The organism is Lysinibacillus sp. VIII_CA (assembly GCF_049943995.1).
Classification (GTDB): domain Bacteria; phylum Bacillota; class Bacilli; order Bacillales_A; family Planococcaceae; genus Lysinibacillus; species Lysinibacillus pinottii.
The window spans coordinates 115,344-173,014 of the sequence record NZ_JBNFXM010000009.1; the positions used below are offsets into that span (position 1 = coordinate 115,344).

Consider the following 57,671-nt stretch of genomic DNA (forward strand, 5'->3'; position numbering starts at 1 on the left):
TGAGTATCCTAGCTATTCAGCAATAATTCAATATAAATCGGAGAGTGATAAGTGTGAAAATATTATTTGTTTGTACAGGCAATACTTGTCGCAGTCCAATGGCAGAAGTCATATTAAAACATAAACAAATAGACAATTTAGAAGTACGTTCTGCAGGTATTTATGCTATGCCTAATGCCCAAATGTCAGCACATGCGCAACAAGTGTTAAATGAAGCTCAAATGTCTCATCAGCATTCTGCAACACAATTATCCATGGTAGAAATGGAATGGGCAGATTTAGTCCTAACAATGACTACCGCTCACAAAGACACTGTCATCTCAAGCTTCCCAGGCACTGATCATAAAGTATTCACATTAAAAGAGTATACAAATGAAGGTAGCCTGGAGAATGTAGTAGATCCTTACGGCGGTAACAGAGCAATATACGAAGCAACATTTGCGGAACTACATGAATTGGTTGATCAATTAATAAAAAAACTACAATAGAATTGAGGAGCCCTATGAAAAAACAATTTGGTTTACGACTTAAATTGGTGTTATTTGTGAGCGTGCTAGCATTAATTACTTACAGTATCAGTTTTATATTTATTGAATTCTTACAACCGACCTTCTTCCCAAGTATTAATGGAAAAGTATTTCAAGTGGTGACGTATGCATTAGGAATCACATGGTCAGGTATATTGGCTGCCATCTTTAGCGTGATCTTAATTAAACCTTTACAACAACTTGAGCATTCCGCAACTCTAGTAGCAGAGGGGAAAATTGGGCAGGATGTTCAGATGCCTAAAACAAACGATGAGATTCGTTCGGTTGCAGAGGCATTTCAACAAATGGTATTAAATTTACGTCAAATGGTGGAAAGTATTGACCAAAATTTTCAACAGACCAATCAATCGATTATTCAGCTCTCAGATGAAGCGGGAGTCGCTACTCGAAAAGCAGAAGGTATTGCTTCAACCGTTAAGCATATTTCGGCAGGAGCTGAAGCATCTGCGACAGCTGTACAAGATACCGCTGAGGCAATTGAGGATGTACGAGCTCTTGCGACAGAAGTAAATAGTAGAGCAGAAGCATCGGCATCACAATCTAAAGAGATTTTACATAATTTATCGACAACAACAAATGCAATCGAAACATTAGTTAATAGTATTCAACAAATAGCTACTGGTAACAATGAGGCATTAAAAAGCATTCATGCTTTAGAAGAAAATGCTGGCCAAGTAGAGCGCATTATTGGCTTAGTTGGTGATATTGCGGCACAAACAAATTTACTAGCTTTAAATGCATCTATTGAAGCGGCTCGTGCTGGAGAACATGGAAAAGGCTTCGCTGTGGTTGCGGAGGAAGTGCGTGGTTTAGCAGATGAAAGTGCAAAAGCTGTGCAAGGGATTACAGCTCTAATCCAATCTATGCAGCAAAATGTTGAAGTCGTAGTCAAACAAATGAATGAACAGGTAGCATTTGCAACGAAAGAAGCAGATCGCGTATCTGAAACAACAACAGCTGTAGAAGGTATGTCGTCTAACGTACATGAAATGGCAACAGCGATTGTAGAGATATCTTCACTAATTGAACAGCAGATGCATAATATTGAAACTACTGCTCGTCAATCACAAGAAGTGGCTGCAATTGCAGAGGAAACATCAGCAGGTGCACAAGAAGTTCGTAGTGCGGCTGAAGAACAAGCCTACGCCATTGAACAAGTAGAGCACCTAGCGCAAAGTTTAAAAAAGCAATCAGAAGCTTTGCATAAAGTGATTCAACAATTTGATCGACAGGCTTAGTCACAAAAAGCTGTTTATAAATGCGGTGAAAAATCGGATTTATAGACAGTTTTTTTATTTTTGGAAAAAATAGTGATACAGTTTGTCCACTGTAAATAAAAAATGAGAAAAACTTTAGTAGATAGAATATTACAACAAAAGACCATTATCCGAATTTATTAACATGATATTCACAATATCCACAGAAAAAGAGATATAAAAGTGAATGATTTTTAGCTAAGTAACAATAAATGTTCGTCTTTTAGGAGAAATCAGCATAAAAATACAAGAAAAATCGTGTTATTCTTCAGAAAGAAGTGGTACACTAAGGTTGACTATAATTCGAAAAGAGGGAACCCAGTGAGAATAGCAATTTCTTCTGATCACGGAGGTAACAACCTACGTCGTGAGATCATGCAGCTACTAGATGAGCTTCATATTAGCTACGAAGATTTTGGTCCACAATCTGCGGATTCAGTAGACTATCCGGATTACGCAAAGCCAGTTTCTGATGGTGTAGCCAACGGAGAATTTGATAAAGGTATTTTAATTTGTGGCACGGGAATTGGTATGTCTATTGCTGCAAATAAGGTGAAAGGTATTCGTTGTGCATTAGTGCATGATGTATTTAGTGCAAAGGCAACGCGATGCCATAATGACTCTAATATTTTAGCTATGGGTGAACGTGTTATTGGCCCAGGTCTTGCACGTGAAATTGTCCAAACTTGGCTAGAAACTGAGTTTGAAGGTGGTCGTCATACACGACGCATAGAAAAAATTACGGAACTTGAGCAATAAAGGATTGTTATTCCATATATGACATTCATCAAGGATGTCATGTATGGCATGATTTTAATGGCTATAAATGAAGGAGCTGAGCTTAATGGTTGTAAAACAAATACGAACGCATTTGACTCAGTTACTCAGTGAATTTGAAGAGCAGGTAACATTACGACCTCATACAATTTTTGTCGTAGGATGCTCTACATCTGAAGTGATTGGTCAGAAAATTGGCACAGCAGGTGCATTGGAGATAGGAGAAGCCATTTTCGAGCCGTTACAAGAATTCGCAATGAAACACCAGCTACATTTAGCGTTTCAAGGCTGTGAGCATATTAATCGTGCTATTACGATGGAGGCATCAACTGCTGAACAATTTGGCTACGATCCAGTGGCGGTAGTCCCAGTACGTACAGCTGGTGGCTCTATGTCCGCTTATGCCTATACGCGATTTACTAATCCTGTGGTTGTTGAAACCATTCAGGCACATGCAGGTATAGATATTGGACAAACATTAATTGGTATGCACTTGAAAGCAGTAGCTGTCCCAGTTCGCACATCAGTGAAAATGGTGGGAGAAGCAGTGGTGACGATTGCAACAACACGCCCAAAGCTAATTGGCGGGGAACGTGCTGTATATAAATAATAAAGGATACTAGGAGGCTTTTTCTAACATGGCATATGAAAAATTAGCAGTACAAGACAAAGCAGTATTAGAAGGAATTCTTGCAGAAAAAAAACGTCAACAAGCAAATATCGAATTGATTGCATCTGAAAATTTTGTATCCGAAGCAGTTATGGAAGCGCAAGGTTCTGTACTGACAAATAAATACGCAGAAGGTTATCCAGGTAAACGCTACTATGGTGGCTGTGAACATGTAGACGTAGTTGAAGATATTGCACGTGATCGTGTGAAAGAAATCTTTGGTGCAGAATACGCAAACGTGCAACCACACTCTGGTGCGCAAGCAAATATGGCTGTATACCACACAATTTTAGAACCAGGCGATACGGTTCTTGGTATGAACCTTTCTCATGGTGGTCACTTAACACATGGATCTCCTGTAAACTTCTCTGGTATTCTTTATAATTTTGTGGAATATGGTGTAACAAAGGACACACAAGTTATCGATTATGAGGATGTACGTCAAAAAGCATTAGAACATAAGCCGAAACTTATAGTTGCGGGAGCTTCTGCGTACCCACGTGAAATTGACTTCTCTAAATTCCGTGAAATCGCAGATGAAGTAGGTGCATACTTCATGGTGGATATGGCACACATAGCTGGTCTTGTAGCTGTCGGTGAGCATCAATCGCCAGTTCCATATGCAGACTTTGTTACATCGACTACACATAAAACATTACGTGGACCACGTGGCGGATTAATTCTTGCATCGAAAGAATGGGAGCAAAAATTAAACAAGTCTGTATTCCCAGGAATTCAAGGTGGGCCATTAATGCATGTCATTGCTGCTAAAGCTGTAGCATTTGGCGAAGTACTGCAACCAGAATTTAAAGACTATGCAAAACAAATAAAATTGAATGCAAAAGCTTTAGCCGAAGTCCTTATTGCTGAGGGTGTTGAAATTGTATCTGGCGGTACAGATAACCACTTATTACTATTAAACGTTAAATCTCTTGGTCTGACAGGTAAAGTAGCAGAACATGCATTAGATGAAGTGGGTATTACAACTAACAAAAACACAATCCCTTACGATATGGAGTCTCCATTTGTTACTTCAGGTATTCGTATCGGTACACCAGCTGTTACATCTCGTGGCTTTAAAGAGGAAGATATGAAAGAAGTGGGTGCAATTATTGCAGCAGTTCTTAAAAACCCTGAAGATGAAGCAGTTAAAGCGGACGCAAAAGATCGCGTAAAAGCATTAACAGATAAACATCCATTATACGCTTAATATCATTCTAAAACTGTGTTTAAAGTGGGAAATTCACTTTAAACACAGTTTTTTATTTTGAAAAGTAGGTCGAACAATGAAATACATATTTTTCTAATTAAGAATAATAACACTCTTATTTTTGAATAAATTTACATATAATCGATAGAAAGGGATTATTATAGTTGGCTGAGGTCAGATTGTGTACTAAAAAAGAAGTTTTTTTTAATAAAAGTGAAAATTTAATTAAATTTTATGTACAATGGAAATGGGATGAAGTGATAGAGAAGGAGGGGTTGGATGGTCACTAAATCGTTAGATATAGATAATGATGCCTTATTAAATAGTATTCTCAATTTAGGGGATAATTCTAAGGAAAGCTTCGTAATTTTTGATGCAACAAATCATCATAGTATAGTAGAGTGTAATGAATCTTTTTGTAGTCTTACAAATGCTTCAAGGTCACAAATCCTAAAAACAAATTATTTTACATGGCTATTAGATGAAAAAAAGACAACCATAAAAAAGATTAAAGAAAAAATACATAATGGTATCATGGTACAAGCGAAGCTACATCATAAAGGTATCGATAAACCCCCATTTTGGGCTGAAATTCAAGCTCTACCATTTCGAAACGATGCAAATGTAACGCAATATGTGCTAGTCCTTATGAAGGACGTTACGTATTATCATACGGAAGATTTCTTAATGCGTTTAGAAAATGATATGTATAAGGCGATAGAGAGAGATAGCTCTTTTGAGCAAAAGATGCATATTATTTGTCGCGGACTGGATGAGTTTTTTATGCCGAATACTTCCAGTATGGTACTCATCAAAACGGAGAGCAATTTATTACAGACTTTTATGGATAATGGTAGATCAAAAGATGTACCGAGATGCTGTGAAAATACCGACTTTTTTACGAAGGTTATGCAATCAGAAACCTCTATTTTTATTGAAAATTTGGATGAGGTGCATATTCCAGATGAGCATAGACAATTTGCTGCTTTTTCACACAAAGCGTATGGATTATTTATACCTATACGCAATCAACAGCGACAAGTAATAGGGCTTTTTTCAATATATTATCAGCAAGCACATAGTGACCTTGCATATTTCACAAATATGTTTCGAAAAGTTAGTGCACTGGTTGCCTTAGCATATACGTATGCAAGAACACAGAGAAAAATATGGGATTTAGCCTATACCGACATTACAACAGGTTTACCTAATCGTCATAGCTTTGTGAATTGCCTCGAAAAAGAGGCTGAACGTGGACAAAATGGTTATATTAAAATTGTGAAACCAAGCGAATTTCATCAAGTGGTTGAACTGTATGGACGTGAATTTGGTGATGAATTATTAAGGCAGCTCGCCAAACGTCTAGAGCAAGACAAGCCAGGGGATCGCGAATATATTGCGAGATTTACAAGCTCTAGTCTTATTCTATCCACGATGACCTTTAATGAAAATTTAAATAATTATGAAAGGCGCATCAAGGAGACGATTCGGCAGCCCTTTATAATAGGAGGAAAGCAAATTTACATCACGTTAAAAACAGGGATTGCTTCCTTTAATGATGCTATAAAAATTAATGATGCAATTCGGTTTGCAGATAATGCGCTTTCGTCTGCTACTGATAAACCGGGTACACATACAGAAATTTTTACGACAGAAAAAAATGACGTTCTAGTACAGCAAATGACAGTATTAAATCATTTGTCCCAAGCAATCAAAAATAAAGAAATTACAGTCCATTTACAGCCAAAAGTAGATTTACGTAATGGAGAGATTCAAAGTATAGAGGCACTTGCACGATGGGTATCCCCGAAGCTGGGCTTTGTGTCTCCAGCCATCTTTATTCCAGTAGCGGAAAGTGCGGGAAAGGTTAGAGAAATTGACGTTCAAGTTTTAGAAATTGTGCTATCGTGGCTGGCAGAACGTCAAAAGGTAGGGAAGAAATTAGTGAAAATAGCGGTCAATATTTCACCAGATCATTTCTACTATACGCATTTCGTTCAAGATACGCTAAAGCTCGTTAGGAAATATGAAATAGATCCAAGTAATATTATATTAGAGGTAACAGAAAATATAGGGTTAGTAGACTTCCAATCTGCCTTTACAATTATTCAGGAATTAAAAAGCTATGGTTTCAAAACATCCGTGGATGATTTCGGAACAGGATTTTCTTCATTGAGCTATCTGCAACAATTACCATTCACAGAATTAAAAATTGACAGAAGCTTTATTAATGCCTTAGAGGACCCTGCAACGCTTGCTATTGTACGCTCAATTATTCAATTGGCATTAAACTTAGGAATGATTTCTGTTGCAGAGGGAATAGAAACAGAAGAACAGGTTGAAATACTCCGTGCTTTAGGTTGTACAGTCGGACAGGGGTATTTCTATTTTAAGCCAATGGCAATAGAACAATTAGATACAATTCTGGATCAATAACTTACTTTGGTCAAAGAAAATTTAATAAAAGGAGTCACCTTAAATTTATTTTTGAGGCGATTCCTTTTTTCTGTTATACTAGTTGAGATAAAAATGAAATCCGAACGGTTAGGAGAGAATCCCTTTGAGCAAAGTCTATGTATTTGATCATCCACTAATCCAACACAAATTAACTTATATTCGCGACAAGAATACAGGTACAAAAGAATTTCGTGAGCTAGTAGACGAAGTAGCAACACTTATGGCATTTGAAATTACACGTGATATGCCGGTGGAAGAAATTGAAATTGAAACACCTGTAACGATTGCTAAAACAAAAGTACTTTCTGGTAAAAAGCTTGCAATTGTACCGATTCTACGTGCAGGAATTGGTATGGTAGATGGTGTACTAAAGCTTATCCCAGCCGCAAAAGTTGGACATATTGGTCTTTATCGTGACCCTGAAACATTAAAACCAGTTGAATATTACGCAAAGCTTCCAGCAGATGTGGAAGAACGTGATTTTATTATCGTAGATCCAATGTTAGCAACTGGTGGTTCAGCAGTGGAAGCAATTCACTCATTGAAAAAACGTGGAGCTAAAAACATTAAATTCATGTGCTTAATCGCTGCACCAGAGGGTGTCAAAGCTATTCAAGAAGAGCATTCAGACGTAGATATTTATATTGCTGCTTTGGATGAAAAACTAAACGATCATGGTTATATTGTACCAGGTCTAGGTGATGCCGGAGACCGCCTATTCGGCACGAAGTAAAAATGGTGTTATGAAATTTCCTCATTTAGGAAACTAATAATTTGTGAAAGCGTCCTTCAAATTTGAAGGGCGTTTCATAGTATGTTTAGGTAAGTACTCCTCATGTTGGACTTCAACTGGTGTGGTGTCCTTTTCATACAATAACAAAAAGGACGGTGCAGATCGTTTTGATGAAAAAATGGAAAGTAATGACGATTTTTGGTACAAGACCAGAAGCAATTAAAATGGCTCCTCTTGTTTTAGAGTTACAAAAGTATCCTGAGCAAATAGAATCTATTGTCACAGTAACGGCACAACATCGCCAAATGCTAGATCAAGTACTAGAGACATTTGAAATAACACCAAACTATGATTTAAATATAATGAAAGATCGTCAAACATTAATTGATGTGACGACAAACGCATTACAAGGTTTGGATCAAGTAATGAAAGAAGCTCAGCCAGATATCGTATTGGTACACGGTGATACAGCGACGACTTTTATTGCAAGCTTGGCGGCGTTTTATAACCAAATCGCAATTGGACATGTGGAAGCAGGACTGCGAACTTGGAACAAGTATTCACCATACCCAGAAGAAATGAATCGTCAGTTAACAGGTGTAATGGCTGATTTACATTTTGCGCCAACCGAAGTATCTAAAAAGAATCTTATCGATGAAAATAAGAATGCTGATACCATTTTTGTTACAGGTAATACAGCCATTGATGCATTGGCAACAACTGTTAGTGAACATTACACGCATCCCGTATTAGATAAAATTGGCGAAGATCGCATGATTTTATTAACAGCGCATCGACGCGAAAATCTGGGTGAGCCAATGCGTCATATGTTCAAAGCAATTACAAGGATTTTAGCTGAGCATGATGATGTTCAAGTAGTATATCCGGTGCATATGAATCCTGCAGTAAGAGAAATCGCGAATGAAATTTTAGGTGACAATGAACGAGTACATTTAATAGAGCCACTTGAAGTATTTGATTTCCATAACTTTGCAGCGAATTCTTACATGATTTTAACAGACTCAGGTGGCGTCCAAGAAGAGGCACCATCATTAGGGAAGCCAGTACTTGTCCTTAGAGACACAACAGAGCGCCCAGAAGGAATTGCAGCTGGAACGCTAAAGCTAGCAGGAACTGAAGAAGATACTATTTACACTTTAGCTAAAGAATTGTTAACGGATAAAAAGGCTTATGAGGCGATGGCACATGCATCAAATCCATATGGTGATGGACATGCATCTAAACGAATTGTAGAGGCATTGCTAGTTTTTTTACAAAAAACTAAATAATGTACTATATTTAATTCGGAAAAATAAGTCTAATGTACCTATTGAGTTGGGTAAGCTAATTTATGAGCATAATTATGTCGTAAATTAGCTTTTTCTATGAGTCAAGAAAAAGAGAACATTTGAAACTATGAAATTTCATACACAAATTTGTCAACAATTTGACAAGAGTATATAGGTTGTGAAGTTTTTCTCTATTACCAATTGACTTCAAATATCTCCTATTGTATGCTTACAAAGGGTAAGAATGATAAGGGTTTCAGTTCATAATTAGGACGTTGAAACACTTGTTATATCAACTTTCTACTAAATTGACAGTTCAAAATAAAACTGTCGATTTGCAACGTTTTGTGCGTTTCGGTTTTTACCGAGTTGGTAAGGGGTGTAAGTTATTTTTTGGGTATTTACACCTGTAATTGAAATGACTCTCCCATTACTATTCCGCTGTGAGTAGTGCCTTTCACTGCTCTTTTCTGATTTCACATGGTGGTCAGCAAACGCTTTCAATACTCGAAAATTTGATTCAGGAGATTACAACCAATGCTAGATTTGCATCACATTTTTGCTGTGCAGAAGAGGGCGTTATTTTTTTTGCTTGCACTCTGCGCATTAGGCTGGGGATTCACTTCCTTTCAAACTGTATTTGCGGGCATCGCAGTCGGTGCATTCTTTGGTACGTATAATTTTTGGATTCTAGTTCGCCGTATGGAGAAGTTTGACAGGTCCATTAGTGAAGGGAAGAAAATAGGCTCACTTGGTACAGCACTTCGCTTTGGATCAGGTGTTGCGGCAGTCGCAATAGCCATTTCGTTGCCAAACTATTTTCACTTAATTAGCACGGTCATAGGGCTAATGATTCCGTACGTTTTTCTCTTTGTCGAGAGAATTGTGTCACATGTAAGGAACCGCTAATGTGCTTTAAATTAGAAAGAGAGGTGAAAAATAACAATGAATCATGAAGCTCCGTTACTAGAAGTCGGTTTTTTAACATTTAATAAATCGACAGTTATGATGTTACTAGTTGCTGCAATTATCGTATTTTTAATTGCCTTTATTTCAACTAGAAGCCTAAAACTAAAACCAACTGGTATGCAAAACTTCATGGAATGGATTATGGACTTCGTTAAGAATATCATCAAAAGCAACATGGACTGGAAAACTGGTGGTCGATTCCACATTCTCGGTATTACGTTAATTATGTTTATCGCAGTATCTAACTTATTAGGTCTTCCATTCTCGATCGTTTATGGTCATGAACTTTGGTGGAAATCACCAACGGCTGACCCAACTGTAACGATGACGTTAGCAACGATGATTTTAGTTTTATCGCATTTCTATGGTGTTAAAATGAAGGGTACAGGGCATTATGCTGGTACATTCTTTAAACCAATGTCTTTCATGTTCCCACTTAAATTAGTAGAGGAATTTGCAAATACATTAACGTTAGGTTTACGTCTTTACGGTAACATTTACGCGGGTGAGATTTTACTTGGCTTATTAGCAGGTTTAGCATCATCAGGTGCTGTGGGATTCATCGGGGCAATCGTTCCAATGATGGCATGGCAAGGTTTCTCAATTTTCATCGGCTTTATCCAAGCCTTTATCTTCACAATGTTAACAATGGTTTACATGGCTCATAAAGTGAGCGATGACCATTAATATAAAGCATATATCATATGCTTGAACCACAAAAACAAACAATTCCAAGGAGGAAATTTTCAAATGACAGGTTCATTAGGTTTATTAGCAGCAGCAATCGCAATCGGTTTAGGTGCACTTGGTGCAGGTATCGGTAACGGTCTTATCGTATCAAAAACAGTAGAAGGTATCGCTCGTCAGCCAGAAGCTCGTGGCGTTCTTCAAACTACAATGTTCATCGGGGTTGCATTAGTTGAAGCCCTACCGATCATCGCAGTAGTAGTAGCATTCATCGTAATGAATAAATAATTCAGTTGAACACTGGATTTTACTAGTGGCGAAGCAGGATTCTCCAGATGAAACTTCGCCCTTCATTTTGGAACGGATAAAAGCTATGTGTAAATATAGCTTTTTAAAATAGGTAGTTTTTTAATTCATTAAATTAAGTTGAAGTTAAAGCTCTTGAAGGGAGTGAAACAATCGTGTATTTAGATTATCTTGTACTAGGTGCTGGCGCTAGTAAGTTCAATAACGGAGACATCATCGCAACATTAGCTATCTTTTTAGTATTAATGTTCTTACTTAAGAAAGTCGCTTGGGGTCCACTGATGGGCATCATGCAACAACGTGAAGAGTTAGTAGCGAGTGAAATCGAAGCAGCTGAAAAAGCGCGCAAAGAGTCGCACCAATTTTTAGAAGAACAAAAGAGCCTTCTTAAAGAAGCTCGTACGGAAGCACAATCGATTGTTGAAGGCGCTAAGAAGCAAGGCGAACTACAAAAAGATGAAATTCTTACTGCAGCTCGTAATGAAGCAAACCGCTTGAAAGAATCGGCTTTACGTGAAATTGAGTCTGAAAAAGAAAAAGCTATTGCAGCTGTACGTGATGAAGTCGTTTCATTATCTGTACTTGCAGCATCGAAAGTCCTTAGCAAAGAGATTTCTGAGGCAGACAACCGTGCTCTAATTGAAGAGACGATTGCGAAGGCAGGGGAAGCTCGATGAGTAATTCAGCTGTAGCAAAACGTTACGCTCAAGCGCTTTTTGAATTAGCGCAACAAAAAAATATTCTTGCTGAGGTTGGAGCAGACTTAAACGAGCTAACAAAGATTGTTCAAGAATCTCCTGATTTTTTAACGCTTTTAAATGCTCCCAAGTTCTCTATCGAACGTAAGAAACAAATGGTAGCTGAAATCTTTGCAGGTGCAACTCCAGAGGTTTTACACACAGTTCAACTACTAGTTGAGAAAAAACGTGTAAACGAAGTGAAGCTTATTGCGAACGCATATGCTGAGCTTGCTGCAAAGGCACAAGGTACTGCAGATGCAACAGTATTCTCTACTCGTGCACTTTCTGCTGAAGAAAGCGCTAATATTTCTACAACATTTGCGAAGCTTGTAGGGAAACAATCATTAAACATTACAAACGAAATTGATCCATCACTTCTTGGTGGTATTCGTGTTCAAATCGGTAATCATATTTACGATAGCTCAGTAGCGAACAAACTTGAGCGCCTAAAACGTGAATTAATCGGTTAATAATTAAGAAATGTGAGAGGTGACATACATGGGCATCAAGGCTGAAGAAATCAGCAGTCTGATTAAACAACAGATTGAGAATTATGAATCTGAACTTAAAGTAAGCGAAGTTGGTACAGTTATCCGTATTGGTGACGGTATCGCTCTTGCTCATGGCCTCGACAACGCCATGGCTGGAGAACTTCTTGAGTTCTCTAACGGTGTTATGGGTATGGCTCAAAACCTAGAAGAAGGTAACGTTGGTATCGTAATCTTAGGTCCATACACAGACATCAAAGAAGGCGATGAAGTTCGTCGTACAGGTCGTATCATGGAAGTACCAGTTGGTGAAGAACTAATTGGCCGTGTTGTAAACCCACTTGGTCAACCAGTGGATGGACAAGGTCCAATCAACACAACTAAATCTCGTCCAATCGAAAGTCCTGCTTTCGGTGTAATGGCTCGTAAATCAGTACACGAACCATTACAAACAGGTATCAAAGCAATTGACGCTCTAGTACCAATTGGTCGTGGTCAACGTGAGTTAATCATCGGTGACCGTCAAGTAGGTAAAACATCAGTAGCAATCGATACAATCTTAAACCAAGATGGCGAAAATATGATTTGTATCTATGTTGCAATCGGTCAAAAAGAATCAACTGTACGTGGTGTAGTTGAAACTTTACGTAAGCACGGTGCATTAGATTACACAATCGTAGTAACTGCTGCGGCTTCTCAACCAGCTCCATTACTATTCTTAGCACCATTTGCTGGTGTTTCTATGGCAGAAGAATTCATGTTACAAGGTAAGCACGTATTAATCGTGTATGATGATCTTTCTAAACAAGCATCAGCTTACCGTGAACTTTCACTTCTTCTACGCCGTCCTCCAGGTCGTGAAGCATACCCTGGTGACGTTTTCTACTTACACAGCCGCTTACTTGAACGTGCTGCGAAGTTAAATGAAACATATCAAAACGGTTCTATTACAGCTCTTCCATTCGTTGAGACACAAGCTGGGGATATCTCTGCATACATCCCAACTAACGTTATCTCAATTACGGATGGTCAAATATTCTTACAATCTGACTTATTCAACTCAGGTGTACGTCCAGCGATTAACGCCGGTCTTTCTGTATCACGTGTAGGTGGATCAGCTCAAATTAAAGCGATGAAAAAAGTTGCGGGTACACTACGTCTTGACTTAGCTGCATTCCGTGAGCTTGAATCATTTGCTCAATTTGGTTCAGATTTAGATAAAATTACACTAGCTAAACTTGAGCGTGGTAAACGTACGGTTGAAGTTCTTAAACAAGACCTAAACAAACCACTTAAAGTTGAAAAGCAAGTAGCAATCCTTTATGCATTAACTAAAGGTCACTTAGATGATATTCCAGTACAAGATATCGTTCGCTTTGAAAGTGAATTCTTAAGCTGGTTAGATTCAAACCACACAAACGTTTTAGATCATGTTCGTACTACAAAAGAGCTTGCTCCTGATGCAGATTACGTAGCAGCTTTAACGGAGTTCAAAAAAACTTTCGCTAAATCAGAATAAGTTCGAGCTAGTCACTTGATTAAAAAACAAAAGGTGGTGAAATACCAGTGGTAAACTTACGCGAAATAAAAGGTCGTATTAATTCTACAAAGAGTACGAAACAAATTACGAAAGCGATGCAGATGGTTTCTTCTTCTAAGTTACGTCGTGCAGAGCAAAATGCTAAAGCGTACGTTCCTTACATGGAAAAAATTCAGGACGTAGTAGGCGCGATCGCTTCAGGAACAAAAGACAGTGGACATCCAATGTTAACTGCTCGTCCTGTTAAGAAAACAGCTTACTTAGTCATTGGTTCTGACCGTGGTCTTGCAGGTGCTTATAACTCAAGTATCCTACGTCAAGTACAACGTACAATTGACGAGCGTCATAAATCTAAAGACGAATACGTGATTTTAGCAATAGGTCGTGTTGTGCGTGACTACTTTGTGAAACGTGATCATAATGTCATCAGTGATGTTGTCGGTCTTCCGGACCAACCTACATTTGCTGATATTAAAGAAATCGCTCGTAATGCTGTTGGTATGTTCATTGACGGTACGTATGATCAACTTTATATGTACTATAATCACTTTGTCAGCGCAATTGCTAACGAAGTGACAGAGAAAAAACTTCTTCCATTAACAGATCTTGCACCTGCTAGCAGCAATGCTTCTTACGAATTCGAGCCATCTGGTGAAGCAATTCTTGAAGTGTTACTTCCACAATACGCGGAAAGCTTAGTTTATGGCGCATTATTAGATGGAAAAGCAAGTGAACATGCTTCTCGTATGACGGCTATGAAAAATGCAACTGATAACGCATCTGATCTTATTTCAGACCTTTCATTGCAATATAACCGTGCGCGTCAAGCGGCGATTACACAAGAAATTACAGAAATCGTTGGTGGAGCTGCAGCCTTAGAATAGGCCAGCTTCCCAATGTCGTATAAGAATACGATAGGAGGATACACAGTAATGAATAAAGGACATGTTATTCAAGTAATGGGTCCAGTTGTTGACGTGAAATTCGACAATGGCCAATTACCAGCAATCTATAACTCACTAACAGTTAAGATTGAACGTCCTAATGAAGAACCAACAATTCTTGCATTAGAAGTTGCGCTTCATTTAGGTGATGATTCTGTTCGTACAATTGCAATGTCATCTACTGATGGCTTACAACGTGGAGCAGAAGTAACAGACTCAGGAAAAGCTATCTCAGTACCAGTTGGTGAAGTTACTTTAGGTCGTGTATTCAACGTACTAGGTGAAGTAATCGACTTAGGTGAAGAGATTCCAGCTGACGCTCGTCGTGATTCAATTCACCGCGAAGCACCAACATTCGAAGAACTTTCAACTACAGTTGAAATTCTTGAAACAGGTATCAAAGTAGTAGACTTATTAGCACCATATATTAAAGGTGGTAAAATCGGTCTCTTCGGTGGTGCCGGCGTAGGTAAAACAGTATTAATCCAAGAATTAATCAATAACATCGCACAAGAGCACTCTGGTATCTCTGTATTCGCTGGTGTAGGTGAGCGTACTCGTGAAGGGAACGACTTATTCTTCGAGATGAGCGATTCAGGCGTTATCAAGCAAACAGCGATGGTATTCGGTCAAATGAATGAACCACCAGGTGCACGTATGCGTGTAGCTTTAACTGGTCTTACAATGGCAGAATACTTCCGTGATGAGCAAGGTGCTGACGTACTTTTATTCATCGATAATATCTTCCGTTTCACGCAAGCAGGTTCTGAGGTTTCTGCCCTATTAGGTCGTATGCCTTCTGCGGTAGGTTACCAACCAACACTTGCTACAGAAATGGGTAAACTACAAGAGCGTATCACATCTACGAACAAAGGATCTGTAACTTCTATCCAAGCGATCTATGTACCAGCCGATGACTATACTGACCCGGCTCCAGCTACAACTTTCGCCCATTTAGATGCTACTACTAACCTTGAGCGTAAATTATCAGAAATGGGTATCTACCCTGCGGTTGACCCATTAGCTTCGACTTCACGTGCATTATCACCTGAAATCGTAGGCGCTGAGCACTATGCAGTTGCTACTGGTGTACAACGTACAATCCAACGTTACCGTGAATTACAAGATATCATTGCCATTCTAGGTATGGATGAATTATCTGATGAAGATAAACAAACAGTAGAACGTGCTCGTCGTATTCAATTCTTCTTATCACAAAACTTCCACGTAGCGGAACAATTCACTGGTCAAAAAGGTTCTTATGTACCTGTAAAAGAAACTGTTCGTTCATTCAAGGAAATTCTTGATGGCAAATGGGATCACCTACCAGAAGATGCTTTCCGTCTAGTTGGTTCAATTGATGAAGTAGTTGAAAAAGCGAAAAGCATGGGCGTAGAGGTTTAATACTAGGGACGAGGAGGAAAAAATATGAAGACAGTTCTAGTCAATATTGTCACTCCCGACGGCCCGGTATACGATTCTGAAGTATCAATGGTAATCGCTAAAACAACTTCAGGAGAAATCGGTGTTCTTGCAGGCCATATTCCGATGGTTGCTCCACTTGCAATTGGTGCAGTGAAGCTGAAAAAAGCAGACGGTTCTACTGACATTGTTGCTGTTAGCGGTGGTTTCATTGAAGTTCGTCCAGAAAAGATTTCAATTTTAGCGCCTTCTGCTGAAGTTGCTGAAAGTATTGATGTTCAACGTGCAAAAGAAGCCGTTAAACGTGCTGAAGGACGTCTTCAAGGTAAACAAGACAACATTGATTTCAAACGTGCTGACCTAGCATTAAAACGTGCGTTGAATCGTATCAACGTTCATGAGGGTAATATCTAATTCATTTTTAACGGGCAGATATAGCATCTGCCCGTTTTTTAAAATGCTTAAATTATAGGACAGTTGGAGGGGGAAATATGGAGCTTTATGAAGCAATAGGACAAGAAGCCTTATTAGGCATTTTATCGCATTTGTTTTTTATAGCTATTACATTTTACGCATTACAGGCTTTTATGGCAGAAAAACTATTCAAAAAGAATAGAGTTTTTCAAATTCAACTTATTTATATTTTATTAAGTATTGCAATTGGTTCTGCTGTATCCAATTTCTTTTTACAAATATCTAACTGGTCTGGCAAACTTCCATACTTGTTTTAAAGATTCGACTTTATCAATTCGAATCTTACACTCCATCACTACATACTTCAAAGGACTTTATAATAACATTTATGTGGCCCTTTGAACTATGTATAAAAAAACTTCTAAAAGTTGTTTTTTGTTCATACATCTTTGGGTATGTATTAGAAGTGAACTGGTTATTGGTCATTCACAAAAAAAAAGTGGTAGCGTACAATAAATAAATAGCAAAATATCTAATAATGCCTTAAAATAGTGATTTGGACGCTTGAATGGGCGTTAAAAAAGTTGTACTATAGAGTTGTTTGTTTACTGATTATGACATTATACTTCTTTATTAAAATAAAAATTCGGTAGGTTAATAGATTGAATTCGGAGGGACATAGGGTGGATAAAATAATAGTGACTGGCGGCCAAAAACTACAGGGAAAAGTACGTGTAGAGGGCGCAAAAAATGCAGTGTTACCAATCCTTGCAGCAGCTTTACTTGCTTCAAAGGGAGAAAATGTAATTAAAGAAGTCCCTAACTTAGCAGACGTCTTTACAATAAACGAAGTACTTAAAAGTTTAAACGCAGCAGTTACATATATACCTGAAGATAATGCCGTATATATAGATGCAACAAAAGAACTTTCTAGTGAAGCACAATTTGAGTATGTTAGTAAAATGCGTGCATCAATTTTAGTAATGGGCTCGTTACTTGCGCGTAATGGGTATGCTCGTGTTGCGCTACCAGGAGGGTGTGCAATCGGTTCTCGCCCAATTGAATTACATTTAAAAGGTTTCGAAGCAATGGGAGCGAAGATTTCATTTGGCCATGGATATGTAGAGGCAAAGACAGAGGGTCGTTTAAAAGGAGCAAATGTATATTTAGACTTCCCAAGTGTTGGGGCAACTGAAAATATTATGACAGCAGCATCTTTAGCAGAGGGGACAACTGTAATTGAAAATGCTGCCAAAGAGCCTGAAATCGTAGATCTTGCTAACTTTATTAATAGTATGGGCGGACGTGTAATTGGTGCTGGTACAAATACGATTCGTATAGAAGGAGTCGATACATTATATGGAGTAGAGCATCATATTATTCCGGACCGCATTGAGGCTGGTACATTTATGGTGGCAGCAGCTATTACTAAGGGTGATGTGGTCATTGAAAATGCAGTTCCTGAGCATATGACGGCTTTGATTGCAAAGATGCGCGAAATGGGCGTAGAGATTATAGAGTTGGATGAAGGCATTCGTGTATGTGCTCCTCAGACATTAAAGGCTGTGGATATTAAAACAATGCCACATCCAGGGTTCCCGACAGATATGCAATCTCAAATGATGGCGTTAATGTTGACTGCGGAAGGTACGAGTATCATTACGGAAACAGTATTTGAAAATCGTTTTATGCATGTTGAGGAGTTCCGTCGTATGAATGCGGGTGCTAAAATAGAAGGACGCTCTGTGTTTATTGAGGGGCCAGTAGAGCTTCAGGGGGCTGAAGTAATGGCAACGGATTTACGAGCTGCGGCTGCACTGATTTTAGCAGGTCTAGTATCAGAAGGAATTACACGTGTTACAAAACTACACCATTTAGATCGTGGATATGTTGATTTCCATGGTAAATTAGCTTCTCTTGGTGCCAATATTGAACGTATTACTGATGAAGAAGTTGTGACAACTGAAGACATTTCTGTTGAATTACCTGCAAACTAAAATGTGTCAAAACCCTTTGCTTACATAAGCAGAGGGTTTTTTATTTTTCATAACTAAATGATATACAGCATATTATTCCTTATGAAAAAATGGATGATTAGTATAGGTGTCCTTTGTTTAATGGGAGCATTATATGTGCTTCCTGTTTTAGGATTTAGCGAAAGACGGGAGGAAGTGCAACCTCCAACAGCGGAAGAAAAAGCTTGCGAAATACTTATAGAAGTGGAGGGACAAAAGGAAAAAATCCCTTTAGAGAAATATATAACAGGGGTCGTTGCGGCAGAAATGCCTGTTTCTTTTAAAAAGGAGGCATTGAAGGCTCAAGCGATTGCAGCACGAACTTATGCGTTAAAAACGACAAATTACGGTAAAAAAGCAATTGCACCGACTGTAGCAAAGCAGGTTTTCTATGATGAGAGTCAAAGAAAAGCGAATTGGGCTAGCAATTTCCTGGGAAATGAAAAGAAAATTGTCGAAGCAATTAATGAAACGAAAGGACAAGTTCTTCTTTATAATAATAATTTAATTACAGCTATGTTCCATTCAACAAGCAATGGACAAACAGAAAGTGCATACGGTTATAGTGGAAATAACATTCCATATTTGCAAAGTGTTTCAAGTATATCAGATCAAGCCTCTCCTAAATTTGAGGCAGAGCAAGAGTGGTCACTAGCACAATGGAATAAACTATGGCCAGTACAATGGCAAGCTAGTGATTTTAATCGTATACAGCTATTTTACAATGACTCAGGGCGTGTAGAGCGTCTACAATTAGGGAATAATGTCTGGACAGGGAGACAGGTACGAACATTTCTTGGGATACCATCAACAGATTTTTCAATTGTCTATAATGCTAATACAAAAAGAGTGCACGTGAAAACTCAAGGATATGGTCATGGAGTAGGAATGAGTCAATATGGAGCAGAGGCCATGGCAAATGAAGGGAAAACCGCTGCTGAAATTTTACACTATTATTATCAAGATATTGAAATAAAAAAAATAGATGCATGTTTAAAATAACTTCTAGTTGTTCACACTGCAACTAGAGGTGATGAAAATGAGAGAGGATAAAAATAATAAAGCTTCTCAAAACCAGAATCCAAATCAAAAGGAAAATGGTCAGTTACAAAAGAAACCATGGTTTTGGCCAGTAGTTTACACAGGTGGTGCACTCGTTCTAGCAGGGTTGTTATTTGGTTACAATAGTCTTGTATCAAAAGTAGAAGATGCTCCTTTACCAGATTTAGCGGAAGTTGACTCGGGTCCAGTAGTAGAAACAAATGCACGTACTGAAAACATGATGTATCCATTCAAAGAAGAGAGTCTTGGTAAAGTACAAATTTTACAAGAGTTTTATGAGCTAGAAGCAAATGAAGAATCTCGTGAAAATGCACTAATGGTATTTAATCAAACATTTACTACGTCTTCTGGTATCTCTATTGCTATGAATGGTGAAGAGTTTGAAGTACTAGCTGCTATGAGTGGTAAAGTACTAGAAGTAAAACTAGACGCATTTACAGGGAATAAAATTGTCATCGAGCATCCAAATGGCATGCAAACTCACTATAGCTCTGTAAAAGATATCGCTGTAAAAGAAGGCGATGAGGTTACACAAGGTCAAGCTTTAGGAAAAGCGACTGATAACGAGTGGAATCAAGCGGCTGGCGTCCACATGCATTTCGAAGTAGTTGAAGACGGAAAATATGTTAATCCGAAAAAATTACTAGCTTTTTAATTCTGAAAGCTAGTAACGCATAAAAATCAGCATTTTATTAGGAAAATGCAAAACGTGTTCTGAATAGCTTTGTCCTTACATAAGGTGAAGAAATGCGCAAATGTGCATCTGATTGCCAAAGCATTTTGTGAAATTGTGTGGAAAGGACGAAGAACGTGCATGAGCACATTCGGAAGCGCTGCATACGCCTCGGTGAATTACTGATTGAGACGCGTGAGACTGTGCGTGTCCTCGCGAAAATGACTGGTTATTCAAAAAGTACGGTGCACAAAGATTTAACAGAGCGATTACCAACAATTCATGAAGGATTAGCTGACCAAGTGAAGGAAATACTCGCCTACCATAAGGCCGTACGTCATATTCGCGGAGGAGAAGCAACGAAAAACAAGTGGAAAGAAAGAGCGAGTCAAGATTGATTCGTTCTTTTTTGTTGTGTGGACAGGCATAAAATAAGATTGTTAAAGGTAAAGTAATACTATACTATTGCCATGCGGATCGTGAAAAGAAAACAGTCTTAATCATTAAATTCAGGGTGAAATTACCAATAGAATATGATAAAATATTCTAGATAAAGAGATAAAATGAACGTTATGTAGTTGGAACTGGCGGGAAGGAGAAATTATAAAATGTTTTCGAAAGATATCGGCATTGACTTAGGTACTGCGAACGTATTAATTCACGTTAAAGGTAAAGGAATCGTCTTAAATGAACCATCTGTAGTGGCTATTGACAAAAAGACAAATAAAGTATTAGCGGTAGGGGAAGAAGCTCGCCAAATGGTAGGGAGAACGCCAGGTAATATTACAGCAATTCGCCCACTTAGAGATGGGGTCATTGCAGATTTTGATGTGACCGAAGCGATGTTAAGACACTTTATTAACAAATTAAATGTCAAAGGATTTTTAGCAAAGCCACGTATTTTAATTTGTTGTCCAACGAATATTACAAGTGTTGAACAAAAGGCTATCCGTGAAGCGGCAGAGAAATCAGGCGGTAAAAAAGTATATTTAGAGGAAGAACCAAAAGTAGCAGCAATTGGTGCAGGCATGGATATCTTCCAACCAAGCGGAAATATGGTAGTTGATATCGGCGGTGGAACAACAGATATTGCCGTTCTTTCAATGGGTGATATTGTTACAAGTGAATCCATTAAAGTGGCAGGAGATGTGTTTGATAACGATATTTTGCAATATATTAAAAAAGAATATAAATTGCTAATTGGTGAACGTACAGCAGAGGCTATTAAAATGACAATCGGAACAGTATTCAAAGGTAGTCGTAATGACACAATGGATATCCGTGGTCGTGACATGGTGACTGGTTTACCACGAACAATTTCCATTCACTCTGAAGAAATCGAACGTGCATTACACGAGTCTGTAGCAATGATCGTTCAATCTGCCAAAAATGTTTTAGAAAAAACACCACCTGAGCTATCGGCTGATATCATTGACCGCGGCGTTATTATTACAGGTGGCGGAGCACTTTTACATGGTATGGATCAACTATTAATTGAAGAATTAAAAGTACCTGTCTTTATTGCTGAAAGACCTATGGATTGTGTAGCTATTGGTACAGGCATAATGCTCGAAAATATAGATCGCGTGCCAGCGTCCTTATAAAAATAAAATGAGGTGATTTCTTTGTTTAAAGGTTTTTATACAGTTGCAACGGGTATGATCACGCAACAAAGAAGAACAGAATTACTATCTAACAATTTAGCGAATGCAAATACACCAGGATTTAAGGCTGACCAATCCACGATTCGTTCGTTTCCAGATATGTTGATGTCTAGCATCGGAAAAACAAATGCACCTGCCAATCAACAAGCTGGTGCCGAATATATGAGTCAAGTAGGCGCTTTAAATACTGGGACATACTTACAAGAAACATTACCAAATTACATACAGGGCCAAATCTATAGCACTGATTTTACAACAGATATGGCATTGATTGATGGAAACTTACCCCAAAATGAAGATGGTGTGACTGGCTCAATATTCTTTAGACTAGCACATCCAGATGGTGGGGAAGCCTATACACGTAATGGTAATTTTACTTTGGATGGCCAAGGTTATTTAGTGAATGGGCAAGGCCTTTATGTGTTAAATGATGCTGGACAAAGAATCCAGTTACCTAATGATGATTTCCGCCTCGACGAAAGTGGCGCCATTTACGTTAATAATCAACAAGTAGCGCGGGTAGGCGTATCATATGCTGCCAATCCGAACATGCTACAGAAACAAGATAACGGTCTTATTCGGACAGAAAATGGCGCAAATCTGCCATCAGCCTATGGAACGAATGGAGTTTCCTTTACATTACGTCAGAACTTCTTAGAGGGCTCAAACGTAGATTCTGGTCGTGCAATGACAGATTTAATGACAGCCTACCGAGCATTTGAAGCCAATCAAAAAGTATTACAAGCTTATGATCGCAGCATGGAAAAGGCTGTTAATGAAATCGGTAAAATTTAACGGACGAACAGAACAGGAGGCTTTTTATAAATGCTACGTACAATGATGACAGCAACCAATACAATGGGCCAATTACAAAATAAACTAGATACAATTAGTAATAACATTGCCAATAGTAGTACAACAGGCTTTAAAGCGAAGGAAGCAACCTTCAATGAGTTACTCTATCAACAGTTTAATAATGACAAACTGGATCGTGCCGAGCGTCAAACACCTGTTGGTATTCGCTTTGGATCAGGCGCAATGCTTGGCCAAATTAAATCCAATCAAAAGCAAGGTTCATTGCAAACAACTAATCGAGATTTGGACTTAGCTTTTACAAAAGCAAAACAATATTTCAATATTTTAATGCCAAATGGTGAAAATGGAACTGAAACAGTGTATACTCGACAAGGTGACTTTTATTTATCGCCGCTAAATAATGGAACAGTTATGCTAGTAACGGCTGAAGGATACCCAGTGGCAAATGCTGCTGGACAAGCTATTACATTACCAGATAATGTGCAAGGATTTTCAGTACGAAATGGTGGTATACTAGAAGCATCTTATCCAAATGGCGATATAATTCGTACGGATTTAGCGGTTACGGAATTTCAAAAACCGCAACTAATGGAACATGTTTCAGGTTCTTATGTTGGATTACCAGACAACCTTGCTGAACTTGGCTTTACACAAGCTGAAGTTCTAACAGAGCTAGTAGGTGCTAACCGTCAGCAAATCGGCATGCAGGGTGGTACTTTAGAAATGTCCAATGTTAACCTCTCGAAGGAAATGACAGAACTAATTCAAACACAACGTTCCTATCAATTCAATGCAAGAACGGTTACATTAGCAGACCAAATGCTTGGTCTCATTAATGGTATTCGATAGGGAGTCATCCTAAAAAGCAAGGAATGAAGAGGAGTACAATTTATGACAAACGATTCACGTCGACGTTCTGTGCCGACACAAGAAACCGATACGCAACCAGAAAAGAAAGAACGCCGCTCAAATGGAGAGCAACGCGAGGTTCGATGGGTGCAAATCCGACTGATTCCGATTTGGTTACGCATTGTAATTGTTCTCATCTTAGTTGTTGCTGCCGCAACATTAGGCGCAATGGTTGGCTTTAGTGTTATTGGAGAAGGAAATGCTATGGATATTTTCAAAAAAGAAACATGGCAACATATATTCGATATTATGCATGGTAAAGAATAATTTTATTCTTTACCTTACTTTGTGTATACATACTTTATTTTGAGGGGGAAATGACATGTTAACAGCAGAGCAAATTCAAGCAATTTTACCACACCGTTATCCATTTTTATTTGTAGATCGTATTATTGAATTAGAAGAGGGAAAACGTGCAGTAGGCTTAAAGAATGTTTCTATGAATGAGGACTTCTTTAATGGACACTTCCCAGGATATCCAGTAATGCCAGGTGTGCTAATTGTAGAGGCATTAGCACAAGTAGGTGGAGTAGCTCTTTTAAATGCCGAAGAATTTAAGGGACGCTTGGCATTTTTAACGGGTGTTGATAACTGTCGTTTCAAACGTCAAGTAGTACCTGGAGACCAACTTAAATTGGAAGTGGAGTTTGTAAAACTTCGTGGTTCTATGGGTAAAGGACATGGCGTAGCAACTGTAGATGGAGAACTTGTATGTGAAGCCGATATTCTATTTGCAATTGGACCGGAGCAGCCAAAGCAAGCATAATTTGCATTTATAGACCAAAAGATATAAAATAGATAAAGTCAAGTCAAAAAATTGAGACTAGTAGGTTCTTAAACTGCGATGGCGAATTAAGCGATTGTGAATTGAAATAGATGTAATTTTTAGGTTTTACAAACGTAGGAGGATTATTAAGATGTATAAGGAATTGTCTTCAGGTATTAAAATTAGCATTACTCGTTCGATTTCAACATCTTTTGAAACATACTTAGCAAGTATTGGTTGGGAAGAAGAGCGCTTTTCCATGGAAGACTTCATTGCAAGCTGGCAGACTTATTTCCAAGAGAATGCAGCATGGATCGAAAAAATTCCAGCCGAAATATTGATGAGCGCAGAGTTTCATGAAGAGATGGCACAAAAAATTGATGAGGTCATTGCCAAAATTTTAAATGAAGAACCAACAGCACAACAAGTTGAAACAATCGAGGCATTGCAAAAAGAGCTAGGCACAGACTATAGCTACGACTGTAAAGCAGAAGCAGCATATATTGAACAGTTATTAAAAGAAAAACAAAAATAGTTTGTAGAAAAATCGGATAGTTCCCTCCTTTCTCGGGCAATCTATGTTAGATCACAAATACACATGATGTATTTGCTGACATAGTACCAAGAAAGGAGGTTTTTTACTATGTGGAAAATGTCATTTTTAACCATTATTCTGGCTACTGTATTCCTTGGAGGATGTAACTGGGGAAATCGTGCAGTTGAAGATCATCCTGTGAGAAACGCAGAGACTGACGTTCGTAATGGTGTGGATCGTGTCGAGGATGCGTTAGATCCAAATCATCGAAATGATGCATACGATCGGAATGTAAATGGTGTTGAACGAGGTACTGTAAATGAAAATACAACTTTACCTGAAGCGACAACGCCTGGATCAAATGCTGATATTAACAGCACAAATGGCTATGACAACGTACCAAACGCGAATGGCGTAAACGGTGTTAAGCGTAATGACAACATGGTTGATGAAAAAGCCAACGACACTGAAAAGTATCGTGACGGTATGAACAACCGATAATATCAAAAGAGTGTTTCCTACAAGGAAAACACTCTTTTTTTGATTTGAGGAAGCGGAATGCCTATTGGAATATAATATTTCAAGTCATTTATGACCCCGTTATCCCAAATAACTTGTACTGACAAGACCTCATTTCACAGAAAAACCTTCAAACGTTTTTTTAAAAAAAACGATGCAAGAAATTTGCATCGTCAGTCACTCTTCAATTTTGGTCGCTGCTTCATATCTTTTGTAAAGCGTTCCAGCAAATGTTCTAAAGAAACACCTTCAGCTAGTAGTTCAGAAAGTAATTGTTCGGCATATTTAGAGCGTTTTATTTTGAGGGTACCTTTTAAAAGTACTGATACATGGTCACCGATTTCTTGAACCGTATGTACGATTACCTGAAAAGGAGCGGGTTCATTATCGGGAAATGAAATAACGGCACGTACATTAAAAATAGTAGCATTCGCTAAGAGCTCATCAAAGGTTGAACGATATTGTTTTTCCATAAACAATTCGAGTATCCAAGACTGATGGCTATTTTCCTGATTAATAATGATACCATCGACTAAAGGGAATGGTTGAACGCCATCTTTTGTGACAAGGTCAAAGGAAAGCATTTTAAATGTTTTCATTATGTATATTCCTCCTAAGTCTGTCATTCTTTTAGTATAACACATACGGTTCCAGTTGTTGGTCATACGCACTTACTAGTTAATTTCTATTACTGCGAAATTATTGATTTCATGAAATAGCATTTGCCATTACTGCCTAAAGCATTCTGGTGAAAAAATAAGAAAAAAAAGAAAAATACAACAGGTAATTTACCTATTTTATGCAGAAGTATCATGGCAAATTATCATTTTTCGATTTTGTTAATATTGGAATCATTTTGTAAGATGAAGGCAATCCACAGCAAAGGAGGTGAAGGGATGAATCAAGTCGGACTGGTCGGAAGGTTTACGAAAGATCCAGTATTACGATACTTATCTGGAAATCGTGTGCAGACTCATTTTTCACTCGCCATTAATCGCAATTTCAAAAATAACCATGGGGAAATAGATACAGATTTTATATTCTGTACAGTTTGGGGAAGACTTGCAGAACATATCGTCAAGTATTGCGGCAAAGGCTCATTAATAGGTGCAAACGGCCGAATTCAAACAAGGTCATTTGTAAATGAAGAAAACACTAAGATTTTTATGACAGAGGTAGTGGTCGAGGATGTTCGATTTTATCAACTTAAACAAAGGGATAGTGACGAAGCTTCTATGGTGACGCCACCTCCACCCAATGAACAGGAAGACTTAAAAGACTTTGTATTACCATAGCATGCTACATACGGCGCAGGAAAAGTATTGTCTAATCCGCCATTCTCCTTAAACTCCTTGCACCGTAGTAACAGAAAGGAATGATGTGGACCAATTTTTTTCGGAAAAGTTGCTGAAGACCGCACAGCAATGAAATTTTTAACACAACTGAATATGGATATGAAGTAAGTAGGGAAGAGAAGAGAAGTAAACATGGTTCCACTGAACAAGCGCCAAGAACCCTTGGCGCTTGTTATTAATATATATCTAATGTAATGAGATCACGAAGTTCTTGATCCTCTAATTCAGTTAACCACTGGCTTGACTGAATTAGTTCTTCTGATAGCGCTGATTTTTGCGCTAGCATTTTATCTATCTTTTCTTCAATTGTGCCAAGTGTTACAAATTTATGGACTTGCACAAATTGTGTTTGACCGATGCGGTAAGCACGATCGGTTGCCTGATTTTCGACAGCGGGATTCCACCAGCGATCTGCATGTAAGACATGATTAGCAGCTGTTAAATTAAGTCCTGTTCCACCTGCTTTTAAGGAAAGAATAAATATAGGAAAATCTCCTGCCTGAAACGCCTCTACTAAGCGGTCTCTTTGCTGCTTAGGCATAGCACCTGTTAAAAACGGTGCATCTACATTATATAATTCACTTAAACAATGCTGGAGCAATTGTCCCATTCCAATATACTGTGTAAAAATGAGGCATTGCTCGCCATTGTCCACAATTTCAGCCGCCATTTGCACAATGCGCTCTAACTTTGCCGAACGTGCAAGCATTGTTTGGGCATCCTCGAAAGGCTCTTTTAAATATAGGGCAGGATGATTACATAGTTGCTTTAATTTACTGAGCATTTTTAAGACGCGTCCTTTTTTTTGAAACCCTGTTAACTCTTCCAGCTGATCAAGCGTCTCCAAAATATAGCCCTCATAGAGAGAAGCTTGCTCGGCTGTTAATGGGCAATACTCATTTGACTCTAGCTTATCTGGTAAGTTCAGCTGCAAATGAGGATCACGTTTTGTCCTACGTAATAAGAATGGTTGAATTTTTGTTCGTAGCTTTTGTTTATGGGATTCAGATTCATCTCGTTCAATTGGTAATATAAAATCTTCATTAAAGCGACCAAAGCTACCTAAATAGCCTTTATGAATAAAATCAAAGATTGCCCATAGCTCAGACAGACGGTTTTCTACAGGCGTTCCAGTCAGGGCAATGTGATGGTCACCCAGTAATTTACGAATGGCTTTTGATTGTAAAGTTTGCATGTTTTTTATATTTTGAGCTTCATCTAAAACAACCGTTGCCCAGTCAATATCCTGTAAAAATTCTGTATCCTGTGACACCGTTCCATAGGTTGATAAAATAACATGTGGCCTATCAATCAATACCATTTTTTTGAAATCATCATCTTTTGCACGGTTAGTTTGATAATGCGTATGGACAATTAGTGAAGGAGCGAATCGAGCAAGCTCCTTCTGCCAGTTACCCAGCACTGATGTTGGGCAAATAATAATAGATGGTTTTGTGTAATCAGCTACTGCTTCATATATATGAAGTAAATAGGCTATCATCTGAACGGTTTTGCCAAGACCCATATCATCGGCTAGGCAAGCACCGAAACCTTGCTGACGCATAAAGACTAGCCATTCAAAGCCTTCAATTTGATAAGGACGTAACTCTGTTTGTAATGTCGCTGGAATGGGTACAGCAGGTAAACCCTTTTTGTCTAAGAGCTGTTCCATATAAGCCTTTAACGATTGCTGTATCTCTAATGCAAAGATAGGATCATCCCGAAGCGCATCGTCAGCATCCTCTTCTTCAATAGGTGCAGATAAATCTTCGGGTAATTCCCTGAATAACAATTCTCTGACAGTCCAGCTTTCGTCTTCTGCCTGCTGCATTAACGCACGCATCTCTTGCATCCAGTTAGCGTCAACACGGAACCATTCTGTCCCTATACGAATAAATTCACGCTTTTCTTCCACTAACTTTTTAAATTGCTCAGGTGAGATTGTCTGTCCATTCATCGAAAATTGCCACTTGAATGTTAGAATATCATCTAATCCAGCGACTTTTTTTGTAGATGCATTGCTAGTTGTCACACGGACACGGAATTTGGATTGCTTTAAATCCTTTAGCCATGCTGGGAGCACAACATCGAAGCCAAGTGCCTGTAATCTGGCAAGATCCTCACGTAAAAAAGATCGTACCTCCATATCTTCAAGTGTTACACGAATGAAGGTTTCACTACTAATAGCATCTTTAGATAGTAGTTGAACTATTTGTTGTTGTTGCTGCTCAATTTCAGTTGCAAACATACGCCATTTTGTAGGGAGTGCATCTTCTATAAGTAATGACTGCTTACGAATAGCAGGTGTCCAGTAATTTTTTGTAGTAGCGGTGCTAAGGACCGTTTCTAAGAGCCAGACATCGGAATCTTCTTCTGGTTCACTTAATCGTAAGGAAACGGTAATGGCACCAACTTGGCGTGTTTGATCCAATGGCCAGCCACCTCGTAAGAAAAAGGGCAATAGCTTTGGTAAATCAGAAAGTATTAGCCCTACTTGAGAAAGTTTTTGCTGCACCGCAGTTTCTAATAATGCAGAATCTATATCGTCGAGAGGGAAGGTTAGTGAAGAAAAATCCTCTGCAATGACAGCATGTGACCAAAGAGAGGGCTCCTGCCAATAATCCTGTAACGCCAATACTTTACCTAGCCATTTTTTACTATCTTCATTTGCACCAACCCAGCTGATAAAGGGATGTTGATAGCTTGATGAAAAAATATCAAGAAGCTCAGCAGCGGAAACCTCAATGGATAAATCCGCCTGATTTGTTAGTAAGCCATAGATATTTGCCTCATAGGTAAAGAACAATGAAGATACGAATGTATCTACGTCGATTGTTGTACCATTTGCAGTAAATCCCTGCAACGTAAAATATCCTTCTCGAGCTACATCGATACGAAGCTGCTGTGTTTTAGAAAAAGGGGAAGGAGAGTTGGCGTTTATTGTCATCATACTAGGTTTCCTTTCTCTATTTCTTCCTGTAACGCACGGAGTCGTTTGTATTCTGAGCGGATTGTTTGTATATATGCTTCAAAATAAGCTGTTTTACCTGCCCGTTTTGCAGCAGTACGCATACTTTTCCAAATGCGTACTGCCTGCTTATAATTCAAGCGAGATTTTTGAGCAATTTCCGCCATTGCATAAACATGATATAGCGGTAAAACCGTAGCTGGTTCAATTTGTAATACATCCTTTAATCCACACATCTCTAAATAAGATAGAGACGAAGGATTTAATTGATGAAGCGCTGCCCAGTCTCGATAACGTCCTTTTTTAATTAAGAAAGAAGAGAATGGTTGAAGGCCGTAGACTCCGAAGGCGCTGTATAGAATGGCTTCCTCTTCTTCGGTAAGCTGTATTTCATCAAATAAAACCTGGAATTGACGAACATACTGAGCACGTTGTACAACTGGTACGACTTCCTGCAAAAAGGCTGCTGTCATTGGCAGAATTGCTCGTAAAATAATAGCCAGAGCATGTGATTCGCCAGCACGCTGAGCAAAAGTAGCGAGTTCAAAAAGATCCTGCATTTGCTGCAAATCAATATGTTTCAAACTTTCAAGCAGTAAGTCCTCCTTTTGTAAGAGTACATAAAATAATAATCTTAATGATTCTAAGGATATTTCTGCCGAAGGGTTTTCAAGATTATTTAAATAATCTAATTCCTGCTCACGACGAGGCTTTTCATAAAAAAGTACCGCCCAAAGTAGCATGTACAGGTGAAGTCGATTTGGAAATAGTCCATGTCGTTCTAATAAAAACTTCCGTACTTCCACTTGGAGAGCGTCATAAAACGGATCAGTCGCAAAAAGGCGAGATCGATTAGTCAGCTCTGTAAGTATGCTCTCAAAAGATTGACTGCTTTGATCAATAAAGTATTTCATATAAGGTGAATCCAGTGAATGGCCTGGTGTTTCATTCAAATGTCGCCAAATAGTATTGAAAATGGCTAACTCCATATACAGTTTATAAAGAGGCTGCCATTCACGTTCAAAGGGCATATGTCGACGAAGACGCTCCAATGCATCAGTCCTTATAGCAGAAAGGCCATAGCCCTCTAAAATACGACCTGGTGGCAATAATCGTTTCATTACTTCCTCAACCATCAATGACCAACTTTGAGGGCTACGTTCATCAGCTAATGATTTTAACTGAACAGATTTTTGAGCACGCCAAGCACTCGACCAATTTTGAACGGAATCAAAGTACTGGTAAAGAGCAAGTAATGTACCTACCTGATGTCGACACCATTTTGGTTGTGGACAGCTACAGCGTAGCTCTTCTTTGACGAAATCAATTTCAACAGAAGCGGGTCTGACATCCTGGACAGTTGCATATAATATAGAACTGGCTCCATTAAAACGGTCAAAAATAATGGACTTATTTCTAACCGAAAAGACCGCACGACGGACTAGTTCTTCATCTTCCGTAGAGGAAGGATGTAAATCATGTTCAGCTTCTTTTAATTTAGTTAACACAAATGCTTGATGCTCTTTAGCCAATTGCGATATTGACAATGCCATAACCTCACTCCTTTCTTTATAGATGGCTATGTTAAATATGGATTAATGGTAGTAAAGGAAAAAAGACTGTCCTTCCATTATACGATTAAAATGCGGCAATGATAAGCTGAATGATCAGAAAGAAGGAAATTGAATTAAAGATAGTTAACAAGACTTTTGATTTGTGTTAAAATCTGAATAATCAGATAATCGGGAGGGATGAAGGATGATGCAAGTTCAATACATGAAGCCGTTTTATACAAAAATCACTGGGGACAAATTACGTCTCGTGTTTGCTTATCAATATTTCTCTATATTAAAAGAGAATGAGATTTTCCATTTCATTCCCATAGAAGGTAAAGAGATGATTATCAACATGAAGACACAACAAATTGAAAATTTATCTGAGGTGTTTGTTTTCCAAAAGGGCAATCGGTTTATTCGATTACCACTTTATCAGCTACTTCTTATTACCAACGTCCATGATCATCTGGCACCTATACTTGAAAGCGCTACACCGAAGCAACTTCCTCTTGTTTCTACAGTGACTTTAGGTGAAATTGATCAGCTTATTGCAGAAATTGAGAACAGAAATCTGGATTACTTAATCGATCAAGCATTATTAGAGAACAATAAATCACTCTTTTTTAATCTATTGCAGCAAAAGAACCATCAACTTGGAGGTTTCAAAATTGAATAGATGGTATACCCATTAAGCACCTACTTTTCTTACTAGGAGAAGGGGTGCTTTTATTATCACAGGTAGGTCAAAAGTTTAAAGGGATGAATAACTTTCCTACAAATAATTAATAAATCCTACTATATTGGAAACTATTACCGATGGAACGTTAAAAAAGCGGAGGATAGACCGATATAAGTGGCAAAAGGGTGGTGAGTAAATGCTAGGTAATTGGTCAGCTACAGGGATGTCGATCCTGAATAATATGAATCGACATTATGGTGCTATGAGTAAAGCAATGTTACGAATTTCTACAGGTTACCGAATCAATAGTGCAGCAGATGATCCAGCTGGTCTGGCCATTTCTGAAAAAATGCGTGCTCAAATTCGTGGATTGAATATGGCGGCAAAGAATATACAGGATGGTATCTCATTAGTGCAAACAGCAGAGGGCGCATTGAATGAGACACATGCGATGATTCAGCGTATGCGAGAACTAGCAGTGCAGGCAGCCAATGATACATTAACAGATGAGGATCGGAAACAACTTGATTTAGAGTTCCAAGAGTTAAAGAAGGAAATTCAACGTATTTCAACCGATACCGAATTTAATACAAAGACATTACTGAATGGCGATTATGAAACAAATGGGATTAAAATTCAGGCAGGTGCCAACGCAGGGCAGAGCATTGAACTGTTGATTAATGGTCTCGGTTCAGAAGCACTTGGTTTGAAAGATGTCTCGATTGCTACTAGAGATGAGGCAGATAAGGCTATTTCTTCTATGGAGGACGCTTTAAAACGCGTATCCAGTGAACGTTCCCGCCTTGGCGCCTATCAAAACCGTTTGGAACATGCCTATAATGCCAATGTGAACACCGCAGAAAATTTACAGGCAGCAGAGTCACGAATTCGAGATGCTGATATTGCCAAAGAGATGATGAATATGGTGAAGGCTCAGATTTTAATGCAGGCCAGTCAATATGTGCTGGCGATGCATATGCAGCAGGCACAATCCATTTTAAAATTATTAGAAATCGGAAAAAAATGATGAATTTCAATTACTATTGAAATTCATCATTTTTAATGTTTATTTAGAGAAAGTCTCAATCGCTAATTTAGCCGTTGCCGTAGCTTCATGCTGTAAGGGTAGCACAGCCTGACGCATATTTTCTCGAACCGTCGTATACGATTCTAACATGGCAATCGCACGTTCGAACAATGTGACACCGTTCCAATCATCCTTCTCGACATGCCCAATAACCGGCTGATCAACAATATCAGCAAATGCATCAATTTTTGGATCATACGAAATGGCGATAAAAGGTGTAGCATAGATGGCTGAGAAGATGAGGGAATGGAGTCGCATCCCAATCAATAATTGAGATTGTCCAATTACCGCAATTTTTTCCTCAATGGATAAATCAGAAGGAGCAATTAAGCTTTTTTCCTGCATGAGTGCTGCCACTTCCTGAGAAGTTTTTAAATCGTGTTCACCATGCATTGGTAAGAAAACGATTTGCTCACCCTGACGTACTAATTGGTCTAAGCTATGAGCAATTTTTTCTTTATATGCTATTGTAGATGGCCAGTCACGAACACTAACAGAAATATAGCTTTCTGCCGTTAGGGATTCTTGATCTAACCATTCACAATGAAAGTCGCCACCATTGAGTCCCATAACAGGATCGGGCACAATTTTAGTCTCTTTACGTACACCAATCTCTGTTAAAAGAGTTTGGGAGGCTTTATCTCTAACCGTAATTTGCTCAACCTTGTTAAAGGTTTTACGCACGATTAATTTACTAAGCGAGTGGTTGATTGGGCCCATACCTTGGGCGTAAACAAATACTGGCTTCTTCAGCCATTTTGCAATTTGAATCACGCCCGCATAGTATGGAATAGTTTTCATGCCTGTTTGATCCTGCATTAAACTACCACCGCCACTAATGAGTCCATCAGCTGTTTTAAGCAATTGATGGATTTCTTTCATTTTCCAACGATTGATGGCTTTAACACCATAGGTTTGCTCAGTAGCGGTTGGGTTATTAGATAATACAGTGATCTCTATATCACTCTCCCATTTCTTCAAAGCTTGAATAATGGAAAGCAGAATAGCATCATCTCCGACATTATCGAATCCATAATAGCCCGATAAAACAATGTGCATTATGACCACCTCGCGATTGCCTTAGAAACCCAACGATAACCGAATTTAAAAATAAGGATAAATACTAATCCTATAACAAAACCAAGAGATACGCTGTATAGAGTACGTAATACTGAAACAGCTACTGGGATGTGTAAATGTGTAAATGTATTAACGATCGATAAGAATCCGATAACACCTGGTACAAGTAAGATACTACCCCATTTGCGGTTGATGCCCATTACATATAAAGCTAAAACAAAGAATGGGAAACCAATTAAGAATTCCTTCGTTCTTGGTCGTACATATAAGGTATTTTCTAGCCATTGTCTAAACGTTAATTCTAAATCACTAACTGAGCCAGAGTTACCAGTTCTGCTAATGTAAAATAAACCGATACCCGCCACGACAATTAGTAGGAGTACATGCCAATATTTTAATTCTTTGTTTAACAATGTTACGGTATTAGATAAAGATTTATTAATATTTTGATCAGCTAGTCGGTTAATCTCAATTAATGTAAATAGTAGAACGCCCATAATTGGAATCAGATAAACTAACTTCACGCCTTTGAACGTAGCAAAACCTGTCATAAAGGCGTTGCCATTTAATAAGCCAATGACAATAACAATCCCGATAAGGCTAATCGCTACTGCCTTCAAGTATTGCACAAGTATTTTAGACATTTTCGTAGACCCTTGTGCTGATTTAATTACGGCATAGGTAGGTGCAAGGACTGCAATAATTAGTGCAAATGCCTGTAAGAATAGAGTACTTTTCAGGATAAAGTACGCAATGGCTAGTACTGTCATAAATCCAGCTGCCGCAATTCGTAGAGGCATCCATTTGATTAAGTCTGAAACGATAAAGGTAAATAAAATACCTGCTACTAATACAGCTGCTGTGACCCAAGCTGGTACAGCTACCTGATCAAACAGCTTTGGCTCGCCAGGTTGGAAATGATCTGGCATTGCGTCATGTACTCCATTTAAGTAGTCAATAGTTTGCTCCACATTTTCCTTGGCATTACCAGTTGTTTTAATATGGTAGAAGATAGAACGGATATTACGCTCTTTTACAGCTCTTGTTGTACGGTCAATACTTTCATTTAACTTTAATTTCGTTTGTCTGTTGATGTTAATACTATGCAAACGAATCATATTGTAATCGGTCATTTGGGCGATTTTATTTTCGCCCTTCAATGGATTACTTTCGATTGTATAGAAGTAATAGCCCGCATCACTTAGTTTTTCAACTAATTGATTGCCTTTTTCTTGTCCAAAGCCAATTGCTTCGTCACCTTGACCAAGCAAGCGACCAGAAGAACCATCTTTTAATGCGAGTAACTGATTCACCAATTTAGCGTTAGCCACTTCATTATCTGCATTTTCAACTTTAAAGACATAGCCTAGGCCATGCTTACTAATCATATCGATAGCAGGCTGATCGTAGCCAATTGGTGTTTTTAAATCAAAGTTATGGTTAGAAGTAGGGAGAAAATAAAAAGCCTCTTCTCCTATTTGAACTTCCTCCGGCTCAACACTATCCATGATAAGCTTTCGGTAGCTTTCATTTTCAGGTACTCGAATATAAGAGCCACTCTTTGTAACATCAACAGCATCTTTATAAGGTGTAAATAATAATTGTGCTGCTAAGTCGTTTTCTTTATAGACAGTAATCAAATTTTGTTTTTCCATTTCCTTTAATGTTAAAGGCTCAAGACTAACAGTTGTCAGTCCAGCTTCCTTTAAGGAGGAAAGGATTTCATCCATTGTTAAATCACTGTTTTTATTTGCAGTTTGTATTTCATCATAGGGAATCACGATTTCATAAGAATCATTCGATTGCTCCGCATTCCACCTCATCATGATACCTGTGGAGGAAACGACGAGTAAAAGAACAATAATCCCCCAAAGCCATTTCTGTTTCGACATAAGTGTCCTACCTCTCTTATTTATGAAAATCTTTTTCCGATAACAGGAATTTTCTTTAAATCTTGTTTATCAATAGCTTTCATTAGCCATAGTAAAAGGAAGTAAATAGCTCCTCCAATGATGATGGCAATAGTCAGATAGCCCATTGCCCACATACGAGACCAATGTGTAAAATCAAGCCAAAGCGTTGGTAAACCAACGGCTGCTCCCATTACGATGGAAGACACAATCATTTTCACCGTATCTTTTCCAAGAACAGTAAAGCGAATCATACGATATATAAAGACAGTATTCACAATAAATAACACAAAGTACACCAATAATGTTGCATAGGCAGCACCATCTAGACCGAATGCTTGAATGAAGAAGATGTTCGCAAACACCTTCAAAACAACACCACTTAAAATAATAAGAGCGCCTGTTTTAGCAGCATTCATTCCCTGTAAAACGCCCGTCCCAAGGAGTGTTAGTGATGTAAAGAGCGAGCTAAGGTTAATCATGGCTAACATTAAGCTTCCCTCTAAGTCTTTAAAAAGAGCTAGATTTAAAGGCAAGGTTAAGGCTAGCAGTCCAATCGCAGCTGGCCATGATATAAGATGAGTCATACGATGTGTTTGTTCAATAATACTGCGTGTTTCATCCATTTTACGTTCAGCAAGCTTAGTAGTAATTAGTGGCACTAGCGGTAAAATAATTGATGACGCAAATACAGTCGTAATTTGAACTAATGTTAGCCCTCGACCATATATCCCATAAAGGAAGCTAATTTCACTTGCGTCTGCCCCTGCACTTCTTAACCCATATGTAACGGTAAAGGAATCCACAAAGTTAAAAAGTGCCATTGTAACAGAACCAATTGCAATCGGAATGGATATTTTTAATATAGTTTTACTATATGTGGAGAAATCCTTACTAGAATATTTCTCCTTGCTCGTTACTTTTACCGACGAACGGAAATATTTATAGAGTAAATAAACAAGTGAACCGAGTGCTCCAAGGACAGAACCAGCCATAATTCCACCAGCTACGATATCATTTGAATAATCCATCGCAACTAGGAAGTACGCAACAATTAGAATTAATGCAACTCGAACTAATTGTTCAATTACTTGAGAGATGGCAGTCGGTCGCATATCTCCAAAGCCTTGAAAAAAGCCACGATAGACGGCCATATAAGGAGCCACAAGTAATGTTAGTGCCACAATAATTAAGGCAATTTCTGTTGATGGCCCACCAAGTGCATTCGCTATCTGCCCTGAAAAACCGTAAATGATTGTAAAACTAATGACGCCAAACGATAGGGCAAGGATTCTTGCGGTTACATAAATTTTCTTTATTTTGGCAGTATCCTTACTTGAGTTAGCCTCCGCAATCAGTTTAGAAATAGCAATAGGGATACCTGCAACAGATAAATACAAAGCCACCATATAGACAGGATAGACAAGACTGAAAATACCAAGTACTTCGTCACCAGCAATATTTTGAAGTGGAATACGGAAAATACTGCCAATCACCTTAGAAAGTAATGTCGCAATGGTTAAAACGAGTGTACTTTTGACAAATGTTGATTGACTCATTTTGTTGTGCCCTGCCCTCTAAGCTTTAATGAGAAAACCTTTAAAGCAAAACGTGGAAGAACAAGCATTCTTATAAAACGACTTGGCTGGCGTAGCAGTCGATAAAGCCACTCAAGATTTAACTTTTGCCAAATGACTGGTGCACGCTTCACAGTGCCCGCGATGACATCGAAGGAGCCACCTACACCAATAAATACGCCCTTTGAAAACTTGTCTAGGTTTTCAGTAATCCATTTTTCCTGTCTCGGTACTCCTAAAGCGACAAACACCAGATCAGGTTGTAATGCTGCGATATCGTCCGCAATATGATTATTATTCCAATCAAAGAATCCATCCTGATAGCCTACCACTTCAACATTTGGATAATTCTTATGAATATTGGCAATGGTCTTTTCAATTGTTTCTTTTTGTGCACCCAATAAATAAACTTTAAAGCGTTTTTGCTGACCAACCTCTAACAATTTCACCATGGTATCATAGCCTGTTACACGCTCGGGAAGTGAATCTCCAAGGATTTGAGCAGCCTTTACTACACCGATACCATCCGCACAAATGTAGGTTGCCTGATTTAAATAGCCCTTCACAGTAGGATTTTCATTTGCCTGCATGACAACTTCAGGATTGGCTGTCACAACGAAAGTCTTTTCTTGCTGTTCAATACGATTAACAAGTAGATCTACAAACCCTTGCTGACTAATATGTAAAAAGGGTACGCCCATAATCGTTACATGCCTCATATAGTGTTCAAACCTTTCTGTAATTCCTTTTTCACTGCAATCTATCATACCATAAAAGCAATATTGACAGGAAATTTTCGATAATAGTTCAGCTATGGCTATAGGCTGCATAAAAGGGGATTCATCGTTATAAAAAGGAGGATTCTATTGCATATACAAGAAACAAACTAAAAAATGCACTGATTTTTTTAGGAGGAAATAGTGGTGCTCATAACAGAAGGGTTTGAGTTTCTTCTATTATATAGTGTTTTATATTCATGCAATGAAGACAAAAAAAGAGTGCGAGACAATGTCGCACTCTTTTTTTAGAAAATCGTAGGAAATCATTTTTTTACAATATAATCGCCATGTACCCAGCCGGTTTTGCCGTTATAGATAACCTGATACCAGGCACCATTTTTTTTGAATTCGCCTTTATCATCTACTGCACCAATAATAAAGCCGTTTGGTTTAACTGTACCTAATATAGGGGCTGTCGTAGATGGTTCACTTCGGACATTGAGCATGATGTTCATGTTGACAATCTGTAAACCATTTTCAAGTTGAACATAATCATCAAACACCCAGCCCTCTTGACCATTGACGCTTACTTTAAACCAGCCACCATTTTCTCCAAGTACTTTGAAGGATGTATCTTTAGGTAAATTCGTCATAATGGATGCAGCATCTGTAGTATTAGGATATGTTCTCATATTGAGATTAGTAGTAGCCTTTCCGATTGCCCCAGCTATATATGAATCTAAAGCATATTGCTTCGTAGGACTTGGTAAAGATGGAGCGGAAGGCTGACCCTGATAAGCAGGAACATCAAACACTAAATTCGTTGACGTATGTGCCCCAACTAATTCATAAATATCATAAATCTTTTTCGCCTGAATAAATGCCCACATTACATGTGTAGCATATTGATGGACGGTTGGATTATCTGGATTCCAGCGCATTTTATATAATGTGTCTTGTCCTTTACTAATATACTGATCCTTGACAAATTGAGCGCCGCCGATAATCGCATCCTGTACGGTAAACCAACCATTTGTATAAGCACGCTCAGCACCAAATTTATTGGCATCAGCATCAATAGCTCCAATACCATAAGCATTATAAGTTTTCTTAATAGCGGTTAAACTGTCTCGATTTTCAGGAGTAACCATCACTGGTTTTCCACCCGTATCTAAGCCAACCTCAATTCCGTTCATAAGCGCAGAGGCCCCATTAGCGGTTTCATGTAAAGCATGTGATAACAGGTAGATAGCATTTACATTGTTATCGATACCCGCCTGAATAAAGGCATCAGCCATACCTGCTAAGCTTCCTTTATTAGCAAGTACCTTATCATTGAGTTCCTTGGCATTCAAATTATTAACCACAGTTGATAATTTTAAAAATTGATAAAAAGATGGGCTATCCTGCATAACACTCTTTGGGTGTACATAGTATGACACTAGTGCGTCGCTAGCCGTAAAAATGCCAGCACCGTCTACCTTTGGATTATTGGCAGTTTGTTTATTCACCACCGAAGAATAGTCAAATGAGTAATTCGTCGTTATATATTCCTTTCCACCAGTTTCTGGTGCTTCTAAATGAAGTAAACGATAGAGAACGGTCGCTGCTTCAGCACGAGTTGTTTGGGCAAGTGGTGCAAATTGATTATTCGGCTTCCCTACAAGTAGCCCTGATGTTACGACAGCCTGTACATCAGCATAGGCCCATTTGGCGATACGAGCATTGTCACTAAAGTTAATAGGGGAGGAAGATGTATTGATATTTTGATAGTGGAGAGCTCTTTTTAACATAGCCGCCATTTCCTGACGATTAATATGTGCGTTCGGGTTGAATTTGCCCTGGTCGTCACCTTTAATCAATCCATGATAGCTAGCTTGCTCGATCACTCCATAATACCAGTCGCCTTTCTTTACATCTGAGAAGGTTGCTTGACTAGAAGTAGCTGGCAAGTTAAGTGTTCTGACTAGAAATGCTGCGAATTCAGCGCGAGTAACAGCATCGTTTGGACGATAATTGCCAAATTCATCACCCTTCATTAAATCGTTTGTAATAAGATAGTTCATTTCATGATAGGCCCAGTGCTTCGAAATATCTTCTGCTGAAGCGCTAGTAGGTGCAAGATATAGCATACCTGCAAGCACTGCCCCGTAAAGAGGAAATTTTCGTTTCATTTTTCAAGCTCCCTTCAATAGCTGATAATTGTTCTATCAAACTATCAAAAGTGTATCACAAAAAAAGGTAATCTATTATTACAACATAGGGACAGATAGAACTAGCTATTATTTAATAATGAAGAAACTCTTAAAAGTGATAGGAAAGAGGCGGAATTCGCTAAAAAACTATAGCTATGTTTCTGTTTCTTTACAAATATAACTAAAATGTTACGGGAGTCTTTAATTTTTGACAATTTAGTAACCATTCCAGAAAATGCTTGGTTATTATGGAGAGTCAGGTATAATAGGAAATGGAACTATATGTTACCAATACAAATGAGGGTTAAATTAGTTGGAAGACTATAGCCATCTAGTAAGGTCCATGGTAAAAAAATCTTCTATATCTAAATTTATGTCCCAATGCTTGAATTTCGGAAAAGATAATGTTATATTATTGTAGAAAGTGAATAAGCTTACTAGAATGGTATTCTACTACTCATTTTCTAGTAACTTTACTAAGAAAATTTGCTTTAGTTTTGAATTATTCGAGAAAGCTATAATACATAAATTTAGGCAACTAATTATGGTGGTACTATAGTTTTCGTTGGAATAATATCAATTTTTAGGAATATTAGGGAGGAATAAATTAATGGCAAAGCAAAACAAAGGCCGTAAGTTCTTCGCGGCATCAGCAACAGCTGCATTAGTTGCATCTGCAATCGTACCTGTAGCATCTGCTGCACAATTAAACGACTTCAACAAAATCTCTGGCTACGCTAAAGAAGCAGTTCAATCTTTAGTAGACGCTGGTGTAATCCAAGGGGATGCTAACGGCAACTTCAACCCACTTAAAACTATCTCACGTGCGGAAGCTGCTACAATCTTCACTAACGCTCTAGAATTAGAAGCAGAAGGTGATGTAAACTTCAAAGACGTTAAAGCTGATGCTTGGTACTACGATGCTATCGCAGCAACTGTAGAAAACGGAATTTTTGAAGGTGTAAGTGCTACTGAATTCGCACCAAACAAACAATTAACTCGTTCTGAAGCTGCTAAAATTTTAGTAGATGCTTTCGAATTAGAGGGTGAAGGCGATCTAAGCGAATTCGCTGACGCTTCTACTGTTAAACCATGGGCTAAATCTTACCTAGAAATCGCAGTTGCAAACGGCGTTATCAAAGGTTCTGAAGCAAATGGTAAAACAAACTTAAACCCAAATGCTCCAATTACTCGCCAAGACTTCGCAGTGGTATTCTCACGTACTATTGAAAACGTAGATGCTACTCCAAAAGTTGACAAAATCGAAGTAGTTGACGCTAAAACTTTAAACGTTACTTTATCTGACGGTACTAAAGAAACTGTTACTTTAGAAAAAGCTTTAGAGCCTAACAAAGAAACAGAAGTTACTTTCAAAATTAAGGATGTTGAATACAAAGCTAAAGTTACTTATGTTGTAACTACAGCTACTGCAGTTAAATCTGTATCTGCAACTAACCTTAAAGAAGTAGTAGTTGAATTCGACGGTACTGTTGATAAAGAAACAGCTGAAGAAGCTTCAAACTACACTTTAAAATCAGGTAAAGCAGTTAAATCTGTTAAACTATCTGATGACAAGAAAACAGCAACTGTTACAGTTGTAGGAACTCTTACAAATAACAAAGCTGATGCAATTAGCATTTCAAATGTAAAAGCTGGCGATAAAGTAATCAATGTGAAAAACGTTGAATTTACAGCAGTTGATAACAAATTACCAGAAGTTACAGCAGTTAAATCTTTAGGAACAAAATCAGTGAAGCTTGAATTCAGTGAGCCAGTTAAAGGTTTACAACAATCTAACTTTACTTTAGATGGTAAAGCTTACTTCGGTAAAATTACTATGGGCGCTAACGATCGTTCTGTTATCTTAACTCCATTCAGTTCAACTGCTCTTTCAGTTGGTGATCATAAACTAACTGTTACTGGTGTTAAAGATTATGCTGATTTCGTTTCATTATCTTCAACTCACGACTTCAAAGTTGTAGAAGATAAAGAAGCTCCAACAGTAACTGAAGCAACTGCAACTTTAGAATCTGTTACTTTAACATTCTCTGAAGATGTGGATGTTGAAACAATCAAAGCTTCTAACGTTTATTGGAAGTCTGGAGATTCTAAGAAAGAAGCTCATGAATTTGAAGCAATTGCTGATAACAAATACAAATTCTTCTTTAAAGAAGATAAAACTCTTCCAACAGGTAAAGTAGATATTCATGTAGAAGGCGTTAAAGACTTCTCTGATAACCAAATTGCAAAAGATACAAAAGTTACTGTAACTCCTGAGATTGATCAAACTCGCCCAGAAGTGAAAAAAGTAACTGTAACAGATGCACGCGTTATTAAAGTAACATTCTCTAAAGCACTTGATTCAAAAAGTGTTCAAGAAGTGAAAAACTATACTGTATTAAACAAAGACGGTAAAGTAGTTTCAGTTCAAAATGCAAATTTAGACCCGAATGATTCTAAAACTGTAATTATCAACCTATATTCAGATCTTTCTACAGGTGAAAATAAACTTACAATCAAAAACATTAAAGATGCTACTAAGCTTCAAAACACAATGCTTGATTATAGTGATAAAATTGTAAGAGGCGACAAAGACGCTCCTGAATTTGATTCAAAAGTTGTTAATACAAAAGAACGCCGTGTAGTTCTTACATTCAACAAGAAAATGAATGTTGATACTTTAGTTGATTATTCAAATTATCTTGTGAAAATTGACGGTAAATTACAAACTTTATCATCAGATTTAGCTGATATTTCAGTATTGCAAGATGGTACTACTGTAGTTATTACATTCGCAGAAACAATTGATGGAAAAACTGTTGATTTTGTAAATGCTGGTTCAGGTAAAGCTAATGTTTCAGAATTACAAGTACTTGGAGTAAAAGATGTTGCAGGTAACTTATTAAAAGAATTTGCAGATACTACAACAGGTACTGGGAAAAATATTATTAAATTAGATAAATCAACTGATTTAGCTTTAGCTGATATCAACAACAAAGACTATCCTGGTATGAAAGCAGAGTTAGTTGATAAAAATACAATTAAAGTTAAATTAAACGCAGGTGTTAAATCTGCTTCTACAGGAGCATTCTCTTACGAAATTGCTGGTGTTGAACAAGTTAAGGATGTAGAAATCGACGGTACTTCAACTGTTAAAGTTAAGTTCAAAGATGGTGTTCTTGGAACTTCTGCTGCTGATTTAAATTTAAAAGTTGATTTTACTAAACTTGTAACACTTGCTGGAAACACTCCAGAAGGTTCTGAGTTCATTAAAGGATCTACTAACTTATTAGATTCTGTAAAACCAGAAATTACTGATAAGGGTGTATACGCTGTAAATGGAAATAAAATTTCAATCACTTATTCAGAAGCAATCAAATTTGATGCAGATACTACTACACACCAAGATTTAATCGATGCTGATTTCATCGTTACTCGTGTATCTGACAATAAGGAATTAAATCCTATTGGTGATTACAATGTTTCTATTGAAGATGGAAATAAACTAGTAATTACGCTTTCAGATGCTCGTAAAGTAGATACATCTTATAAAGTATCTGTAAAAGAATCAGCTAAATATGTAATTGATTACTCAGTTGCTAAAAATACACTTACAAAATCAACTGGTGAATCTGCAAAAGTAACTGCTACTGCTAATGTTACTGGTACACTTACACATACAACTCCGGGTGTTGCTCCAAATGCTGGAACACCAGCTGTACCAGGTGTTGATACAGTAACATTTACTGATGCATTTCTTGCAAATGAAAAAGTAACAATTGGTGGTGTTGAGTTAACACTTGTTGCTAATGGTACTGCTGCTGAAACAGCAACAGCGGTAAAGGGACTAGTTGATGCTGATACTACATTAAGTGCAAAGTATACAGTTGCTAATCCTTCAGCTGGAGTTTTAACTTTCACTCAAAAAGCAGGTCAAGAATCTGCGACAGCTTTAACAGCTGTAACTACTTCTGTTGATGGTAAAGTAGCTTCAACGCAAACAACACCTGGTGTTGCTGCTGTTGCACCTACTCCAGGAACAGCTCAAGTTGAAACATTAACTGTTAATGGAACAGCTGTTGGTTCTGCTAACATTACAGTTACACTTACTATTGATGGTACAGCTGTTGCTAAAACTGTAGCGGTTGCTGCTGGCGATACTGCAGCTCAAGTTGCTGCTAAAATCAAAGATGCATTCACAACTGGTTTAACAGGTTGGACTGTTTCTAACGCTTCAAATTCAGCTGATGTTGTATTTACAGCTGATGCAGCTTTAGCTAATAAAACTGTTACTGCAACAATTGCTAACTAATTTTTAGTTATTTGATTTTAATTCTATGAAATAGATCATTAACGTGAAAAAGCTCTGTAAAGAGTAATCTTTACAGGGTTTTTTTCTTTTACTAGAATAATTAAGTACCATGGATCTCCAATTTCTAGTCTTTGAACATACTATATACTAACCTGTAGATAAATGAATAAAAGCCCCATTTTTATGGCAGGGATAGGGCTTTTTCTAGTATATGAAGTTAATATGGATTAGGATTGAAGGAAATAATAAGCGAAAAATTTTTTTAGATTTTTCATGTGAAGTTCGTCTATTTAGATTAGAGGCTTTAGTTTTCATTCAGTGAAATGAGTGGAACTGAAAACCCATGTCTTGCATTAAGCAATAAATATGGGGTTTTCTTTCTAACTATTACTTCCAATTAATAGGTGAAGACCTGTTCTTGTACAACTGTCAATCTACAAGTACCTAATCCTCCTGCACCCAGTGCTGTGCTGAATGATACAAAAGGGATGAAGCCAGGTGAAGTCGTATCCGGTGGTTCCTGTGCGGGGTTCTTTAAAAGATTTCTATGGTTAGAAAAACGATTCCATGTAATGTATGGTACGAAATGAATCTAGGGGCTCACTGTATATCCCTATAGATGCAATGCTGTAGTGGCGATCGATGAATTGACTGTTAAACCGGTCGTTTTTACTCCTGGATAGTGGAAACCTAAGGAAATCAAAATAAGGGATGGAAGTAGTGGAACGTTTGAAGTCTTGTTAGAAGAGGTGTGTCAGCACCAGTGAGGCTAATAAGATGGCAGCGGGTTTGTAGTAGTGTGGATCGCTAGCCGTTTGGACTTGTATGGTAATATATGAGAAGAGTAAAACTAGCAGGAGCGAAGAAACCCAGTCAGTGGTAGATCTATAAGAAACTTATTTCCCCAAATTTGTTTCTTTAAAAGTTAAATTCAGAGGCAATCATATTATATGATTGTCTTTTTTTTTATTTTGTATCTACTTAATGAAAGAAAGAAAAATTCTCATGCTAGTTAATATAGAGCGATTCCTTGTAATGTTTATTTATTTTCTTATCTTACCCAATGTTATTTGCTTTTTTAGTACAATCCTTCTGTTAATAGACTAATAACTATGCCATAGAAAACTCTTAAAAGTTTAACTCCTAAAAATACTTGAATAACTTTAATGAAAAAAGGAGATGAATAAGTAAAAATCATTAGGTAGGTTTAATATGGAATTTTATAAAGAAAAAGAAATCTTTTGCTACAGTTGCCGTAAAAAAACTATATTTACTTATAAAGATATGCATAAAAAGAACGGGGTAGATAGCCATTGTAGTGAGTGTTCTGGTATTTGGTTTGAATGGCAAAATAGAGCTGTTGAGAGGGAAATGGAAAAGTGGATACAATATAATAAACATCTTATCAAATGACTAATAGGTTGTTATCAATATTTAATTGAGAAGTTTATGTTAGAAGCTCTGTAAAGAAAGTGTCAGCAGAGCTTTTTTATTATGGATATAATAAGCCTCTTGATAAAAATATTTTATTCTATTGTCTAGTTAAATGTATTAAGTCTAATAGTAATAAATAGACATTCTAGAAATGGAAATTTTTAAGACAAAACTTAAAAGGATTGAATCTATTATTGCACTTAGCTCAAGCCTTTTATTTATTCGCAGCAGGGTAATCATTTTCATCTTTAACTAGAACAATGCTATCATCAATTTCGTTAGAAAAACTAGTGTTGCGATTCCCATTAAAAAAAATAAGTTTTTCAGTGCTATTCAGTCCACTAGAGGACTTTTGAAATTGGTCTTACATTACAAATCATTGTCTATGTAGTTCATGTGGGGAACAAAAAAGTCTTCGAATTCAAGCATTTAGACCGATAAAAACAAAGAGCATAATTTATGAACCAAAGGAACTGTAAAAAAAACATGTATGGAAGGAGGGCGCTGAAAAAGTCGATTTGCCATAGCAATTGTTATACAAATGGACTTTTCAAGTTGGTAAATCTGAAGTGAGCAAGATATATGCTAACGAAAACCGAATTTCTTTAGTACCCTCGAATGGAAGCTTTCTTCTTTTTTAAAGCCTAATTAGTAAATTAATAGTAGGTTTGCGAAAAAAGAATACGGACAATAGTTGTAAGCAAGCATCTTAAAAAAAGCTTGTAAAGCTTATGTAGACAAAGGAGAACCGTTACATGAAAACTGTATTTAAAAGCCTTAAAAGTAAGTTGTATATTTCATTTGGACTTGTATTAATAATCCCCGTTGTTTTAGTTGGGGTATTGTCATACTTATCAGCTAAAGATTCTATAGAAAAGGAAATTCTGCAAAGTGCCAACCAGAGTGTTGGGGTATTAAACAAACTTATAGACAAAACCATCAGTGAAAAAATTAACGAAATTGAAGTCTTTAGTGAGGAAATTAATTCTTCGATGTATGGACAGGGTGAGGTTGCATTAAGATCATCACTTCACCAATACTTTAAACTAAATCCAGATGTCTTCAGCATATATGTTGCAACGAATAGTGGAGCGTTTATTCAAGGAGAGGACGTGTCTACTGCAGAAAACTATAATCCTCTGGATAGAGTTTGGTATAAAGAAGCAGTAAAGCTTCAAGGGAAACCTTTTATAACAGAACCCTACAAAGATGTGAGGACTGAAGAAATGATTGTGACAATTGCTAAGCAGTTAAAAGACCGCTCAGGAGTTGTGGCATTAGATCTTAAACTGGCAGACTTACAAATAACATCAGAATCTATTAGTATAGGAAAAAATGGATATTCTTCTATTTTTGATGAAAACAAAAAAGTTATTTCACATCCTACTTTAGAAGGTGGAGGGGAAGTGAAAGAGAGCTTCTTTAATCAGATATACGAGAAAGAATCTGGGACGTATAATTATGTATATGAAGGTGATAAACGTATAGTATTTTTTACAACGAATAAATTGACGGGCTGGAAAATTACAGGAACCATCTTTTCGAAAGAAATAGATGAATCTGCAGCTTCCATATTGTATACCACTATACTTGTACTAGTCATTGCCATTGTGGTAAGTTTTATAGCCGTTTATTTTGTAGTAAAAGGAATTATTAGACCAATTGGCAATTTAAAAGAAAGTGCAGTGACAATCAGTAAAGGTGATTTAACTGAAAAAGTGAGCATCACATCGAATGATGAAATTGGACAATTAGGCCAGGCGTTCAATGATATGCGTGAAAGTCTTCGAACACTTATAAAGAAAGTAGAAGTCAATGCAGAAGAAGTCGCATCTTCAGCGGAAGAATTAACAGCTAATGCTGATCAAACGAGTTTAGCAACCGAGCAAGTGGCAATTGCTATACAAGAAGTTGCATCTAGTGCAGATACGCAAACTACGAATGTAAACAAAAATGCTGAATCATTAAATGAACTGTCAAAAGCAATTCTTCATGTTGCAGAAATTTCTTCTACTGTTACGGATCTTTCACAGCACGCTACGATACAGGCAGATGAGGGTGGCAAAGCAGTCCAAGATACGAAAGAACAAATGAATTCCATACATCAATCCGTTTCAGAATCAAACACAAAAATTCAAACGTTACATAATCGCTCGCAACAAATTACGTCTATTTTAGATGTGATTACAGGCATTGCTGACCAAACGAATCTGCTCGCTCTCAACGCTGCTATTGAAGCTGCAAGAGCAGGAGAACACGGGAAAGGATTCGCTGTTGTTGCAGATGAAGTACGTAAACTGGCAGAGCAATCCCAACAATCAGCAAAACAGATTTTCGAATTAGTACATGGTATTCAAGCAGATACGGAGCAATCGGTACACATTATGGCCCAAGTTACTAACGACGTACAAAGTGGTTTACGCGTATCGGATGAAGCGATTGCAAAGTTCCAAGTCATCATGACCAGCATGCGACAAATTACGCCGCAAATGCAAGAAGTATCTTCCGCATCAGAACAGATGTCAGCTAGTGTTCAAGAGGTTGCAGCTATTACGGAGGATTTGGCTTTTTCAGCTAAAGGAAATGCTGCTACATCAGAAGAAGTTGCCGCGTCCACAGAGGAGCAATTAGCTTCTATGGAAGAAATTAATGCCTCTGCTCAATCACTCTCTCATATGGCGGATGAGTTAAAATCGCTAATCAACCAGTTTAAATATTAAAGCCTATCTTAGCTAGCCAATTTGAATCGAGTAGAAAGCAGGTGACTCCCCCTCCGACCTCTCAGTCGAGTAAGCCAATGAGGGTTTAACCAAAGGCTCTAACAGAACCGTACGTGAACTCTCAATTCATACGGCTAACTATTAAGAAAACATTTCAAGAGCCCAGTGAGCAACACTCTGGGCTCTCTTTTTGGTGCGCCCGGCAATGCACATGAACTATAGGGTGTAAGGCAAGAATCTCGAAGAAAGAAGTAGAGATTAGCCAAGAGCAAGGGTATCCTTGGTGACGCGGAACCTGAAGGCAAAACACCGGTCCGAGGAACACGAATCTCATAGAAGGCTAGGTATGACTGGATGAGTGTGCCAAACAGCACAAGCATTGCAACAATGGTGCAGCTGTTGCAAGCTTTCATAACGTAAATAACATTATCTACAAATCTTAATATTATTCAAGAGAATCTTTATTAGTGGGGTTCCATTAATGTTTAGTTCTAAAAGAAAAGCTGTCTTATAGCATTTAAAAGGTAGGCGCAGTATGAGTATGAGTATGAACAACACTTCTCATGTACACACCTTCCCTAATCTTTTGTTGTTTTAAACATGTAGCTACTATAAGATTTATTGATAATCATCACAATGCCAATTAACATGAAGTTTGATATAAGTGAACTTCCTCCATAGCTTAAAAATGGCAATGTCATACCAGTTACGGGCAAAAGGCCAATTGTCATACCTATATTTTGTGTGATTTGGAAGGCTAATAAACTAGAAATCCCTGCTCCCATCAACGTCATAAATGGATCTTTTGCTTCTATTGTTATAAGAACAATTCGGTAAATCACAAAAAATAACAAAGTAATGACGAAAGCCCCTCCAATGAAACCGAGTTCTTCAGCGATGTTTGCAAAAATGAAATCGGTATGCTTTTCCACGACATAGACATTATTCTTCATGTATCCTTTTCCGGTAAACTGTCCCGAACCAATTGCCAAAAACCCTTGTCTTGTTTGAAAAGATGAGTCCGGATATTCATTAGGTTGCAACCATCCTTGAATTCGAGAAATTTGATGCCCTGATAGTTTATTTAAAATGTTGTTTGTAAAAAATTCATTATACTTTACATATAAAATAGTCACAATGCTGAGAATTGATACTGGAATGGCTGTAAAGATAATAAGCAATTTTTTTTGTATACCTGAAAAGAAAAGCATAGGAATAAGCATCGACATATAGATCATTGTCATGCCTGTATCTGGCTGTTTGTAAACAGCGAGCATAGGGGGAAAGGTGATAGCCGCAATTATTATGAGGAGTCGCATATCCGTTAAAAAGGTAGGGTGCACATATTTTTCTCGATGTGAAACGATGACCTTACTGACAACGATTAAAAGCGCGAATTTTAAAAACTCTGACGGTTGAAATGATCCTAAAGCTGGAATTTGGTACCAGCGCTTCGCCTCATTTACCGTTCGGGCTATACTTTCGGGTGCAATAAATAAGCAAAATGTTAACAAGACCATTGCCCAATAAAATGGCCAGGAGACTTTTTTTAGCTGCTCGATATCAAGCGTCGCTACACCATACATCACTAAAAAACCTATTAGGTAATAGAATAACTGCTTAACAATAAATGAGCTTGTATACTGCTCAAATACCGTACTACTGGAATGGACAAACAAACAACTAATGAAACCGAGTAATGACAAGCTAATTACTAAACTTTTATCTAATTTATTGATTTGTAACATTTAAATACCTCCTTTTTAGCGATCAAACTATTAGAAGAACGCTAGAGGTATAGATAAGGTTGCGAGTTTAAGGAATATTCTAAATGTTTTTAAAAAATAACCAATTACACCATTTTTTGGTTTTACATTTTATTCTATTCGAGTTCGTCAAATGGGGCTGCTTGGGGCAGAAAATCTTCGTACAATCTTTACAAAAACAGATCACTGGCTTTATATTTTCATCTATTATGGTGGGTACCAGTTGGAGTTATTATCTTTCCAATGGTTATCCAAAAATCACGGCAATCTTAAGACAAGTTTGGGTCGTGAATCATAAGGCTGTGCAACGTATCATGCAAAAGTATGGTTGGCCATGTCGTGTAAAAGTTAAAAAACGTAAACAAACAGGACAACCACATTACGTGGCTAATAATCTGATGAATCGTGAATTTACATCACAAAAACGCTTGGAGAAACTTCTTATAAATATTACCAACTTACCTTTTGGCGGGAAAACGTTAGATCTATCTAGTATACTCGATTAATTTAATGGTGAAATTATTGCTTATACGATGTCTGATACTCAAAATGTAAACCTTGTGTTAGATAAACTTCAGCAAATTACCTGTTTTACCGCAAGGTTGTCTTTTACACAGTGATCAGGGGTCGGTTTATACAAAGGGCATTATCATGAGCATGTCCCGTAAAGGAACGCCCGCTGATAATGCCCCAATTGAATCGTTTCATGCGACACTCAAAGCAGAAACTTTTTATCTAGACGGATTAACTCGAGCTACAACGGTCATTGTAGATCAAACGTAAGAGATTATATAAATTATTATTACAATACTCGAATTCAATTGCAATTAAACAACCAGTCTCCAATTAATGATCGGAAACTGGTAGGGTGATGCTTTTTTGAGACTGCCTCACTTATGGGGTTCAGTCCCATATTGTCGTTAAGCTTTTTTCTATAGTTCAAAGCAGAGCAAATGAAACGGTAAATGAATTTATTCCATTTGAAGCTATTATAAAGGTTTGAAAAGAAAAAAATGGAGATGTAGCTGCAAATCGAAAATCTCCAAAATAAAGAGCTACGAGCTACCGGCATCTATTGATGATTCTCAACACTTTGAATAAAAGAAAATTATGATCTAGGAAAATATAAGTTTATTCAAACTTATTAGATTGTCAAAGCAATAAAGTCTTGTTCTTTTGGCGACTTTATTTAAATATAGTTGTAATGAGTGTAGGGCTCCAGTATTTCTTATTGACCATTATAATTCTTTTTTTCATTTTAATTTATCCCATTCAACTGAATAATACTATCTATTAAACCGGGGCCTGGAAAATCAGCAGCGATAATCCCAACATGATTCAGCCCACTTTTTTGAATGAATTCAGTTCCCATTGTATTCATTCCACCGTAAAACACTTGGTCATTCATATCACGAGGGAAATCCGTCCATTCATTTGTAGCATTTTTTTGAATCAGCTTTTGATTGCTATTTGTATTGCGACTTTCTTTCCCACTTGCAACAAACCAAGGATAGAAATTAGTTAATAATGCTAATCCGCCTCCTGTCCCACTAAAGTGGTTCAAATAGATTTTTCCATTTTGCGAGTTATTATTTGCCTGTAGAAGATGAGCTTTCACTGAATTCCATTTATCATATATTCCGTTTGGTCCGATACCGACTTCAAACTTATCTTGAATATATAAAGAATCATAGTTAATACCATATGTTTGAGAGGCTGTGAAATTTTGTAGTATTACAATTTTACCTCGGACATCTTCTAGTTTCGGATTATTTCTTTCTGAAGATGCTACAGAATCTGGGTCCCAAAAATAAGGAGCATTACGCTCTTTATAATTGTTAAATATTTGTTCGAATGATTGTGAGCCGGTTTCGGGATCAGTGTCTTCTTTTAAACGCATTAAAATTGTTTCATTCGGATGATCTTTTAAAAATTGAATTATCTCTTGTAATACATCCTCAAACATTGCTTTTTGATAAACAATTCCATGATGCATTGCGAAGGAATCCTTAACACATTTCACTCGCATGTCTACATAACGAATACCCGAATTTAATTGCTGTGAAAGGTTCATGGTTTGATTCCTAGTCAAATCTTCATCAAAAACACTTATTCCATGTAAAGCCATAGAACCATGAGTTCCTGGAATAGATAGCTCGCTTATTTTTTTTGAACCCTCTATTTCTGACATCCAGGTTGAATTCTGATAGCCTATATTTGATTCATATGAATAACCAGGGTGACTATCAGCAAATACAGTAGAAGTTGTACATAAATTTGCCAATATTACACAAGTAAGAATGCTAAATTTTAAGACGCTCCTCATGCTATCTCTCCTTTTTTAAACTAAATAATCTCATATAATAAAATGTGTAATTATACATATTTATCTCAACAAAATGATGAGATATATTTTTTTACAAACAAAACAGGAGTCTTAAACAAGACTCCTATTTGTAACATACAATGGTAAAGTAGCACGGATCTTTTACGGATTCGTCAACAGTTATAAATGAGATACATTCGTTTAATAATTGATGTCAGTTACATTCCTAGAAAGGTCTATTCCTCGTTAAAGGTTAAACTAACGATAGTAGCAATAGATTGTGCTGCATGTTCCCAACTACCATCGATCACTCTCCCAATTTGTTGACCAAGTGTGTTTAAATCATTTGGATTAACAGGAATCCCATTATATGCAGCAATAATAGATAAAAGTGGTGCTGCAAATGGTGTAAAGCCACCTCTATCAATATAAAATTTAGGCGTATCAGTTACTTTTCCATCTTTTACTGTAAATTCATAGTAAAATTGATCATCTGGACGAAGAGTTAAATGATGAGAGATTTGGCCCTTAACATATTGTTTTCCGCCGCCTAAATTTACTACTTCAACTGGTTTTACATTGAATTCATGTTCAAATACTTTAATTTTTTTTACTTCTGGACCATATAAAGCAGCATTTACAGCTATTTCTAAATTACTCTGTGAGAACGGTTGAATACTCTTTTGTGATTCTTGTTGTTGAATAGGAGCATTTGTTTCTGCGGCAGACGCCAATGTAGTAGGTAATGCACTTGTAGCTAATGTGGCTACCATTGCTGCTGTGACTAACATTTTTTGTTTTTTCTTCATTATTTTTATCCCCTTTTTCGATAATATTGTATACCATTTAAAATGCGCGCCATTTAAACAAATGATATATAGATATGATAACCTTCTTCACAAATTCCCTCAATTTTCATATTAAGTAACTCATAACCACTTTTATATATAAATTTATCACTTAAAAATCCCCTCTTATTTACTTTAAATGGCATATAATCCAAATAAAACACTATGATAACGATTGAAAAAATAGTATAAGGGAAGATAAATGACACAAATTTGAAATATGTTTAAAGTATAAAGATGACAAATTATAATTTAAAGTGACATACTTGGCTGAAATTTTGAAAGAAGCTAGAATTAATAAGCGAGAAAATAAGGTAATCAGTCGGAATAAACGTTTCTGCTCTAAGTGTCTCATGAAACGTTTCGATTGGGGCATTATCAGAGGGCATCCTTTACGGGACATGCTTATGATAATGCCTTTTGCTTTGATGGCTTGTTGGTACGCTGTAGAAGTATAAATCGATCCATGGTAGCTGTGTAAAACCACCTTGCAGTAAAACGGATAATGCTGTAGATTATCTAACACAAGGTTTACATTTTGAGTATCAGACATCGTTTAAGCAATAATTTCACCATTAAATATACTTGATAGATATGTATTGAATTAGGTGGACTGAACTAGGTTTAAATCTTCTTATTATGCAAAGAATTCATATTTTCTGTTTAGAAAAGGAAAATATTTTGGGGATTTATGGTGGAAAACATTTGCTAAATGAATTAAAATCATGAGTTAAACAGAATTAATGAAAAAAATATACAAGGAGGTATTCAATAAGCTCTTAGTCTTAAAGTATGTTTTTTTAAAAAATTATAATATTTTATTAACTATTTTTGTGACAATTAGAAAGTCTGATGAATGCTTAAAAGTAAAAAATTAGTAAAGTGTCGTTGGAATTACGTACATACTATGACTAGAATCAAAAATACGCGTTACAAAATACGCTTTAAGGTATAAATTTTGCTATTATTACAGAATATTTGCTAGATTTAGCGAAAAACACTATTGTTTTTAGTGAGACAGAGTTATTTTTGCATAAATTGACCTTAATAGGCGTAGTTTGAAACAGGACGCTTATACCAATTAATTGATATTCGAGACAAATACATGGACATTCATAAAGTTCATTTCTTGATTTTTTTAGTTGGTATGGTAATACAAAATACCACGGTCTTAACAACATGAATACAAAAGCATATGCAGCAGGATATCAAATTGTATTTGATCAAACATATTATTCGGAAGGTAATGATTCTTATAGTGAATACGGTAACGGAAGAATATGAGCCTCTATGTTAATAGACAATCATCCCGATGTTAGCAATAACGTAGCGGATATTTCCTTTTTATTGCCACCAACTGCTAATAAATAGGGATTATTTGATTAAACCCTCTTTTCCAAGCTATTAATTCTATATCGTTTTTTATTATGCAAAGTCAAAAGAATTTACCCATTAATTATTCTGTAATTATCTTATAGTGGGCTACAATTATATAGTGAATTAACTAATATAGAATAATAAAAATTTTTATTTCTGTGAAGATTTTCATTTTACAATAATAATATGTATGTTTGTAACAAAGGAAAGTAGGAGGGAAAATGAGAAATTTTTTCGAAGATCAGTATAAGTATAATGGGGAGAATCAAATAATAAACTTAGTTAGTGAAATTAGTGAATACAAAGGAAAGTTAACGGCTTATCAAGAACAAAGATCGGATATATTTACTAGACTGGAAAATGCTATGCCAATACAATACATAAAAAACTATGTTTCAATTTATGAGGATATAAAAGTTTCCAATAAACGATTAAAAGAACTTATTTTAGGAGATATAATACCCCAGTCGATCTCAGAAGATGCGATATTTTGTTACTATGAAACTCTGACGCTTGTGCGTGAAAAATCTAATGTTTTTACTATTAGTCCAGATACTATACAAGAATTGCATTTTCAATTAATTCATTTTATTACCTCGGATGGTGCAAAATGGAGACAAAAACCATTTTCTATCCCCGGAATACTGGAGAATGGGATGTACACGAAGGTTTATCGTCCTCTTCCACCTGAAAAAATTCAAGTGGCTGTAGAACAATTATGCGACCAGTATAATTTATTAAACTGTAAAAAAGAATGTCCTACTATTCTACTGATAGCTTATTTTATATTCAATCTTTATTGCATAATTCCATTTAGTCAAGGCAATGGGAGAGTGACTATAATGTTAATGCAATTATTACTAATAAAAAGCGGCCATACATTTGTAAAATATGTTTGTTTAGATGAACATATAAAGAAAAGAGAATCAGAATACTATGAAGCAATCTATAAATCATCAGCAAATTGGTATTGTAATGAGCATAATAGTAGCTTTTGGTTAAAAATATTCTTAACAATTATTTTAGATGCTTATAAAAATCTACATAATAGAGTTAAGGATTCTATAAGTAGACAGACTAAGATAGAGAGAATTCAGAATTTTGTTCTTAATCACGAACAACCTTTCACAAAAGAATGCATTCGGAGTATGTATCCTGATATAGCCGAAAGAACAATTAGTAAAGCTTTAAATGATTTACAATTATTAGGCGAAATTAAGCTTGTTTCAAAAGGGAGAAATGCGTGCTGGATGAAAGTGTAACCTTAAAAGTATGGGATTAGAACCAACAACCCAGAATTACTTAAAGCAGCCTTTGAGGATTGTATATCAAAGTTGTCTGTTTTTTATAAACAACAAAAAAGCGGCTAACTAAATTCAGTAAGCCACTACAATGATCATTCAACATTTGAAATACTCAAAATTCCAATAAATGAAATTTATGAATGTCCGTGTCCGTTTCGGATATCAATTAATTAGGTTGAGCGTCCATTTTCAGACTACGCCTAGTAAGGGCCAATTTATGCAGAAGACTTTGTTCTCCGATTTCGTCATACAACTGTTCTCCATGTCTTTAGCCATGTACATTATATTCACCAATTAAATTTTATAAACATAAGTTTTCTTAATAGGAGTAGCCTAGGCTCTTGAATACTATGAACTATGAAACTGATTCAGATACTAAAAAAATAAATTATTAAAAAGGTCTTGATTCCACTAAAATGGGGTTTGCTGGATTTGTAACATCTAAAATATCGACCTCTAGTGTACTACCCATTACACCTTCGAATTTACCAGTCCCTTGTGCTTTTACTATAACTCCACCAGTACTTGGAAAGTAATTGAATTCTATTCCATTTAAATCATTTTTCTGAGCATTAGTCAGTTCATACCAAAATTGAGCCGTATATTTGCTCCATGTATGATTTTCCCAATAATGACCATTTGGTGCACGATATACAGCAGTCCCTTTTATTGTAGTCATAGGATTGACTCCTTCACCAGTAAACGAAACATCACCCCAAAAATTTAATTGTTTTAAAACAGCGACTGCTTTATATTTTTTACCCGATGGCACTCTTATATTTTGTGAAGGTGCTGTTAATGTTCTTGTCACGCTCTTTGTAGTTGTGTTTGTAGTAGAAGAATTAAATTCTGCATTTAATTTTAAACCTTCTACTAATAGAGGAACTTTAAAAAATAGGTCACCAGACCCTCCAACTTTAAAACCATTTTGTGTCGCTGTCGATGTTGTTTCTTGTACACTCTCACTGTAACTAATTGTTGTAAGTATCTGTTCTAGAGGAGTTTTTGTATTATCAAGTTGGCCTACTGTTACGTAATTAATCGTTGTT

General features: G+C 37.1%; 48 protein-coding genes and 2 pseudogenes (2 of these 50 cut by a window edge). 38 read left to right on the plus strand and 12 right to left on the minus strand.

Annotated elements, in window-relative coordinates; translation table 11 throughout:
- From ACP3VS_RS13970 to ACP3VS_RS14115, 30 genes are all read left to right on the plus strand, one after another.
- Positions 1–26, plus strand: partial view of a manganese efflux pump gene (locus ACP3VS_RS13970; protein WP_012292754.1) — the 3' end only. It extends 472 nt beyond the left edge of the window; 26 of the gene's 498 nt are visible here — the last part of the coding sequence; its start codon lies beyond the left edge, outside the window; it ends in the stop codon at positions 24–26.
- Between the two features lie 27 nt (positions 27–53).
- Positions 54–488 (plus strand): low molecular weight protein arginine phosphatase, encoded by a 435-nt coding sequence (locus ACP3VS_RS13975; protein ID WP_031418503.1) that lies wholly within the window; start codon positions 54–56, stop codon positions 486–488.
- 14 nt (positions 489–502) lie between these two features.
- Positions 503–1,786 carry a methyl-accepting chemotaxis protein gene (locus ACP3VS_RS13980; protein WP_012292756.1) on the plus strand — a complete coding sequence of 428 codons (1,284 nt, stop codon included), beginning with the start codon at positions 503–505 and terminating at the stop codon, positions 1,784–1,786.
- A gap of 339 nt (positions 1,787–2,125) precedes the next feature.
- On the plus strand, positions 2,126–2,563 hold the full coding sequence (rpiB, locus tag ACP3VS_RS13985) for a ribose 5-phosphate isomerase B (RefSeq protein WP_031418505.1): 438 nt from the start codon (positions 2,126–2,128) through the stop codon (positions 2,561–2,563).
- 85 nt (positions 2,564–2,648) lie between these two features.
- The gene (locus ACP3VS_RS13990) at positions 2,649–3,191 is read left to right on the plus strand and encodes a TIGR01440 family protein (RefSeq protein WP_012292759.1); all 543 of its coding nucleotides are present in this window, start codon (positions 2,649–2,651) and stop codon (positions 3,189–3,191) included.
- Positions 3,192–3,219: 28 nt separating this feature from the next.
- Entirely contained in the window at positions 3,220–4,461 is a 1,242-nt protein-coding gene (gene glyA, locus ACP3VS_RS13995) for a serine hydroxymethyltransferase (protein ID WP_426388972.1), read from the plus strand.
- A 279-nt stretch (positions 4,462–4,740) separates the two neighbouring features.
- A complete protein-coding gene (locus ACP3VS_RS14000; RefSeq protein WP_012292761.1) occupies positions 4,741–6,897 on the plus strand; it encodes a sensor domain-containing protein in 2,157 nt (718 codons plus the stop codon).
- A 124-nt stretch (positions 6,898–7,021) separates the two neighbouring features.
- Positions 7,022–7,651: a uracil phosphoribosyltransferase gene (gene upp / locus ACP3VS_RS14005; RefSeq protein WP_004269470.1), complete on the plus strand. Its 630-nt coding sequence runs from the start codon at positions 7,022–7,024 to the stop codon at positions 7,649–7,651.
- 167 nt (positions 7,652–7,818) lie between these two features.
- Positions 7,819–8,940: a non-hydrolyzing UDP-N-acetylglucosamine 2-epimerase gene (gene wecB, locus ACP3VS_RS14010; RefSeq protein WP_036166915.1), complete on the plus strand. Its 1,122-nt coding sequence runs from the start codon at positions 7,819–7,821 to the stop codon at positions 8,938–8,940.
- A gap of 537 nt (positions 8,941–9,477) precedes the next feature.
- Complete coding sequence (locus ACP3VS_RS14015; RefSeq protein ID WP_008180553.1) at positions 9,478–9,849, plus strand: ATP synthase subunit I; 372 nt, start codon at positions 9,478–9,480, stop codon at positions 9,847–9,849.
- Between the two features lie 36 nt (positions 9,850–9,885).
- Positions 9,886–10,596: a F0F1 ATP synthase subunit A gene (atpB, locus tag ACP3VS_RS14020; RefSeq protein WP_012292763.1), complete on the plus strand. Its 711-nt coding sequence runs from the start codon at positions 9,886–9,888 to the stop codon at positions 10,594–10,596.
- A gap of 63 nt (positions 10,597–10,659) precedes the next feature.
- Positions 10,660–10,884: a F0F1 ATP synthase subunit C gene (gene atpE, locus ACP3VS_RS14025; protein ID WP_004269474.1), complete on the plus strand. Its 225-nt coding sequence runs from the start codon at positions 10,660–10,662 to the stop codon at positions 10,882–10,884.
- 173 nt (positions 10,885–11,057) lie between these two features.
- Entirely contained in the window at positions 11,058–11,579 is a 522-nt protein-coding gene (gene atpF, locus ACP3VS_RS14030) for a F0F1 ATP synthase subunit B (RefSeq protein WP_012292764.1), read from the plus strand.
- A complete protein-coding gene (locus ACP3VS_RS14035) occupies positions 11,576–12,112 on the plus strand; it encodes a F0F1 ATP synthase subunit delta (protein WP_012292765.1) in 537 nt (178 codons plus the stop codon). Before atpF ends, ACP3VS_RS14035 begins: the two co-directional genes overlap by 4 nt.
- Before the next feature lie 28 nt (positions 12,113–12,140).
- Positions 12,141–13,649: a F0F1 ATP synthase subunit alpha gene (atpA, locus tag ACP3VS_RS14040; protein ID WP_012292766.1), complete on the plus strand. Its 1,509-nt coding sequence runs from the start codon at positions 12,141–12,143 to the stop codon at positions 13,647–13,649.
- Between the two features lie 47 nt (positions 13,650–13,696).
- A complete protein-coding gene (gene atpG, locus ACP3VS_RS14045; RefSeq protein ID WP_008180542.1) occupies positions 13,697–14,554 on the plus strand; it encodes an ATP synthase F1 subunit gamma in 858 nt (285 codons plus the stop codon).
- Between the two features lie 48 nt (positions 14,555–14,602).
- Entirely contained in the window at positions 14,603–16,018 is a 1,416-nt protein-coding gene (gene atpD, locus ACP3VS_RS14050; RefSeq protein WP_012292768.1) for a F0F1 ATP synthase subunit beta, read from the plus strand.
- Positions 16,019–16,042: 24 nt separating this feature from the next.
- Positions 16,043–16,450, plus strand: a complete 408-nt coding sequence (locus ACP3VS_RS14055; protein WP_031418510.1) for a F0F1 ATP synthase subunit epsilon — start codon at positions 16,043–16,045, stop codon at positions 16,448–16,450.
- Between the two features lie 77 nt (positions 16,451–16,527).
- Entirely contained in the window at positions 16,528–16,767 is a 240-nt protein-coding gene (locus tag ACP3VS_RS14060; RefSeq protein WP_012292770.1) for a DUF1146 family protein, read from the plus strand.
- Between the two features lie 366 nt (positions 16,768–17,133).
- Positions 17,134–18,447 (plus strand): UDP-N-acetylglucosamine 1-carboxyvinyltransferase, encoded by a 1,314-nt coding sequence (murA, locus tag ACP3VS_RS14065; RefSeq protein ID WP_012292771.1) that lies wholly within the window; start codon positions 17,134–17,136, stop codon positions 18,445–18,447.
- Positions 18,448–18,567: 120 nt separating this feature from the next.
- Positions 18,568–19,467, plus strand: a complete 900-nt coding sequence (spoIID, locus tag ACP3VS_RS14070; RefSeq protein ID WP_426388976.1) for a stage II sporulation protein D — start codon at positions 18,568–18,570, stop codon at positions 19,465–19,467.
- A 37-nt stretch (positions 19,468–19,504) separates the two neighbouring features.
- Positions 19,505–20,182: a M23 family metallopeptidase gene (locus ACP3VS_RS14075; RefSeq protein ID WP_031418512.1), complete on the plus strand. Its 678-nt coding sequence runs from the start codon at positions 19,505–19,507 to the stop codon at positions 20,180–20,182.
- Between the two features lie 155 nt (positions 20,183–20,337).
- A complete protein-coding gene (locus ACP3VS_RS14080; RefSeq protein WP_025114760.1) occupies positions 20,338–20,598 on the plus strand; it encodes a sporulation transcriptional regulator SpoIIID in 261 nt (86 codons plus the stop codon).
- Positions 20,599–20,808: 210 nt separating this feature from the next.
- On the plus strand, positions 20,809–21,804 hold the full coding sequence (locus tag ACP3VS_RS14085; protein WP_008180529.1) for a rod shape-determining protein: 996 nt from the start codon (positions 20,809–20,811) through the stop codon (positions 21,802–21,804).
- A 21-nt stretch (positions 21,805–21,825) separates the two neighbouring features.
- Positions 21,826–22,659 carry a flagellar hook-basal body protein gene (locus ACP3VS_RS14090; RefSeq protein ID WP_031418513.1) on the plus strand — a complete coding sequence of 278 codons (834 nt, stop codon included), beginning with the start codon at positions 21,826–21,828 and terminating at the stop codon, positions 22,657–22,659.
- 30 nt (positions 22,660–22,689) lie between these two features.
- Positions 22,690–23,529: a flagellar hook-basal body protein gene (locus ACP3VS_RS14095; protein ID WP_012292775.1), complete on the plus strand. Its 840-nt coding sequence runs from the start codon at positions 22,690–22,692 to the stop codon at positions 23,527–23,529.
- 42 nt (positions 23,530–23,571) lie between these two features.
- The gene (locus tag ACP3VS_RS14100; protein WP_012292776.1) at positions 23,572–23,856 is read left to right on the plus strand and encodes a DNA-directed RNA polymerase subunit beta; all 285 of its coding nucleotides are present in this window, start codon (positions 23,572–23,574) and stop codon (positions 23,854–23,856) included.
- A 55-nt stretch (positions 23,857–23,911) separates the two neighbouring features.
- Complete coding sequence (gene fabZ / locus ACP3VS_RS14105) at positions 23,912–24,355, plus strand: 3-hydroxyacyl-ACP dehydratase FabZ (protein ID WP_031418516.1); 444 nt, start codon at positions 23,912–23,914, stop codon at positions 24,353–24,355.
- A gap of 151 nt (positions 24,356–24,506) precedes the next feature.
- Entirely contained in the window at positions 24,507–24,890 is a 384-nt protein-coding gene (locus tag ACP3VS_RS14110) for a hypothetical protein (protein WP_099806131.1), read from the plus strand.
- Between the two features lie 108 nt (positions 24,891–24,998).
- Positions 24,999–25,391 (plus strand): hypothetical protein, encoded by a 393-nt coding sequence (locus tag ACP3VS_RS14115; protein WP_036160741.1) that lies wholly within the window; start codon positions 24,999–25,001, stop codon positions 25,389–25,391.
- 191 nt (positions 25,392–25,582) lie between these two features.
- Here the strand turns inward: ACP3VS_RS14115 and ACP3VS_RS14120 are convergent, their stop codons facing one another.
- Complete coding sequence (locus tag ACP3VS_RS14120; protein ID WP_036166925.1) at positions 25,583–26,008, minus strand: YwpF family protein; 426 nt, start codon at positions 26,006–26,008, stop codon at positions 25,583–25,585.
- 297 nt (positions 26,009–26,305) lie between these two features.
- On the opposite strand from ACP3VS_RS14120, the gene ACP3VS_RS14125 reads away from it, so the two are divergent.
- On the plus strand, positions 26,306–26,704 hold the full coding sequence (locus tag ACP3VS_RS14125) for a single-stranded DNA-binding protein (RefSeq protein ID WP_036160744.1): 399 nt from the start codon (positions 26,306–26,308) through the stop codon (positions 26,702–26,704).
- 235 nt (positions 26,705–26,939) lie between these two features.
- Here the strand turns inward: ACP3VS_RS14125 and ACP3VS_RS14130 are convergent, their stop codons facing one another.
- Together ACP3VS_RS14130 and ACP3VS_RS14135 are read right to left on the minus strand one after the other, a co-directional pair.
- A complete protein-coding gene (locus ACP3VS_RS14130; protein WP_031418523.1) occupies positions 26,940–29,714 on the minus strand; it encodes a DEAD/DEAH box helicase in 2,775 nt (924 codons plus the stop codon).
- The gene (locus tag ACP3VS_RS14135; protein WP_031418524.1) at positions 29,711–31,285 is read right to left on the minus strand and encodes a hypothetical protein; all 1,575 of its coding nucleotides are present in this window, start codon (positions 31,283–31,285) and stop codon (positions 29,711–29,713) included. The genes ACP3VS_RS14130 and ACP3VS_RS14135 overlap by 4 nt, the downstream gene beginning before the upstream one ends.
- Before the next feature lie 205 nt (positions 31,286–31,490).
- Here ACP3VS_RS14135 and ACP3VS_RS14140 point away from each other — a divergent pair, with 205 nt between their 5' ends.
- Together ACP3VS_RS14140 and ACP3VS_RS14145 are read left to right on the plus strand one after the other, a co-directional pair.
- On the plus strand, positions 31,491–31,964 hold the full coding sequence (locus ACP3VS_RS14140) for a transcriptional regulator (RefSeq protein ID WP_426388980.1): 474 nt from the start codon (positions 31,491–31,493) through the stop codon (positions 31,962–31,964).
- A gap of 199 nt (positions 31,965–32,163) precedes the next feature.
- On the plus strand, positions 32,164–32,994 hold the full coding sequence (locus tag ACP3VS_RS14145) for a flagellin (RefSeq protein ID WP_426388982.1): 831 nt from the start codon (positions 32,164–32,166) through the stop codon (positions 32,992–32,994).
- Positions 32,995–33,033: 39 nt separating this feature from the next.
- Here the strand turns inward: ACP3VS_RS14145 and csaB are convergent, their stop codons facing one another.
- The 5 genes from csaB to ACP3VS_RS14170 form a co-directional block, all read right to left on the minus strand.
- On the minus strand, positions 33,034–34,113 hold the full coding sequence (csaB, locus tag ACP3VS_RS14150; protein ID WP_426388984.1) for a polysaccharide pyruvyl transferase CsaB: 1,080 nt from the start codon (positions 34,111–34,113) through the stop codon (positions 33,034–33,036).
- On the minus strand, positions 34,113–36,026 hold the full coding sequence (locus ACP3VS_RS14155; protein ID WP_197149077.1) for a DUF5693 family protein: 1,914 nt from the start codon (positions 36,024–36,026) through the stop codon (positions 34,113–34,115). Before ACP3VS_RS14155 ends, csaB begins: the two co-directional genes overlap by 1 nt.
- A 20-nt stretch (positions 36,027–36,046) precedes the next feature.
- A complete protein-coding gene (locus ACP3VS_RS14160) occupies positions 36,047–37,603 on the minus strand; it encodes a putative polysaccharide biosynthesis protein (protein WP_426388986.1) in 1,557 nt (518 codons plus the stop codon).
- On the minus strand, positions 37,600–38,340 hold the full coding sequence (locus ACP3VS_RS14165) for a WecB/TagA/CpsF family glycosyltransferase (protein WP_031418530.1): 741 nt from the start codon (positions 38,338–38,340) through the stop codon (positions 37,600–37,602). Before ACP3VS_RS14165 ends, ACP3VS_RS14160 begins: the two co-directional genes overlap by 4 nt.
- A 323-nt stretch (positions 38,341–38,663) precedes the next feature.
- Positions 38,664–40,514, minus strand: coding sequence for an S-layer homology domain-containing protein (locus ACP3VS_RS14170; protein ID WP_426388988.1), 1,851 nt, complete (start codon positions 40,512–40,514; stop codon positions 38,664–38,666).
- Positions 40,515–41,145: 631 nt separating this feature from the next.
- Between ACP3VS_RS14170 and ACP3VS_RS14175 the strand changes: the two genes are divergently transcribed.
- From ACP3VS_RS14175 to ACP3VS_RS14185, 3 genes are all read left to right on the plus strand, one after another.
- Entirely contained in the window at positions 41,146–44,847 is a 3,702-nt protein-coding gene (locus tag ACP3VS_RS14175) for an S-layer homology domain-containing protein (protein WP_426388990.1), read from the plus strand.
- Between the two features lie 1,212 nt (positions 44,848–46,059).
- Positions 46,060–46,260, plus strand: a complete 201-nt coding sequence (locus ACP3VS_RS14180; protein ID WP_099806134.1) for a hypothetical protein — start codon at positions 46,060–46,062, stop codon at positions 46,258–46,260.
- Positions 46,261–47,036: 776 nt separating this feature from the next.
- Positions 47,037–49,001: a methyl-accepting chemotaxis protein gene (locus ACP3VS_RS14185; RefSeq protein WP_426388992.1), complete on the plus strand. Its 1,965-nt coding sequence runs from the start codon at positions 47,037–47,039 to the stop codon at positions 48,999–49,001.
- 578 nt (positions 49,002–49,579) lie between these two features.
- Here the strand turns inward: ACP3VS_RS14185 and ACP3VS_RS14190 are convergent.
- A complete protein-coding gene (locus tag ACP3VS_RS14190; RefSeq protein WP_012292857.1) occupies positions 49,580–50,749 on the minus strand; it encodes an FtsW/RodA/SpoVE family cell cycle protein in 1,170 nt (389 codons plus the stop codon).
- 263 nt (positions 50,750–51,012) lie between these two features.
- Here ACP3VS_RS14190 and ACP3VS_RS14195 point away from each other — a divergent pair.
- Positions 51,013–51,639, plus strand: a pseudogene (locus tag ACP3VS_RS14195) (IS3 family transposase); the annotation flags it as partial.
- 389 nt (positions 51,640–52,028) lie between these two features.
- Here the strand turns inward: ACP3VS_RS14195 and ACP3VS_RS14200 are convergent.
- Positions 52,029–53,093, minus strand: a pseudogene (locus ACP3VS_RS14200) (phosphatidylinositol-specific phospholipase C); the annotation flags it as partial.
- Positions 53,094–53,329: 236 nt separating this feature from the next.
- Positions 53,330–53,902, minus strand: a complete 573-nt coding sequence (locus tag ACP3VS_RS14205) for a hypothetical protein (protein ID WP_012292861.1) — start codon at positions 53,900–53,902, stop codon at positions 53,330–53,332.
- 1,637 nt (positions 53,903–55,539) lie between these two features.
- Between ACP3VS_RS14205 and ACP3VS_RS14210 the strand changes: the two genes are divergently transcribed.
- Positions 55,540–56,580: a Fic family protein gene (locus ACP3VS_RS14210; protein WP_031417543.1), complete on the plus strand. Its 1,041-nt coding sequence runs from the start codon at positions 55,540–55,542 to the stop codon at positions 56,578–56,580.
- A 433-nt stretch (positions 56,581–57,013) separates the two neighbouring features.
- Here ACP3VS_RS14210 and ACP3VS_RS14215 read toward each other — a convergent pair whose 3' ends face one another.
- A protein-coding gene (locus ACP3VS_RS14215; RefSeq protein ID WP_051563179.1) for an ETX/MTX2 family pore-forming toxin crosses the window boundary here: on the minus strand, positions 57,014–57,671 show its 3' portion. Its footprint extends 374 nt past the window's final position; 658 of the gene's 1,032 nt are visible here — the last part of the coding sequence; its start codon lies beyond the right edge, outside the window — the gene reads right to left on this strand; its stop codon occupies positions 57,014–57,016.

What these genes read in the sequence shown, in the direction of transcription:
- ACP3VS_RS14140 (WP_426388980.1), top strand. Translation starts at nt 31,491, where the DNA reads ATGATGCAAGTTCAATACATGAAGCCGTTTTATACAAAAATCACTGGG.
- ACP3VS_RS14075 (WP_031418512.1), top strand. Translation starts at nt 19,505, where the DNA reads ATGAGAGAGGATAAAAATAATAAAGCTTCTCAAAACCAGAATCCAAAT.
- ACP3VS_RS13990 (WP_012292759.1), top strand. Translation starts at nt 2,649, where the DNA reads ATGGTTGTAAAACAAATACGAACGCATTTGACTCAGTTACTCAGTGAA.
- spoIID (WP_426388976.1), top strand. Translation starts at nt 18,568, where the DNA reads ATGGGAGCATTATATGTGCTTCCTGTTTTAGGATTTAGCGAAAGACGG.
- ACP3VS_RS14175 (WP_426388990.1), top strand. Translation starts at nt 41,146, where the DNA reads ATGGCAAAGCAAAACAAAGGCCGTAAGTTCTTCGCGGCATCAGCAACA.
- glyA (WP_426388972.1), top strand. Translation starts at nt 3,220, where the DNA reads ATGGCATATGAAAAATTAGCAGTACAAGACAAAGCAGTATTAGAAGGA.
- ACP3VS_RS14180 (WP_099806134.1), top strand. Translation starts at nt 46,060, where the DNA reads ATGGAATTTTATAAAGAAAAAGAAATCTTTTGCTACAGTTGCCGTAAA.
- ACP3VS_RS14135 (WP_031418524.1), bottom strand. Translation starts at nt 31,285, where the DNA reads ATGGCATTGTCAATATCGCAATTGGCTAAAGAGCATCAAGCATTTGTG.
- ACP3VS_RS14120 (WP_036166925.1), bottom strand. Translation starts at nt 26,008, where the DNA reads ATGAAAACATTTAAAATGCTTTCCTTTGACCTTGTCACAAAAGATGGC.
- csaB (WP_426388984.1), bottom strand. Translation starts at nt 34,113, where the DNA reads ATGCACATTGTTTTATCGGGCTATTATGGATTCGATAATGTCGGAGAT.
- ACP3VS_RS14155 (WP_197149077.1), bottom strand. Translation starts at nt 36,026, where the DNA reads ATGTCGAAACAGAAATGGCTTTGGGGGATTATTGTTCTTTTACTCGTC.
- ACP3VS_RS14170 (WP_426388988.1), bottom strand. Translation starts at nt 40,514, where the DNA reads ATGAAACGAAAATTTCCTCTTTACGGGGCAGTGCTTGCAGGTATGCTA.
- atpA (WP_012292766.1), top strand. Translation starts at nt 12,141, where the DNA reads ATGGGCATCAAGGCTGAAGAAATCAGCAGTCTGATTAAACAACAGATT.
- ACP3VS_RS14205 (WP_012292861.1), bottom strand. Translation starts at nt 53,902, where the DNA reads ATGAAGAAAAAACAAAAAATGTTAGTCACAGCAGCAATGGTAGCCACA.
- ACP3VS_RS14145 (WP_426388982.1), top strand. Translation starts at nt 32,164, where the DNA reads ATGCTAGGTAATTGGTCAGCTACAGGGATGTCGATCCTGAATAATATG.
- ACP3VS_RS14100 (WP_012292776.1), top strand. Translation starts at nt 23,572, where the DNA reads ATGACAAACGATTCACGTCGACGTTCTGTGCCGACACAAGAAACCGAT.
- ACP3VS_RS14015 (WP_008180553.1), top strand. Translation starts at nt 9,478, where the DNA reads ATGCTAGATTTGCATCACATTTTTGCTGTGCAGAAGAGGGCGTTATTT.
- ACP3VS_RS14000 (WP_012292761.1), top strand. Translation starts at nt 4,741, where the DNA reads ATGGTCACTAAATCGTTAGATATAGATAATGATGCCTTATTAAATAGT.
- ACP3VS_RS14095 (WP_012292775.1), top strand. Translation starts at nt 22,690, where the DNA reads ATGCTACGTACAATGATGACAGCAACCAATACAATGGGCCAATTACAA.
- ACP3VS_RS14165 (WP_031418530.1), bottom strand. Translation starts at nt 38,340, where the DNA reads ATGAGGCATGTAACGATTATGGGCGTACCCTTTTTACATATTAGTCAG.
- ACP3VS_RS14125 (WP_036160744.1), top strand. Translation starts at nt 26,306, where the DNA reads ATGAATCAAGTCGGACTGGTCGGAAGGTTTACGAAAGATCCAGTATTA.
- ACP3VS_RS14085 (WP_008180529.1), top strand. Translation starts at nt 20,809, where the DNA reads ATGTTTTCGAAAGATATCGGCATTGACTTAGGTACTGCGAACGTATTA.
- ACP3VS_RS14060 (WP_012292770.1), top strand. Translation starts at nt 16,528, where the DNA reads ATGGAGCTTTATGAAGCAATAGGACAAGAAGCCTTATTAGGCATTTTA.
- ACP3VS_RS13980 (WP_012292756.1), top strand. Translation starts at nt 503, where the DNA reads ATGAAAAAACAATTTGGTTTACGACTTAAATTGGTGTTATTTGTGAGC.
- ACP3VS_RS14210 (WP_031417543.1), top strand. Translation starts at nt 55,540, where the DNA reads ATGAGAAATTTTTTCGAAGATCAGTATAAGTATAATGGGGAGAATCAA.
- atpD (WP_012292768.1), top strand. Translation starts at nt 14,603, where the DNA reads ATGAATAAAGGACATGTTATTCAAGTAATGGGTCCAGTTGTTGACGTG.
- atpE (WP_004269474.1), top strand. Translation starts at nt 10,660, where the DNA reads ATGACAGGTTCATTAGGTTTATTAGCAGCAGCAATCGCAATCGGTTTA.
- ACP3VS_RS14160 (WP_426388986.1), bottom strand. Translation starts at nt 37,603, where the DNA reads ATGAGTCAATCAACATTTGTCAAAAGTACACTCGTTTTAACCATTGCG.
- atpB (WP_012292763.1), top strand. Translation starts at nt 9,886, where the DNA reads ATGAATCATGAAGCTCCGTTACTAGAAGTCGGTTTTTTAACATTTAAT.
- fabZ (WP_031418516.1), top strand. Translation starts at nt 23,912, where the DNA reads ATGTTAACAGCAGAGCAAATTCAAGCAATTTTACCACACCGTTATCCA.
- ACP3VS_RS14055 (WP_031418510.1), top strand. Translation starts at nt 16,043, where the DNA reads ATGAAGACAGTTCTAGTCAATATTGTCACTCCCGACGGCCCGGTATAC.
- ACP3VS_RS14130 (WP_031418523.1), bottom strand. Translation starts at nt 29,714, where the DNA reads ATGATGACAATAAACGCCAACTCTCCTTCCCCTTTTTCTAAAACACAG.
- ACP3VS_RS14190 (WP_012292857.1), bottom strand. Translation starts at nt 50,749, where the DNA reads ATGTTACAAATCAATAAATTAGATAAAAGTTTAGTAATTAGCTTGTCA.
- ACP3VS_RS14115 (WP_036160741.1), top strand. Translation starts at nt 24,999, where the DNA reads ATGTGGAAAATGTCATTTTTAACCATTATTCTGGCTACTGTATTCCTT.
- ACP3VS_RS14185 (WP_426388992.1), top strand. Translation starts at nt 47,037, where the DNA reads ATGAAAACTGTATTTAAAAGCCTTAAAAGTAAGTTGTATATTTCATTT.
- ACP3VS_RS14035 (WP_012292765.1), top strand. Translation starts at nt 11,576, where the DNA reads ATGAGTAATTCAGCTGTAGCAAAACGTTACGCTCAAGCGCTTTTTGAA.
- ACP3VS_RS14110 (WP_099806131.1), top strand. Translation starts at nt 24,507, where the DNA reads ATGTATAAGGAATTGTCTTCAGGTATTAAAATTAGCATTACTCGTTCG.